This is a genomic window from Maritimibacter sp. (assembly GCF_016774595.1).
GTDB classification, from domain to species: domain Bacteria; phylum Pseudomonadota; class Alphaproteobacteria; order Rhodobacterales; family Rhodobacteraceae; genus Maritimibacter; species Maritimibacter alkaliphilus.
The window spans coordinates 1171640-1227146 of sequence record NZ_JACBWT010000002.1; the positions used below are offsets into that span (position 1 = coordinate 1171640).

The window sequence follows — 55507 nt, forward strand, 5'->3', positions numbered from 1 at the left end:
AGCGCCATGTCGCCCACGACCTTCGACGAAGGCGTCACCTTCACGATGTCCCCGAACAACTGGTTCACGTCGGCATAGGCCTGCGCCACCTCGTGCCAGCGTTCTTCCAGCCCCATAGACCGCGCCTGCGCCTTGAGGTTGGTGAACTGTCCGCCGGGCATTTCGTGCAGGTAGACTTCGGACGCCGGAGCCTGAAGCCCGGACTCGAAGGCCGCGTATTGGCCGCGCACCGCTTCCCAGTAGTTCGAGATTTCGCGGATCGCGCCGATATCCAGCCCGGTGTCACGCTCGGTGAACTGGAGCGCCTCGACCACGGTGCCGAGGGTGGCCTGCGAGGTGTTGCCCGACAGCGCGTCCATCGCGCAATCGACCGCATCGACGCCTGCGTCGGAGGCCGCAAGGATCGTGCCCGAGGCGATGCCCGCCGTGTCATGGGTGTGGAAGTGGATCGGCAGGTCCACGGCGTCTTTCAGCGCCGGGATCAGCACCTTGGCGGCGGCGGGTTTCAAAAGCCCCGCCATGTCCTTGAGCCCCAGCACATGCGCGCCGGCCTTTTCGAGCTTCTTCGCCATGTCGACGTAGTATTTGATGTCGTATTTGGCGCGATCCGGGTCGAGCACGTTGCCGGTGTAGCAGATCGTCCCCTCGATCACCTTGCCGCTTTCGCCCACAGCATCCATCGCGACCCGCATGTTCTCGACCCAGTTGAGCGAGTCGAACACGCGGAACACATCGACACCGGACTCTGCGGCTTGCTTGACGAAGAACTGAACCACGTTGTCGGGGTAGTTGGTGTAACCCACGCCGTTCGAGGCGCGCAGTAGCATCTGCGTCATGATGTTGGGCATCTTGGCGCGAATGTCGCGCAGGCGCTGCCACGGACATTCCTGCAAGAAGCGATAGGCCACGTCGAAGGTCGCGCCGCCCCAGCATTCGACGCTGAAGAGTGGCGACAGGTTCGCGGCATAGGCGGGCGCGATCTTTATCATGTCGATGGATCGCATCCGGGTGGCCAAGAGCGACTGGTGCGCATCGCGCATCGTCGTGTCGGTGATGAGCAGTTGTTTCTGCTCTTTCATCCACTTCGCGACCGCCTCCGGCCCTTCTGCGTCAAGCAGCGTGCGGCTGCCCGCAGGCGGGGTGTCGTTCGCGAGCGTCGGCAGAACCGGGGGCTTGAGGTCCGAGCGCGGCTCGGGCCGCCCTTCGGTCTCGGGGTGACCGTTCACGGTGATGTCCGCGATATAGGTCAGGATCTTGGTCGCCCGGTCGCGCCGCTTCTTGAACTGGAACAGCTCCGGTGTCGTGTCGATGAACTTGGTGGTGTATTCGTTGTTCAGAAACACCGGGTGTTTCAGCAGGTTGATGACGAAGTCGATGTTGGTCGACACGCCGCGAATACGGAACTCGCGCAGCGCCCGGTCCATCCGCTTGATCGCCTGTTCCGGCGTCTGGCCGTGGGCCGTCACCTTGACCAGAAGCGAGTCGTAGTAGCGCGTGATGACCGACCCCGCATAGGCCGTGCCGCCGTCCAGACGGATGCCCATGCCGGTCGCGGTGCGATAGGCGGTCAGGCGGCCGTAGTCGGGAATGAAGTTGTTCTGAGGGTCTTCCGTGGTGATCCGGGTTTGCAGCGCGTGGCCCTGAAGCTGCACGTCATACTGGCTGGCCACCCCTGTCGCTTCGGTCAGCGTCTTGCCTTCCGCGATCAGGATCTGGGCGCGCACGATGTCGATGCCCGTAACCTCCTCGGTCACCGTATGCTCGACCTGCACGCGGGGGTTCACTTCGATGAAGTAGAACTTGCCCGTCTCCATATCCATCAGGAACTCGACCGTGCCCGCGCATTCGTAATTCACGTGTTCGCAGATCTTGCGCCCGAGGTTACAGATTTCCTCGCGCTGGGCCGGGGAGAGGTAGGGGGCGGGGGCGCGTTCGACGACCTTCTGGTTGCGGCGCTGGACCGAGCAGTCGCGCTCCCACAGGTGGTAGATGTTGCCGTGCGTGTCGCCGAGGATCTGAACCTCGACATGGCGCGCGCGGGTGATCATCTTTTCCAGATAGCCCTCGCCGTTGCCGAACGCCGCCTCGGCCTCGCGCCGCCCTTCCTTGATCTTGGTCTCGAGCTCGTCGCGGCCTTCGATGGGGCGCATCCCGCGCCCGCCGCCGCCCCACGACGCCTTGAGCATCAGGGGATAGCCGATCTCTTCGGCCTCCTTGGCGATGGCCTTCATGTCGTCGCCCAGCACCTCGGTCGCGGGGATGACGGGCACGCCCGCTTCGATGGCGACTTTGCGGGCCGAGGCCTTGTCGCCCAGCTTGCGCATGGTCTCGGCCTTGGGGCCGATGAACACGATGCCCGCCTTGTCGCAGGCGTCGACGAATTCGGGGTTCTCGGAGAGAAGGCCATAGCCCGGATGGATCGCGTCGGCGCCGCTTTCCTTGGCGACGCGGATGATCTCGGGGATCGACAGATACGCCGCGACCGGCCCCAGACCTTCCCCGATCTTATAGGCCTCGTCCGCCTTGAAGCGATGCAGGCCCAGCTTGTCCTCTTCGGCATAGACCGCAACGGTGCGCTTGCCCATCTCGTTGCACGCCCGAAGGATACGGATCGCGATTTCACCCCGGTTCGCCACGAGGATTTTCTTGAAGTCGGCCATGCGTTTCTCCCCGACCAATATTTTGAGTTAGCGTGACGCTAGGCGATGCTGCATCGCGGCGCAAGACGATCCGGCGCGGTGCCGGGTGATCGAATTACGGTATCGCCCGGCCCAATCGGGTCGGCAGGTCGGCCAGTCTGGCCGCGCCGATCTGCGCCATGACCGAGGTGAGGTCGGCCTTGAGAATATGCGCGACGTGATCGGCCCCCGCGGCCCCGAATGCGCCCAGCCCCCAGTGCCACGCCTTGCCCAGCATCACGAAATCCGCGCCCAATGCGATGGCGCGGGCGACATCGAGGCCTGAGTTCACGCCGCCGTCGTAGATCAGCGGCATATCGGGCAGGGCCGCGCGGATCGCGGGCAGCGCGGGCAGGGCGGCGGGCGCGCCGTCGAACTGGCGGCCCGCGTGGTTCGACAGCCAGATCGCATCGACGCCCGCCTCGGCCAGCTTCGGCGCGACCTCGGGATCGGTCACGCCCTTGACGATGATCGGCCCGTCCCACGTCTCGCGCAGGCCCGCGAGATAATCCCAGTCGGGATTGGTGCGAAGCTGGTATCCGACATGGCCCGTGGACGAGGTGCCGGCTTCGGCCTTGGCATAGCTCTCCATCAACCTAAGCCGCGGCATCCCGTGTTTCAGCGTGCCGAGCGCCCAGGCGGGGCATGTCGCGACATGGCTGAGAAGCCGGGGGGTGATCCGGGGCGGGCTGGTCACGCCGCCGCGCACCTGACGTTCGCGGCGCGAGGCGGCGGGAACGTCCGCCGTGACGACGAGCGTGTGAAAGCCTGCGGCCTTTGCGCGCTTGAGGATGTCCGCGAGGATCGTCTTGTCGCGCGGCGTGTAAAGCTGGAACCAGCCGTTGTCACCGATATGGGGCGCCAGCGCCTCGGGCGGCTGGGCGGCGACGGTGGACAGCGAATAGGGAATGCCGCGCCCCCGTGCGACCCCGGCCAGAAGCATCTCGGCCCCCGGCCAGAACAGGCCCGACATGCCGACGGGGGCGATGCCGAAGGGCAGGGGGTAGTCGCGCCCGAGAAAGGTCGTGGACAAGTCCGGCGTCACGTCTCCGGCCAGAATGGCGGGGTGGAACGTCACCGCATCGAGCGCGGCGCGGTTGCGGCGCGGCACCGCTTCGTCCCCCGTGGCGCTGTCGAGGTATTCCCACGCGAAATAGGGGATGCGTCTGCGCGCACGGTCGCGCAGGTCGTTCAATGCCGGGTATCGAGCGTCTAGGTCCATACCCGGCATCATTCACGTAACGTGCGCGGCGACAAGCCTCACTCGCCCTGCGGAACCATCCGGTTGGCGAGTTTGATTTCTTCGAGCACCAGCGCGAACAGGAACCCGAGGACGGCAAGCCCGGCGGCGATCAGGAAAATCGGATGGATGGCCGAGGATACCGCCTCGCCGATCATCGCCTTCACATCCTCCGGCAGTCCGCGCAGGGTCTGGGGTCCAAGCTCCAGCCCGACGGCACCGCCCATCGCGGCCCCGGCGCTGCCGATCTTGTCGGCCAGCGTCGTCGCGAAGAGGGCGCCGAAGCCCGCCACCGCGACCGATCCGCCGACTTGCCGGAACATCAGGCCCGACGCGGTTGCGGTGCCAAGCTGCTCGCGCGACACCGCGTTCTGGGCGGCGGTCGTCAGGACCGGGAAGATCGCGCCAAGGCCAAGGCCCACAAACACCAGCCGCGCGGCAAAGCCCCAGATCGGCGTGTCGGCGTCCAGCCCGGTCAGGAGCAGGAACCCGAAGGCCAGCGATCCCATGCCCAGCATCGGCAGCACGCGGTAGCGCCCGGTCTTGCCCATGAACCGGCCCGACATCATGGAGGACAACAGGATGCCCGCCGTCATCGGTATCAACATGAGGCCCGATTGCGTCGGCGTCAGCCCCTTGGCGATTTGAAGGTAGATCGGAAGGAACGTGATCCCGCCGAACATCGCCGCGCCGGTGATCGCGGACATGAAGGACGTCACCCAAAACACGTTGATCCGGAACAGCCCCAGCGGCAGCAGCGGCTCGGCCGAGCGGTTCTCGATCCAGACGAATAGGATACCGGCGGCGACGGCCAGCACGGCGAGGCCCAGAATCTGCGGGCTGTCCCATGCGAAGGTCGAGCCGCCCAATGAGGTCGCCAGCGTGATCGAGGCCAGCGTGACCGAAAGGGCCGCCGCGCCGCCCCAGTCGATGACGTGTTTGGTGCGCACGCCGGTCGGCTTGAACGCGGTGGCGAAGCCGACGACCGCGGCAAGGCCGATGGGCAGGTTGATATAGAAGATCCAGTGCCACGAAAACTGCTCGACGAACCAGCCGCCGATCAGCGGCCCGATCACCGAGGCGATGGAAAAGGTCGCGGCGAACACGCCTTGGGTCTTGCCCCGGTCCTTGGGCGGGATCACGTCGCCGATGACGCTGAGGGCCAGCACGAACAACCCGCCGCCACCAAGGCCCTGAACGGCGCGCGAGCCGATAAGCCACACCATGCTTTGCGCCGCACCCGCCAGCGCCGAGCCGAGCAGAAACAGCCCGACCGATACGAAAACGATGTTTCGGCGCCCGTAAAGATCGCCCAGCTTGCCGTAAAGTGGCGCGGCGATGGTCGAGGCGAGGATATAGGCGGTCACGACCCACGACAGATGCTCCAGCCCGCCAAGATCGGCCACGATGGTCGGCAGCGCGGTGGACACGATGGTCTGGTCGAGCGCCGCGAGGAACAGCAAAAGCCCGATGGATATGATGATGAGCCGGATGCGTCCGGCATCATAAGCCATGTGGCGGTCGGCGGGGGCGGGGCTGTCGGATGCAGCGGAATCTGTGCTCGTCATGATCTGAGTCCTGTCGCTTTGGCCTTCCACATAGGGCGCGGGCCTATTATGTGTCAATAGCACATAAATGTGCGAAGCAACTTCTTGACCTGTGCGCCGATGCGCGGCATATGCGGGCTATGCCCAAGACGCCGTTCAAACCGTTCCCCATCGCGCCGCCACTCGCGGCCTCGTCCCTGTCGGAGCCCGCCAAGCAGGCACTGATGGAGCTGGACGCGGCGATGTTCCAGTGGCACCGCAAACTGGCGAAGGGCGAATTGACCGGACGTCTGCTTGCCGAAACCGACCTCGACCTCGAACCTTCGCTGTTTCAGGGGCTGATGGCGGTGATGCGGATCACCCACGGGGTCGGGCGCGACCGCGCGCAGGAGCCGACCGTGGGCCTATTGGCCGAGGAAATGGCCATCGACCCCTCCCGCGCCAGCCGGATCGCAAGCGAACTGATCGCGCGCGGCTTCGTCCAGCGCGCCGCCGCGCAGGACGACGGGCGCAAATCCGTGCTGCTCCTGACCGCCAAGGGCAAAGGCGCGTTCGAAACCGTCCGCGATCTGCGCTGGACCCACATGGTCGAGATGTTCTCGGATTGGAGCGAGAGCGACATCGAACGCTTCTCGGACCTGTTCGGCCGCTACGTCGCGGGCGTTCTCGGGGTCAGGGTGGAAGAAGTCTGAGCCGCCCCTTGCGGTCCCCGGACATCGCGGTGACAATCTTTCCGGGGCCGACCGATTTCAGGGATGTATTGCCGTGGCGCATGACGATCGCAAACTTGTAACGCTGCAATACGCCCGCGCCGTCGCGGCCCTTCTGGTCGCTCTCGGGCACACGCTGGCCGAGGCGTGCAAACTTGTGCCCCCCGAAAGCGCCCTGCGCGGCGCATAAGACCTGTTTCCGTTCCAGATCGGTGTCGACGTGTTCTTCATCATCTCGGGCTTCATCATGGTCTATGTCAGCCAGTCGGAAAAAGCGCGGGCGGGCTATGCGGGCACCTTCCTCGCCAACCGGATCGCGCGGGTCGTGCCGACCTACTGGATCTATACGACGCTCATGCTGATCCCCCTGATCCTCGTCCCCTCGGTCTTCGACTCGGCGCAGCTGGACGCCCGGCAGACGGTGTTCTCCTACCTCTTCATTCCGGGGATCGGGGAGGGCGTCCGGCCGGTGCTGAAACTCGGCTGGACCCTGAATTACGAGATGTTCTTCTACGCGATCTTCGCCATCGCGCTGTTCCTGACCCGAAAACGCGCGCATGAGGTGACCTTGGGCGTGCTCGTCCTTTTGGCCGGGCTTTGGATGGCGGGCGCGTTCGGCGCCGCCCCGATGGGCTTCTGGGCCAACCCGATCATCCTCGAATTCGGTGCGGGCATGGTGCTCGCCCATGTGTTCTTCCGGGGTATCCGCCTGCCGCGCGCCGCGACATGGGCGCTGATCCTCGCGGGGCTCGTCGTGGCCTATGTGACCGGACCGATGCAGACGAACGCGAACCGGGTGCTGGTCCTGGGCCTCCCCGCGCTTCTGATCGTGGCGAGCTTCGCGCTGGCACCCGCGCCGCGCAACCCGCGCGCGCTGGCGGTGATGGAACGGGTTGGGGATGCCTCCTATTCGCTCTACCTGTCGCATCCCTTCGTCATCACGGCGGTTTTCATCCTGTGGAGCCGCCTGCCCATGGCCGGCCCCGGCGATTTCCTCGGCTACGTCGTGATCACGCTGGTGATCGCGGCGGTCTGGTCGGTGATCTCGTTCCACTGGATCGAGAAACCGGCGAGCCGTCTGGTGCGCGGCTGGCTGCGCGGGCGCGACAAGGCACGGGCGGCCACCACCGCGCCCTGAATTTGGCGTTTCCGGCGACAGTCCATATATGAAAGGGACGGTCCCGTTTGGGGGCCGGGAGGGAGGCGCCGATGGACCGGAGCTACGCAGACCATCTGAACGGCATGGACGCAGGCGCGCAGGAGCGGCTTGTGCGCGAGGGCTTCGCGGCCAAGGTGCGCCGCTTCGGCAAACGCATCCCCTTCGTGCGCGACGCGGCGGCGGCCTACTACGCCATGCTCGACCCGAACGTGCCGATCCTGACCCGCGCCGCGCTGGTCGCGCCACTGGCCTATCTGGTAATGCCGGTGGACGCGGTGCCGGATTTTCTGGCCGGTGTCGGGTTCACGGATGATCTGGTGGTGATCCTGGCGGCGCTTAGGTCGTTCGGGAACAGGCTGGACGAAGGGCATTACGCCAAGGCGGATGAGATGTTGGGGTAGGGTGGGTGCCAACCCACCATGCCACCTCATGTTAACCCTATGCAAACCAACTTTCCCCGAAGATCGACGGTATGTCCAACTATCGTCGTATCAAGCGCCCGGGTGGCACATTCTTCTTCACGGTCAACCTCGCTGATCGGCGCTCGACCTTGCTCGTCCATCGGATCGGTGACCTTCGCGCCGCCTACGGGGTCGCGGGGCGGCAGCATCCCTTTCGGACGGAAGCGATTGTGGTCCTGCCCGACCATCTACACGCCATATGGACTTTGCCTGAAGGCGATAGTGACTTTTCGACTCGTTGGAAGAAAATCAAAGCGCACTTCTCGAAGGCCGTCATTCGAGGCGCGGATCGTGGGCATGATGGTGGAGGCAATGGTGGGTTGGCACCCACCCTACGGGTTTCGCCGAGCAAATCTCGCAAGGGCGAGGTCGGCATCTGGCAACGGCGGTTCTGGGAGCATACGATCCGGGACGACGCGGATCTCGCCAACCATCTTCGCTACATTCGGGACAACCCTGTGAAACACGGCTTGGTCTCAGACCCGGTGCATTGGCCCTTTTCGAACATCCATCGCGACCATCAGACGCTCGTTGATGGTGCGTAGGGTGGGTGCCAACCCACCAATGTGGGGTGCTGTCCCACCGAGACCGGGCGCCATCCCGCCAAGACCCTAAACCTTGCGAAGGTGGCGGGGTTTTTTACGAGCGCGGTGGGTTGGCACCCACCCTACGTCACCGCGAGAACTTCTTATACTTCAACCGCTTCGGCTCAAGCGCATCCGGACCCAGCCGGCGCTTCTTGTCCTCTTCGTAATCCTCGAAGTTCCCCTCGAACCACTCCACATGCGCCTCACCCTCGAACGCCAGAATGTGCGTGCAGATGCGGTCGAGGAAGAAGCGGTCGTGGGAGATGACAACGGCGCAGCCTGCGAAATCGACCAGCGCGTCTTCGAGCGCGCGCAGCGTCTCGACGTCCAGATCGTTGGTCGGTTCGTCGAGGAGGATGACGTTGCCGCCGGATTTCAACAGCTTCGCCATGTGCACCCGGTTGCGCTCACCGCCTGACAGAAGCCCGACCTTCTTCTGTTGGTCGCCGCCCTTGAAGTTGAACGCCCCGCAATAGGCGCGGGAGTTCATCTGGGCGTCGCCAAGGTCGATCACCTCGGCCCCGCCGGAAATCTCTTCCCACACCGTCTTGTTCGCATCCAGCGCGTCGCGGGACTGGTCGACGTAAGCCAGATCGACCGTGTCGCCGAATTCGATCGACCCTGCGTCGGGCTGTTCCTGCCCGGTGAGCATCTTGAACAGCGTCGATTTACCGGCGCCGTTCGGGCCGATCACGCCGACGATGCCGCCGGGGGGGAGCGAGAACGACAGGTCTTCGATCAACAGCTTGTCGCCCATCGCCTTTTTCAGCCCCTCGACCTCGATCACCTTGGACCCAAGGCGCGGCCCGCGCGGGATGACGATCTGGGCGTTCGTGATCTTTTCGCGCTCGGACTGGTCGGCCAGTTCGTTATAGCGGTCGATCCGGGCCTTCTGCTTGGACTGGCGGGCTTTCGCGCCCTGCCGCATCCATTCCAGTTCGCGTTGCAGCGTCTTCTGGCGCGATTTGTCCTCACGCGCTTCCTGCTCCAGCCGCTTGGCTTTCTGCTCGAGCCACGCGGAATAGTTCCCCTCGTAGGGAATGCCGCGGCCCCGGTCGAGTTCCAGAATCCAGCCGGTGATGTCGTCAAGGAAATAGCGGTCGTGGGTCACGATCAGGATCGTGCCCTTGTAGTCGATCAGGTGCTGCTGGAGCCACGCGATCGTCTCCGCGTCGAGGTGGTTGGTCGGTTCGTCGAGGAGGAGCATGTCGGGCGCTTCGAGCAACAGTTTGCACAGCGCCACCCGGCGGCGTTCCCCGCCCGACAGCGACGAGACATCCGCATCGTCCGGCGGGCAGCGCAGTGCCTCCATCGACACGTCGACCTGCGCGTCCAGATCCCACAGGTTCTGGGCGTCGATGGTGTCCTGCAACTCGGCCATCTCCTCGGCGGTCTCGTCCGAGTAGTTCATGGCGAGTTCGTTGTAGCGGTCGAGGATGTCCTTCTTGGCCTTCACGCCCAGCATGACGTTTTCACGCACGGTGAGGCCCTCGTCCAGTTCCGGCTCCTGGCTGAGATAGCCGACCTTGGCGCCCTCGGCCGCCCAGGCCTCGCCGGTGAAGTCCTTGTCCTGTCCGGCCATGATCCGCATCAGGGTCGACTTACCCGCGCCGTTCACGCCCACGACGCCGATCTTGACGCCCGGCAGGAACGACAGGCGGATGTTCTCGAAACACTTCTTGCCGCCCGGGTAGGTCTTGGAGACGCCGTCCATGTGGTAGACGTATTGATAGCTGGCCATGATGCCCTCGTGGAATTTGGGTTTGGGCCTAGATAATCCCCGCGCGGGGCAGGGGCAACAGCCTGCATCCGAGTTGTCGATGGGCAACATCGCGATAAGTCATGGCACGGGGTCAGGTTTTGCTTTGCCGATCGGGCGGGCCGGGCTAAGGATAGGGGCGCACCGGATGGTCCGGTGCGAGAAGGAGACGATCATGTCGAAGTTTTGCCGAGCATATCTCCAGCGGGGTTCGACCCCCTAGCGCGGCGTTCGCATGATCTTTTGCAACCGGAGGCCGCCTGCAAACGCGGCCTTTTTTGTTGCTCATCCAACAGGTTACGTGTGCAGGCGTCCCTCCTGACCCAAGGAGAGACCGATGGTCTACGTCACCAATACCACCCTGCGCCCGGGCCCGCGGCGCGTGATCCGGCTGGGCCGGATCGTTCTTGCCATCCTGCCCGCCCGCCAGCGCCCGCCCGTGCGGCTGGCACGGTCCGTGCCGGAGTATCTGCACCGCGACGTGGGGTTGCCCCCGGCCGCCCGGCCCAGCCGGATGCCGCCGGACATGGACCGGAGAACGCTGATGTAAGGCGCTGACCGCCCGGCCCGTCGGGGTCGGGCGGTGTCGGGCCGCGTCAGTCCTGAATGCTTTCGATGTAATCCGTCAGGACGGCGATCCGGCCGCGGGTGATGATTTCCGCGCTGATCGGGCCGAGGTCCGATGCGGACGCGGTGAAGCGGTCGCCCCAGATCGGCATCGGGCCGCCATGGCCGCGCACGCCGGTGCGCCCGTCGATCACCATGAAGGTTTCGAGATAGGGAAACACGCCGTCATTTGCGGCGGCGAGGCCCGTCAGCCCCGGAACGCTCAGGTTCAGGACCGATGCGAAGGGGCCGTCGCCCTTGCCGGATTCCCCGTGGCAGATGGCGCAGGCCACCATGTATTCTTCTTGCCCGGCGGTGGTGTCCTGCCCGGTTGCGGCAAGCGGCAGGGTGGCGAACATGGCCGCGACGGCCCAGTGTTTCATGGACATATGATGCTCCTCTCGAATCAATGTTCGCGCGGAAGTAATTAAAAAATAACTTATGAATGGCCCGAAATTCAACTCGGACCTTTGGTCGCAGCGTTGCAGCCGGATCGTCGCCGCTCGGACGGTTCGTATGTCGGGGAAGGGCGCGCGCCCCTCAGCCTCCGCCCATATCGACATGCACCCGCTGTTGTCCGGGGCGATAGCCTTCGCGCACGCAGATGTCGTTCTGGCGCACCGCGCCCATCCATGCGGCGGAGGAGCAGACGCGGAATCCGGCGATCTGGTTCAGGGCGATGCGGGAGCGGGCGTTGTCGCGGCAGGTTCCGGCAAAGCGCACGGCGTCGGCATGGCCCAGATCGCCGGGGCCGAAGCAGCCTGCGACGACACGGCCGTTCTTCAGCATGACGTCGAGCGAGAAATCCTCGCCCCGGCGCCCCGTTTCGGTCCATGTGATCGACACGGCGTCCTCGGCGGGCGGGCCGAGATACAGATAGTCGCCGCCCGAATAGCTGACCTTTCGCGCGCTTTCGCCCTTGCCGTCGCCCCAGTTCCCGTCGCTCGACATCACCAGCTTCACCTCGGCGATCTCGGACTTGTGGACGCGGCGGTCCTTGCCGTTCGCCGTCGGGCAGGCGCCCGTGAAGCGGTAGGACGGGGTCTGGCCCAGCGTGCTGGCACCGACGCAGGGCGCGATCCACCGCCCATTCTTCAGCCGCACGTCGATGGAGTAGCTGTGCCCCTCCTGCCGTGGCCAGACGAGGAACAGGTCGGTCAGGCTTTCCAGCGTGCCATCGGGCTTGAAGGTGAGGGCCTGACGATAGGTGTTGCGCTTGAAGCCGGTGCAGTTCTCGCCCGTCCATTCGCCGACGTGGTAGAAGATGTAATACCGCCCGCCCATCTCGACCGCCGCGCTGTGCCCGAGGTTTTCAAGGAGCGGTTCGCGGCGGTAGTTCCACCGCATCCCCTTGTTGGTGCAGCCGGGGCCGGTTTCCGCGAACACGGGCGTCGACAGGCTGCGCACCCCGCGCGCCTTCGAAAAGTTGCCGGGGCCGTTCGCCACCAGATAACTCAGCCCATAGGCGAAATGCGCATTGCCGCGGCTGTAGATCAGGTAGTCCAGCCCGTTGTGCGAGATGACGTCGGGCGCCTCGTTGATCGACTCCTCGTAATCGACGCTTGAGAACGGATTGTCGTAATTCGAGAACGGCGTGAGGATGTCGTAGACCGCGTCGGGGCGGCTCATCGGAAAGGCCGCGATGTTGTTGCCGCGCGTGAACCACGTGTAGAAAAACCAGTCGCCGCCCATGTGGTCATAGACCGAGCTGTCGATGCGGATCGCCCGATTGCAGCCCTCGGGCGGGCAGGCGCTGCTTTTGAACGACCTGGGCAGTTTGGTGCCCGCGTTGATCGGTTTGGGCACGCCAAAGTTCACGTTGCGGCGGGGAGAGGTGGCGACCCACGTGGTCACTTGCTGATTGCTGGGGGCCTTGGCGATCGGGGGGCAGGTGCCGCCCTTGGGATATTGCATCGCCGAAAACGACAGGACGAGCTGGTCGCCATCGACCGAGATATCGGGCGCCCAGATCCGGCAATATCCGTGGTCCGGGTCGATCTTCGTCGGTTGGTAATGGGTCAGTTCGCGGAAATTCGTGAGGTCCGATGACTGCCAGATCTTCAGCGAATTGTTGCGCCCCGGCGCCCAGGTTCCGGTCAGAAGGTAACGGTCGCCGTCGCGGACGACTTCGGGGTCGGCCAGCCCGTCCATGATGTGAACGCGGCCCGGATCGGCCGCTTGAGCCGGACCCGTGAACGCGGTCAGCAAGCCAAAGGTCGCGGCCCGCACCGCCGTCAGGATCGGATGCTTCGTCATATCTGCACGCCTGTATGTTTTTGCCGAAAAGCATGGCCCCGGTGCAAAACCCGGTCAAGCGTGCGGGACCGACGCCCGCGTCAATCTTTCGTCAGAGCGGGCTCAGAGGCGCTTTTCGAAGAACACGTCCGGGTAGGGGTCGTCGTTGAACCGTTCGATCTCGGTCCACCCCAGCCGACGATACATCGCGACCGCCTCGGGCAACTGGCTGTTGGTGTCGAGCCGGAGCACGCCCATTCCCAGATCGCGCGCGCGGGCCTCGATCACCTCCATCAGCCGCGTGGCGAGCTTCAGGCCCCGCGCGGCAGGCGAAACCCAGAGCCGTTTGACCTCGCCCCAGGTGCCGTCGTGGCCCTTGAGCCCACCACAACCGATGGGAAGCCCGTCCGACATGGCGACGAAGAACGCGCCTTTCGGTGCGATCATGTCGGTCGCCTCGGGGTCGCGCGACAGATGCACCTCGAACCCGCGCTCGAACCGGCGCGACAGTTCCGCGAAATACTCGGACAGGCACCAGACCGACGTCGGGTCGCGGGGGTCGGCCTCGACGAATTCGACCGCGTGCTGGCCGAGGGCCGAGGCGATCAGGTCCATCGCCGCAAGCAGGTCCGCCCGGTTCGGGTGATGATCCAGCAGGCGCTGCGCCCGGGTGTTCGACAGGTCTTCGTAGGCCTCGAATTCGGCGCGGCCCTTGTGCGTCAGGCGCGCGACACGGCGTCGGGCATCCTGCGGGGCCGGGTGGGTTTCGACCAGCCCCTCGTCCTCAAGGCTGCGCAACAGGCGGCTCATCAGCCCGGAGTCGAGGCCGAGGTAATCGCGGATCGCGCCCACGTCCTCCATGCCGCGTCCGATGGCGTTCAGAACCCGCGCCGCGCCAAGCGGACGTCCCCGGCCGAGAAAGCTCTGATCCATCACCCCGGTTTCGCGGGTGACGGTCCGGTGAAAGCGGCGGATGCGGTCGATGTCGGTGGGCTGCATGGTCTCGGACTCGGGTCAGGAAATATAGCTGACATTGGTCAGATAAATAAGCGACCGTCAAGCCGCCCTTCGCAATCGCCGTTGACACCCGGCCTGCCTCCGGGTCAATCAGGCGCGATGCGTTTTGACTTGCCACAAGGACGGCCCGGGCGCGTGATCGGGCTTTTGGGCGGATCCTTCGATCCAGCCCACGAAGGCCATGCGCATATTACCCGCGAGGCGATCAAACGGCTGGGGCTGGACGAGGTCTGGTGGCTGGTCAGCCCCGGCAACCCGTTGAAAGCCAAGGGGCCCCGCGCGATGGACGCGCGGCTCGAACGGGCGCGTCAGGTCATGCAGCACCCCCGCGTCACGATCACGGACATCGAGGCGAAGCTCGGCACGCGGTATACGGCCGAAACGCTGGGCCGGCTTTTCGATCTTTATCCCAAGGTCCGGTTCGTCTGGCTGATGGGGGCCGACAACCTCGCCCAGTTCCACAGGTGGGAAAACTGGGACTGGATCATGGGCGCGCTCCCGGTCGCCGTGATCGCAAGACCGGGTCAGCGCGTCGCGGCGCGCATGTCGCCCGCCGCCCAGACGTTTCGCGACCACCGCGTGCCCGGTCGCCATGCCCGCCGGATCGTCCACATGGACCCGCCGGCCTGGACCCTCGTCAACGTCCCGATGCGCCCGCATTCCTCGTCCGAGATTCGCGCCCGCGGGGAATGGTCCGATTGAGCGCGTGACCGGCGAACTCCCGCGAATGTGACCGGCAGAAACCCGCAATTAACCAAGACTCCGCATCTATTGTTTCCGGAATCGCACTTGTCGGGGACCGGAGGTTTGGCTTTACTCGCACCCATGTCAGGGGGTTACACACGGCGCAGTTTTCTAACCGGCGCCATGGCTGCGGTCGGGACCGCGGCCGTGGCCGAAGCGCCGTTGACGTCGATCCGACCGATGCCGCGTGCCGATGCGGGCGTGGTGGTCCCGCCCGCGCGCCCGACGATCACCGCGCCGGCCGTCGACGACCTTGTCAAACAGGCCAATCTGAACGGAAAGATCGGCTTCGTCGTTTCCGACGCGAAGACCGGCCTGATCCTCGAACAGCGCAATGCCGCCGTCGCCATGCCGCCTGCCAGCGTCGCCAAATCGGTGACCGCGCTTTACGCCTTCGACTCGCTCGGTCTCGACCACGTGTTCGAAACGCGCCTCGTCGCCACCGGCGGGATCAAGGACGGCAAGGTGCAGGGCGACCTGATCCTTGCGGGCGGCGGCGATCCGACGCTGGACACCAACGCGCTCGCCGGTATGGCGCAGAAGCTCAAGGCGCTGGGCGTCACCGGCATCACCGGCGCGTTTCAGGTCTATGCCGGTGCCCTGCCTTACGTGAAATCCATCGACCCGTCGCAACCGGACCACCTGGGCTACAACCCGGCCGTGTCGGGCCTGAACCTCAACTTCAATCGCGTGCATTTCCAGTGGACCCGGTCCGACAGCGGCTACACCGTCGAAATGGACGCGCGCTCGGACCGCTATCGCCCCCGTGTCACCACGGCCAGGATGAAGGTCGTGGACCGCGATCTGCCGGTCTACACCTATGCCAGCGGCACCACGGGCATCGACGAATGGACGGTGGCGAAGGGCGCGCTCGGCAATGGCGGGTCCCGCTGGCTTCCGGTGCGCCGCCCCGATCTCTACGCGGGCGAGGTGTTTCAGGCACTGGCCCGCGTTCACGGCGTGACCCTGCCCACGGCGACGGTGCGCGACGCGGCACCGACCGGCCCGGCGATCGTCAGCCATGCCTCGCAAGACCTGTCCACCATCGTGCGCGACATGCTGCTTTACTCGACCAACATCACCGCCGAGGCCGTGGGCCTCGCCGCCACCCGTGCGCGCGGTGTCCCGGTCACCTCGCTGGCCGACTCCGGTGCGGCGATGAGCGACTGGATGCGCGCTTCTATGGGGGCGAGCGCGGCGGCCTTCACCGACCATTCCGGCCTGTCCGATACCGGGGTGGTGTCGACGCAGGACATGGTGCGCATGTTGCAGACCGCAAAGCCCGGCGGCGTCCTGCATCAGCACCTGAAAGAAGTCGCGGTGAAGGACGACGAGGGCAAATACAACGAACACGCCGCGCATTCGATCTTCGCCAAGACCGGAACGCTCAACTTCGTCTCGACGCTCGCGGGCTACGTGACCGCCGCCGACGGCAACGTGCTGTGCTTCGCCATCTTCACCAACGACATGGATCGCCGCGCGGCCCTGACCCGCGCCGAACGCGAACGCCCCGATGGCGGGCGGGGCTGGGCCGGTCGCTCGCGCTGGCTTCAGCAGCAGCTCATCAACCGGTGGATGACGGTCTACGGCGTCTGATCTTCTTCGTTTCCGAAAACCTCGGGGGGCGGAGCGGCTTTGCCCAGCAAAGTCGCTCAGGGGGGCTGGCCCCCCTGCCGCGCGGACCCGGCGCAAGCCGGGACCGTGCAAGACCTGCGCGGGCGGCCCCGCCGCCCGCACCGTTTTGTCGCCTCAGGGGCGCGCCGGGATGTTGATGGCCTTTTCGCTCGCCGGGCGCGACAGGCAGGCCGCACGCCACCGCACCACGTTTTCGAAGCTGCCCAGCTCCAGAACATCGTCGGCCTTGTAGGCGGAGGAAAGGCCGCGCACCCAGGGCCAGACCGCGATGTCGGCGATGGTATAGGCTTCGCCCATGATGAAATCGCGGCCCGCGAGGCGCTTGTCGAGCACCCCCAGCAGCCGTTTCGACTCGCCGATGTAGCGGTCGCGCGGGCGCGGGTCTTCGATGTCCTTGCCGCCGAAGGCATAGAAAAAGCCGAATTGCCCGAACATCGGGCCGACGCCGCCCATCTGCCACATGAGCCACTGGATCGTCTCGTATTTCTCCGCCGGGTCGCTGGACAGGAAAAGCCCGGTCTTTTCCGCCAGGTAGATCAGGATCGCCCCGGTTTCGAACAGCCCCAGCGGTTTGCCGCCCGGACCGTCCGGGTCGATGATCGCCGGGATCTTGTTGTTGGGGTTGAGCGACAGGAATTCAGGCGTGAACTGGTCGTCTTCCATGATGTTCACGAGGTGCGGCTCATAGGGCAGGCCGGTTTCCTCGAGCATGGCCGACACCTTGATCCCGTTCGGCGTGGGCAGCGAATAAAGCTGGATCTTCGACGGGTCTTCGGCGGGCCAGCGTTTCGTGATCTCGAAGTCTTGAAGCATGGCGTGTCCTTTCTCGTGCGACCGCTGGTGCGGTCGGGTCGCGTTACGGTTTCACCAAACGCCGCGAAGTGCCACGGACAATTTCGCACATGCCAGCCGTGGCCTGCGCACATGGGTCAGCGGCGTAGGCGCAGGTGGTCGGCGTGGGTGGTTTCCTCGAAAGCGGGCAGCATGGCCGTGCCACCGTCCTCCAGCGGCCATTCCTGCGCGTCCCACAGGATGCGTGCGACCGACGGCGTTCCGTTCACGGGCGAGGGGGCGTGACCCAGTATCGTTCCGGTCCGGCCTGCATCGACCACGATGCGATAGGTGGCGCCGTCATGCGCCACCGTGTCGATCCCCGCGTATTTGAAGACCTCGATGGGCGTGCCGGGGCAAAAGACCTTGCCCTCGAACCGGACCTGCTCCGCCGCATCGCAGTCGCGCGCCACCTCATAGGGGTCGACCGCCGGGGCCGGGTCGTCCTCGGGCCACAGAAGGATCGCCCCCGCGCCGATGACCGAGACGGCGAGCACCGCGAGGGGCAGCGCCACGCCCGACAGGGGCGAAGTTTTCCGGGCCGGGTCGGGTGCGCCCATCCCCGGCCTAAAGCGTCATGTGCCGCGCCCGCGCCCCGCGTTCGATGGCGGCGGCGTGGAGCCGGTCGATGTTCAGCTCGTAACGGATTTCTTCGAGCAGCCGCAGCTCCCCCTCGCGCATGACCGCATCGGCCGCCGCGACGTCGCAGGCCATGGCATAGGCGGTTTCCCAAAGATGGGCGGGCAGGTTCTCACGCACCAGTCCGAACAGGGCATCCAGCCCGTCCTCTTCACTCATCAGATCGAACACGGTCTGGCTGACTTGCTTGATCCGGTCGGCGTCGTAACTCGCGAAGACCGGAAGGTGGTCGACGATTTCCTCGATCCGCAGCAATTCCGAGGTGCGGATCTGGCCGTCGGACAGCGACACCGTCATCATCACGGCGATCAGGCAGTCTTCGGGCGTCAGGGCATGGGGCAGGTCGGGCACGGGGGGCCTCCTTTGTCTTTATTGTTGCGTTGCAGAATATTGACCCGGATCATCCCGTTCAATAGGTAGACGCTTTCACGGGCGCATGGGTGCGCCCGCCCGACAGAGACCGGAACCCGAACCATGTCTGACTTGCGTGACGTCGCGATGAACTCCAAAGCCTGGCCCTTCGAAGAGGCGCGCCGGCTCGCGAAACGCTATGAAAAACAGCCGCCCGAAAAGGGTTACGTGCTGTTCGAGACGGGGTACGGGCCAAGCGGTTTGCCGCATATCGGCACCTTCGGTGAGGTTGCGCGCACCACCATGATCCGCCATGCGTTCGAGGTCATCAGCGACATCCCGACGCGGCTTTTCTGCTTCTCCGACGACATGGACGGGATGCGCAAGGTGCCCGAGAACGTCCCGAACCAGGAAATGCTGCGCGAACACCTGCAACAGCCGCTGACCGTCGTGCCGGACCCGTTTGAAGAATACGAAAGCTTCGGCCACCACAACAACGCGATGCTGCGCCGGTTCCTCGATACCTTCGGGTTCGAGTACGAGTTCTATTCCGCGACCGAGTTCTACAAGTCCGGCGCCTTCGACGAGACGCTTCTGGCGGCAGCGAAGAATTACGACAAGCTCATGGAAATCATGCTGAAATCGCTCCGTGAGGAGCGTCAGCAGACCTATTCCATCTTCCTGCCGATCCACCCGGAGACGGGGCGGGTGCTTTACGTGCCGCTGAAAGAGGTGAACGCCGAGGACGGCACGATCACCTTCGACGACGAGGATGGCCGTGAATGGACGCTGCCGGTCACCGGCGGCAACGTGAAGCTTCAGTGGAAGCCCGACTTCGGCGCGCGCTGGGCCGCGCTGGGCGTCGATTTCGAGATGTACGGCAAGGACCACTCGTCCAACACGCCGATCTATGACGGCATCTGTCGTGCGCTGGGTGGCCGGGCGCCGGAGCATTTCACCTATGAGCTGTTCCTCGACGACAAGGGCGAGAAGATCTCCAAGTCCAAGGGCAACGGGTTGTCGATCGACGAATGGCTGACCTATGCCTCGACCGAGAGCCTGTCGTATTTCATGTACCAGAAGCCCAAGACCGCGAAGCGCATGTTCTTCGACGTGATCCCGCGCGCGATGGACGAATATCACCAGCAGTTGCAGGCCTATCCGACCCAGACGCCCGAGCAGCAGCTTGCGAACCCGGTCTACCACATCCATTCCGGCAACGTGCCGGAGAGCAAGATGGTGGTGAACTATTCGATGCTCCTGAACCTCGCCTCTGTGGCCTCGGCCCACGACAAATCGGTTCTCTGGGGCTTCATCCGGAACTACGCGCCGGACGCTACGCCGGAGACGCACCCGGACCTCGACGCCGCTGCGGGTTACGCGATCAAGTATTACGAGGATTTCGTGGCCCCCACCAAATCCTATCGCCTGCCGACCGATCTTGAGCGCGAGGCGCTCACCGATCTGCGCGACCGTCTGGCGGCGTGGGAGGGCGGCAACGATGCGGAAGGGCTTCAGGGCGAAGTCTTCGCCTGTGGCCGCGAACGCTTCGACCCGATGCGCGACTGGTTCAAGGCGCTGTATCAGGTGCTGCTGGGGGCCGATCAAGGCCCGCGCTTCGGCTCGTTCATCGCGCTCTACGGGGTCGATGAAACCATTGCGCTGATCGACAAGGCACTGGCGGGCGATCTCGTCGGTTGATCTTTCGTCCCGGTCCGGGTCCGGGACGACCCATGCGGGGGCGCTGCCCCGTCGCCACTGCCGCGCGGGCCAATGGCGCGACAGGGGCGACCCCCAATGTGATTTCAGACCACAGAAAACACGGGGTCACAGGGCGTTCGGGCGGTCACACGATCCACAACCGGATGACCCACGCGACCGCGCCGATGGCCGCCACGCTCATTCCGTAGATCGCGACGAACCACAGAAGCTGTTTGCCTTTCCGGTGTTTGGTGTCAGGCGCGTCCCGCATCAATGATACCCGGTGTCCACGTCGATTTTCCCCCGGAACACGTAATAGGCATAGGCCGTGTAGCCCAGAATGACCGGGATCAGCACACCCGCGCCGACCAGCATGAAGATCTGGCTCGCGCGTGGGGCCGCGGCCTCGTAAATCGTGATCTCGGTCGGGATGATGTAGGGATACATCGTCAGGCCAAGGCCGATGAAACTGACCACAAACAGACCGAGCGCCGACAGGAACGGCCAGTGGTCGTGGCGGTGTACATGCAGCGCGCGGAACAGGAACCACGCCAGCGCTAGCACCACGGCGGCGACCGCGACGGCCCAGAGCACATGCCAGCCTTCGAACCAGCGGGCGAAATAGCCGTCCTGCAACATCGGCGACCAGATCGACACCGAGCCGATGAAGATCACCGTCGCGATGCCGAGGTGCCATGCGCGTGTCCGCATCCGCTCCTGCAACGGGCCGGAGGTCTTCATCACCAGCCACGTGGCCCCCAGCAGCATGTAACCGACGACCACGGCGATGCCGACGAAGATCGAGAAGGGCGAGAGCCAGTCCCACCAGCCGCCCGCATAGGCGCGCTGCGCCTCGTTCACCTCGACGCCTTGCAGGAGCGCGCCGAGCGCGACCCCCTGCGCGAACGCGGCGAGGGTCGATCCGGCGATGAAGGCGTAATCCCACAGCCATCGGCCGGTCTTGGCCTTCCAACGAAACTCGAACGCGACGCCCCGGAACACGAGGGCCAGAAGCATGGCGATGAGCGGCGCGTAAAGCGCGGGCAGGGCGATGGAATAGGCCAGCGGAAAGGCCGCGAACAGCCCGCCGCCGCCCAGCACCAGCCAGGTTTCGTTGCCATCCCACACCGGCGCGACCGAATTCATCATCACGTCCCGGTCGTCGCGTTCCCGCTCCGCTGCGAACAGGATGCCGATGCCCAGATCGAACCCGTCGAGCACCACGTAGACCAGCACGGCGAAGGCGATAATGAAGGCCCAGATCGTCGTCAGGTCGAAGGAAATGTCGGATACGATGGGCATGTCACTCTCCTGCCTTCGGGTCTTCGGGCGCGGGGGTGATGCCCGCCGCGCGGGTGGGGCCGTCCACGGTGGTCTTGTAAGACGGCTCGTGATCGGCGGGCGGGCGCGACATCAGCCGCAGGATATAAAAGGTGCCGGCGCCGAAAACGGTGAAATAGATCACGATGAAGGCGACGAGCGAGGCACCGACGGCGGGCGCATCAAGCGGCGCGGCGCTGTCGACCGTGCGCAAGAGACCGTAGACGGTATAGGGTTGGCGCCCGACTTCGGTCGTGATCCAACCCGCCAGCACGGCGATCAGCCCGGACGGGGCCATGAGCACGGCGGCCCGATGCAGCCATGGCATCGTGAACAGCCCGCCACGCCAACGCGCCCAGAGCGACCACAGCCCGATCCCCAGCATCGCGAAGCCGAGCGCCACCATGATGCGGAACGACCAGAAAACGATCCCCACCGGGGGTTGTTCGTCGTCGGGAATGGTGTCCAGCCCGTCGAGCGGCGCGTTCAGGTCGTGCTTGAGGATCAGCGACGACAGTTTGGGAATGCCGATGGCATAATCCAGCCGCTGTTCTTCGTCGTTCGGGATGCCGAAAAGGTAGAGCGGTGCGCCCTCGGGATGGCTTTCATAGTGCCCCTCCATCGCCATGACCTTGGCGGGCTGATGCTCCAACGTGTTCAACCCGTGCATGTCGCCGAGGAAGATCTGGATCGGCGCGACGATGGCCGCCATCCACATCGCCATGGAAAACATCTGCTTGGTCGCCGCGCTCGTCTTCTCGCCCCTGCGGCGGCGGCGCAGAAGGTGCCACGCGCCGACCCCGCCGACGATGAACGCGGTGGTCAGATAGGCCGCCGTCACCGTATGGGCGAGGCGATAGGGGAAGGACGGGTTGAAGATGATCTGCCAGAAATCCTCAGGCACGAATTGCTGCGTCTCGGGGTCGATGGAGAAGCCCGCGGGCGTGTGCATCCACGAGTTCACCGACAGAATCCAGAACGCCGACAGGAACGTGCCGAACGCGACCATGGCGGTCGCGGCCATGTGCAGCCCCGGTCCCACGCGATCGCGCCCGAACAGCATGATGCCGAGGAAACCCGCCTCGAGGAAAAAGGCCGACAGCACCTCATAGGCCATCGGCGCGCCAATGACGGGGCCGGCCTTGTCGGAAAACACGCTCCAGTTGGTTCCGAACTGGTAGGACATGACGATGCCGGAGACGACGCCCATGGCAAAGGCCAGCGCGAAGATTTTCACCCAGTAGCGAAACAGGTCGAGGTATTTCCGGTTCTTCGTCCAAAGCCACGCCGCGTTCAGAACCGCGAGGAACGAGGCAAGACCGATGGTGAAGGCCGGAAACAGGAAGTGGAACGACACCGTGAAGGCGAACTGGATACGGGCCAGCAGGACGGCGTCGAATGAACCAAGCATGAGATGCTCCCCTGATCGCGGCGCACGCGGATGGGCGCCTGTAAACCTTTATCTGCTGCAAAAGTTAGTGCGGCACAAAAAATCTTCGACTGGACAATTCGTCGCCACCCATCACGTCCTTGTAATCACAACGGAAACCGGCGGCTTCGGTTCCCGGACCCCTTGTATGCTTGCAGAAAAGGCGGTCGGCGATGAAACCATTGACGCGCCGTCAACGTATGTTGGGTATCAGGGAGTACATCAGATGAAACAGATTCTACTCGTCCTCGCGATGACTCTGGCCACGATCCTTCCCCACGCCACGACGGCCGAGGAGACGGATGAAGGCGCCATTCAGGGTGTGATCGCGAGTCAACTCGATGCCTTTCGCGCCGAGGATGTCGATACCGCGTGGTCCTATGCCTCGCCCATGATCCAGCGGATGTTCCGCACCCCCAAACTGTTCGGACATATGGTCGAAACCGGCTACCCGATGGTCTGGAAGCAGACCTCGACCGAATTTCTGGAACTGCGCGATATCAACGGGTCGATGTGGCAGAAGGTGCTCGTACGCGACGGTTCCGGCACCTATCACGTGCTCGACTACAAGATGTTCGCAACCGACAAGGGCTGGCTGATCGACGGCGTGCAGCTCATCCGCGAAGCGGGCGTCGGCGTCTGAAAGGTCAAAAAAAAGTGTTAACAAAAGGTTAACACGAGACCGCCGAACCCCCATTTTCGCCTGAGGAGGCGATTATGGGTGAACTGGAACTGGCCGCAATTCTATGTAGCCTGATCCTTGGCGGCGAAGCCGAGGTCCGTCATCCTTACAGTGCGGCCTACGACCTGCACTATGTCGTGGTGGACTGCGAAACCGACACGACAGTCTACGAGGTCGGACTGGACAAACGATCCTCCACCGACAGCCTGCATCAGGCCTTGTTCGCGGCGCACCTGACCGGAAAGGCGCCCGGCGTCGTAATGATCGACACCAACGGGCGCGAAGACCAGTACGAATATCAGGTCCGCATGGTGGCCGAAGCGGCCGGGGTCGCGTATCTCGTCTACAACAAGGATTTCCTCCTGCGCTGGCAGATGACCGACTACCTCAGAAACTACCCGGACCCGCGGGCGAGCGGGGAAGATGTGAGCCTGATGCTCCTTGACTGACACCGGCTACGAACCGCTCGACACCCCCAAACCCGTCGCGGATGGGGCTTGGATCGTCGACGGCCCCGCGATCCGCTTCTACGGCATGCCGTTCTCAACCCGCGCGACCATCCTGCGGCTGGCCAATGGCGATCTGTGGGTGCATTCCCCGACCCGCCTCTCCGAGGATCTCGCCGCGCAGGTCGTGGCGTTGGGGCCGGTCCGGCACCTCGTCGCGCCGAACTGGATTCACTATGCCTATGTCGGCGACTGGAAGGCCCGGTTCCCCAAGGCCCGAACATGGGCGGCACCAGGCGTCGCGGACCGCGCGCGCAAGCATGGCGCCTACGCCGATTACGATCACCTCCTGACCCGGACGCCGCCCCCGGACTGGGCCGGCGAGATCGACCAGATGATCGTGCGCGGCAGCAGCGTGCACCGTGAAGCGGTCTTTTTCCACCGCGCCTCCCGCACGCTGATCCTTACCGACCTGATCGAAAACTTCGAGCCTGCGAAACTCCCGTGGTGGTTCCGCCTGATCGTCCCGCTCGCGGGCGTGGCCGACCCGGACGGCAAGATGCCCCGCGACATGCGCGCGACCTTCCGGGGCCACCACGACCAGCTTCGCACGGACGTGGAAACCATGATCGGCTGGGGCCCCGAACGGGTCATCTTGGCCCACGGTCGATGGTATGACCGCGACGGCACCTCGGAACTGAAACGCGCCTTCCGGTTCGTCCTGCCCTGACACGGCCGCTTCTCTGTTTCAGAAAACCTCAGGGGGGAGGGCGTCTTTGCCTGCAAAGGCGCCCTCTCGGGGGGGACTGGTCCCCCCGCCGCGCCGACCTGCCAGCGGCAGGGCGGTGCAAGACCTGTGCGTGGGGCTTGCCCCACGCGCCGCTGGGCACCCTCCGGGCCGGGGCAGCGCACGGTGCCCTCAGCGGCATTTAACGCCTGACCGATACCCCTTGGCCAACTGCTGCGCCACGCGGAAAGGGATATCCATGAGCACCACCTTCGACCTGATGCCGTCGCCCTTCGTCGACGGGCTGGACCAATGGTCCAGCGAAAACGGAACCTCGGGCTCCGCGACATACAACGGGGCGGCGAACGCAGCCTTCGTGCCGTCGGATCAGGATTTCGGGGGCTGTCTCGAACTGCTCAAGACCGAGAGCACGCAGAAACTGCGCTGGACCGGGCAAACGCCGATCCTGCCGGGCACCTATCTGCGCGTCACAGCCAAGGTGAAGGCGATGAGCGGGACGTTCCCCTCGGTGCGCGTCGCGGGCTACGCGATGGACGGGTCCGACACCCACGTCGCCGGGCTGGACGAAACCGCGCCCTCGGTCGCGCTCGACACCTATGGCGAGGTGGTGACGGTTACCGGCATCGTCGCCGCCGGCAACCGCGACGGGGTCGACATGATATGGGGCGCGGCCCCCGAATACGGACATTTCGGGATCGACCTCATCGGGCCCTCGGGCGGCATCGTGCGGGTGGACGACATTGAGATCGAGGATGTGACCGGCACGTTCCTGCGCGACATCCTCGACGTGGTGGACGTGCGCGACTACGGCGCGGTGGGCAACGGCTCGACCGACGACCGTGCGGCCTTCGCTGCTGCCGATGCGGACGCGGACGGGCGCACCGTCGTGGTCCCGGATGGGAATTATCACATCGGATCGTCCCTCACGATCCAGAACAAGGTGCGCTTCGACGGCACGGTGAACATGCCCGCAAGCGCGCATCTGGCGCTCCTGCGGAATTTCGATCTGGAAACCTACATCGACGCTTTCGGGGACGAGGTGACGGGGTTCAAGAAGGGCTTTCAGGCGCTCATGAACTACTCCGACCACGACGGGTTCGACCTTGCGGGCCGCACCATCAACGTCTGGGGCCCGATCGACATGCAGGACGCGCTGAACACGTCCGACACCTTCCTGATCCGCCGCGTCATCCGCAACGGCCAGTTCTACGCGCAGGACGATCCGGCGTGGGACCCGGACGTGACGACCTCGCAGGGCAGTTACAACCCGAACAACCCTCTCATGCTCACCGGGCTGACGAACGCCAGCCAGATCCAGCCGGGCAGCCAGATCACCGGCAACGGGGTGGGGCGCGAGGTCTATGTGAAATCGGTGAACGTGGGGGCGGCGAGCTGCGAGATCAGCCAACCCCTCTACGGCCCCAACTCGACCCAGACCTACACCTTCACCCGCTACAAATACATCCTCGACTTCATGGGGTTCGAGAACCTGCGCCGCCTGACCTTTTCCGAGGTCGAGTTCCAGATGAACGGCTACTGCAACGGGGTCATGCTGTCGAAGGAAGGCGAGAACATCCAGTTCAAGGACTGCTTCTTCATCAAGCCCGAGCACAAGGGGATCACCTCGGCGGGCCGCGCCTGTCAAGACCTTCACCTCGAACAGTGCCAGTGGATTTCGAACGAGCAGAGCCTCGAGGCCGACCAGCGCGTGAGCGTCGGCTTCAACGTGAACGCCAACGACACGAAGATCCGCGATTGCCGGTTCCAGCGCATGGGCTTGTCCGCCATCATCAACGGCACCGGCCATATGGTCACCGGCAACCACTTCTTCCAGGGCGACGATTTCTCGAACGCGCCACGGGTGGCGGGGCTGATCTTCACGCGCGAGGCCTGCGTGGCCACGGTCACGGGCAACTACATCGACAACTGTTCGATCGAATGGACGAACGAGCACGACTCCAAGCCCGACTTCTCGAACGAATACGGGTTCGGCGGGCTGACGATCACCGGCAATATCTTCTACTGCTCCAACGCCATTTCCAGCTTCCGCTTCCTGCGCGTGAAGCCCTATGGCATCGACCACTTCCTGTCCGGCCTTCAGGTGAACGAGAACACCTTCTACTGCGCGACCGGCACCATCGAACGGGTCGAAGAATGGGACACCACTCATGCCGGCCCCGACTACTGGCGGTTCCGCAACATCACCTTCGAGCGTAACAACTTCAACGGCATCACCCAGCGCACGATCAGCCCGGTCTGTCTGGAGTTCAACCAGACGTCGAACGCGACGACATGGACGCTGGACCCTTCCGACTACCTGCCGTTCGGGGGTAATGCCCGCACGGTGAGCGCGGTGGTGACCGAGGGCGAGATCAAGAATTCCTCCAACGCGCGGGTAGACTCAATGCCCTACGTCAACGTGAACGCGGGGTCGCAGAACAAGTACGTCCAGCTTGTCTGGCCGCAGGCCTGTCGGGGCACCGTCCACACCACGATCCGGGTCGATAAACCGCTTTAAGATCGCACGTTTCGCACGTCTTCGCGCCCCGGCCTCTCGCCGGGGCGTTTTCTTGACCCCGATCAAGGCGCAAAGACCTTTCTCCGGTTACAATCGGCACATATTGGACAGGAGAGACTTATGACGCGCGAGACGACCGCCGCCAATGGCGCCGCGACCCCCGAGACGGGCGAGATCGCCCATTTCCCCACGGTGACCGCCGACCTCATCCGTCAGACCTTCGAGAACGGGGAATACCCTTACGAGGGCAAGCTGGACCGCAAGGACTACGAGGCGCAGAAGGCGCAGCTTCAGGCCGAGCTTCTCAAGGTCCAGAAATGGGCGGGCGAGACGGGGCAGAAATTCGTGCTCCTGTTCGAAGGGCGCGATGCGGCGGGCAAGGGCGGCACGATCAAGCGGTTCATGGAGCATCTCAATCCCCGCGAGGCGCGGGTGGTCGCGCTGAACAAACCCTCCGACCGGGAACGCGGCCAGTGGTTCTTTCAACGCTATGTCGAACATCTGCCGACGGCGGGCGAAATGGTGTTCTACGACCGCTCTTGGTACAACCGCGCGGGCGTCGAGCGCGTGATGGGGTTCTGCACGCCCAACGAATACCTCGAATTCATGCGGCAGGTGCCGGAGCTGGAACGAATGCTCGTACGCTCCGGCATCCGGCTTTATAAATACTGGTATTCCGTCACGCAGGAAGAACAGGCCCGCCGCTTCAAGGCGCGCGAGACCGATCCTCTGAAACGCTGGAAGCTGTCGCCGGTCGACAAGGCGTCGCTCTCCAAGTGGGACGACTATACCGAGGCGAAAGAGGCGATGTTCTTCTACACCGATACGGCGGATGCGCCGTGGACCATCGTGAAATCGAACGACAAGAAACGTGCGCGGCTTGAGGCGATGCGCCATTTCCTGTCGACGCTCGACTACCCCGACAAGAACCGCCACATCGCCGTGCCGCCCGACCCCCTGATCGTCGGCCACGCAAGTCAGGTGATCCACGGCGCCGATCACATTCTGGGGGCGAGCCTGCATCCCGACCATCGCCGCGTGGCCAAGCCTGCCGAGCAATAGGCCGTCCGGCATGGACCCGGTGGGACCGTCCCGCTAACCTCGCCCGGACAAGGCGGCAGGGGGCGTGAGCATGTATTCCAGCAAGGTGGCGGTCGTGACCGGCGGTGGCGCGGGGCTGGGGCGTGAGCTTGCGCTGGGCCTCGCCGCGCGGGGCGCACGCGTCGCGGTCTGCGACCTGAACGGCGACTGGGCCGACGAGACCGCCGGGATGGTGCGCGCGTCCGGGGGTGATGCCCTGTCCGAAGCCGTCGACGTGGGCGACAGTGCGGCGATGGGTGCCTTCGCCGGGCGGGTCGCCGGGCATTTCGGCGCGGTCCACCAGCTTTACAACAACGCGGGCATCGCGATCGAAGGCAAACCGATCACCCGGCTTGCGGATGACGAGATCGAAAAGGTCCTGCGCGTGAACGTCTGGGGGGCCTTCAACGGCACCCGCGCCTTCCTGCCGCTTCTGAAAGACAGCGGCGATGGTCTTCTGTGCAATATCGCAAGCCTGAACGGGATGCTCGCCCTTGGCGGCGCCGCGCCCTATTGCGCGTCCAAATCCGCGGTCATCGGCCTGACCGAATCCGTACGGATCGAGATGTTGCAGGCGCGCGCGCCGGTTTCGGTGGCGCTCGTCCTGCCGGGCGGCATCGCCACCGACATCGCCCGCAGACTTCCGCCGGACTGGGACGACCTGACGCCGGAACGACAGGCGCAGATCAAAGCGCAGATCGACGAGAATTACCGCAAATACCTCAAGATGCCGCCGGAGGTCGCGGCGCGGGACATCCTGAAGAAACTCGCGCGGGGGCGGCGGCGGATCACCGTGACGCCCAAGGCCTACTGGCTCGACCTGCTGGTGCGCGCGATCCCGGCGCACTATCCGAAACTCGTCGCGGGGGCGATGCGCGGCTGACCCCGGCGAAGGCCCGCCGAGCGGTTTCGCGTGGCCTCAGCCTCTCCTTGGCCGAAAGGCGCGTTCGGGCTATGGTTTCGCAAAACGAAACCCGAAAAATGACGGGGGCAGGCATGACCGATTTCCATATGACCCGGCGCACGGCGCTCCTAGGCCTGACAGCGATGGGCGCGCTGACTGCTTGCGGCGCGGCGCCGCGCGGCCGCTCGGTCGCCAGCGCGTCCAGCAGCAGCGCAAGCGCGATGCCGATCCAGCAGAACGCAGGCTTCGACGACTGGGTGGTGAGCTTCAAGAACCAGGCCGAAGGGCGCGGCATCTCGCGCTCGGTGCTCGACACCGCGTTCCGGGGCGCGGGCTACATCCCCGGCGTGATCGAACGCGACCGGAACCAGACCGAATTCACCCGAACGCTCGAAGATTACCTCGCCATCGCGGCGAGCGACGAACGCGTGTCGAACGGGCGCGCGAATTACCGCAGCTTCGCCTCGACGCTGAATTCCGTCGAAAGCACCTACGGGGTCGAAGGCAAGGTCGTCGCGGCGGTCTGGGGGATGGAATCGAGCTACGGCACCCGCCGGGGCGACACACCTATCGTGAGCGCCATGGCGACCCTGTCCTACGCCGGGCGGCGGCAGGAGTTCTTCACCCAGCAGCTTTACGCCGTCCTCAAGATCCTCGCGAACGGCGACACGACCCCGGACCGTATGGTCGGCTCGTGGGCGGGCGCGATGGGACATACGCAGTTCATGCCGACCTCGTATCTCAGCTACGCGGTCGACCACACCGGGGACGGGCGGCGCGACATCTGGTCCGATGATCCGACCGACGCATTGGCCTCGGCGGCCAACTACCTCAAACGTCACGGCTGGCAAAAGGGCCAGCCCTGGGGCGTCGAGGTGCGCCTGCCGCAAGGCTTCGACCGCGCGCAGGCGGGCTTTTCCAACAGCCGCAACGTCGATTCCTGGAACGCCATGGGCGTGCGCGACATGAACGGGAACGCGGTCGGAAATTACGGCGCGGCGCGGGTGATCGAACCTGCGGGCGGCGGCGGTCCGGCCTTCATGGTCTTCAAGAACTTCGACGTCATCAAGCGCTACAACAATGCGACCTCCTATGCGATCGGGGTCGGCCATCTGGGCGACCGGATCGCGGGCGGCGGCCCGATCCGGGGCAGCTTCGGCCCCGATCCCCAAGGCCTGACGCTCGACGACCGCAAGGACATTCAGCGCCGCCTCACGGCCAAGGGGTTCGACACGGACGGCACCGACGGCGTGATCGGCGCGAAATCCGAAGCGGCGATCCGCGCCTTCGAGGCCGCGAACGGCATGCCTTCGACGGGGCAGGCGACCAAGGCGCTTCTCGTCAAACTCGGCGGGCGCCCGCGCGCCTGACGCCCGCCTCTTCTTCGTTTCAAAAATACTTCGGGGGTGCGGGGGCTGGCCCCCGCCCGGATCGAATGGCGTGCCCCGCGCCATTCGATCCCTCAGGCCAGCGCCGACACCAGAACGCGGCGAAACCCGTCCGCCTCGGTGAACCGGGCCGGCAAGACGGTGGTGAGCGATTGTGCCTCGGCCTCCGACAGGTCGTGCCACAGGATCAGGCCTTTCCGTTTCAGATGCTCGGCCTGCGGATGGTCGGGGGCGTAGGGGGCCGGGACGCGCTTCAGCTCCGGCTCCGACATCTCCCACCCGGCCGCCTGCAACGCCGCCGCCGCCTCCACCACGTCGGCGCCTTCATCGACCCGTGCGCGCCACATCGTGATCGCATCCTTGGGAAACACCATCGCGCCGACGCCCAGCTTGCAATACTCCGCCGACGCGCCGAACAGGTAGCAGACCGGCGCGTCCTGCATCGACCACTGCATGTGCAGATGGGTGTTGTAAGGCGTCTTGTCCTTGGAAAACCGAACGTCGCGATGGACCCGGTAGAGCTTGGGCTTGGTCGCCACGTTCAGATCACGCGACAGGGTCGCCGCGATGTCGTCCAGCAGAAGCGCTGCGGGGCGCTTCACCCGGGCCTCGTAATCCGCCTTGTGGTCCGCGAACCACGCACGATCGTTGTTCGCGGCCAACTGCGCGAAAAAGCGGCGTGATCCAGAGACCAGATCGTGAAACCCATCCATCGCCAAACCTCCCGTTTCCTGCCAGTCTGGCGCGACGCGGGCGATCCGCCAAGCGTTTGGTGAGTGACTGCTGACAGGAGGTGTCAGATATGTGGAACGATCGGTTCGCGACCGAGGCCTTCGTGTTCGGCACCGAGCCCTCGCAATTCCTGGTGGCGCAGCGGGCGTTTCTGGAACCCGGCATGACCGCGCTGGCCGTAGCGGACGGAGAGGGACGTAATTCGGTTTACATGGCGCAAGGCGGCCTGAGCGTCACGGCGATGGAGGCCGCGCCCAACGCCAGCGCCAAGGCCCGCGCCCTCGCAGCGGACCGTGGCGTGACGGTCGATTTCGTCGAAGCGGATATCTTCGACTGGGATTGGGGCGCGACGGCGTTCGACCTCGTGGCCGGCATCTTCATTCAGTTCATGGGGGCCGAAGCCCGCGCCGGGGTGTTCGACGGGATGAAGCGGGCCGTGAAGCCCGGCGGCATCATCATGATCCACGGCTACACCCCGAAACAGCTCGATTATGCGACAGGCGGGCCGAAGCAGGTGGAGAACCTCTATACCGAAGCCCTGCTGGCCGAGGCTTTCGACGGGTGGGAGGTGCTGCGGCTCGCATCCTACGACATGGAGCTTGACGAAGGGGCCGGGCATGCGGGGATGTCGGCCCTCATCGACCTGATCGCGCGCAAGCCGGGCTGACGGGGCGTTGTTAACGAATTCACTAGAGGGGCGGCGCGTAACACCCTGATCTACATAAACAAAGTCAGAACCAGGATACTAGAATCCTAGTATTCTGGTACTTGCACGCCTGCTGACTCCCGGCTCGATCCAGCCCGGAGCCGTCCCGTGAAACCCACGCGACTGCACCATTTTTCGACCATCCGATCAAATCTCTTCCCCCCGCGCCGCCTTCATGGCAAAGCGGGGCCGATGCAACCCCTTGCCACATACCGGACCCATGCCAAGGCGCACCTGACGCTCGGCCTGCCGCTCATCGGCAGCCAACTGGCGCAGGTGGCGGTGCAGACCACCGACACGCTGATGATCGGCTGGTACGATGTGCGTGCGCTGGCGGCGCTCGTGCTCGGCACCTCGACCTACCTGATCCTGTTCATCTTCATCTCGGGCTTCGCCTGGGCCGTGACCCCGCTGGTCGCCGCCGCCTCCGAACATGACGACGAGGTACGCATCCGCCGCGTGACCCGCATGGGGCTGTGGATTTCGCTCGGCATCGGCGCGCTCTGCCTGCCGGTGTTCATCTGGTCCAAACCGATCCTGATCGCACTGGGCCAAGACCCCGAGATCAGCCAGATGGCCCAGACCTATCTGCGCATCGCGGGCTTCGGCATCCTGCCCGGCCTCATGGTCATGGTGCTCAAGGGCTACCTTTCGGCGCTCGAAAAAACCCGCGTGCAGTTCTGGGTCACGGTCGGCGCGGCGCTGGCCAACGTGTTGGTGAACTACCTGCTGATCTTCGGTCGCTTCGGATCCCCGGAATTGGGCATTCAGGGCGCCGCCATCGCCTCGCTCGTCGTGAACCTCGTCTCGGCGATCTGGCTCGCGCTGTATGCCATCCGGGTCTTTCCCGATCACAACCTGTTCCAGCGTCTCTGGCGCCCGGATGTCGAGGCCTTGCGCGAGGTTTTCGCGATGGGCTGGCAGATCGGCCTGACGACCGTGGCCGAAGTCGGGCTGTTCAACTTCTCATCCTACGTCATGGGCTGGATCGGGACGATCCAACTCGCCGCCCACGGGATCGCGCTCCAGATCGCCACCATCGCATTCATGGTGCAACTCGGCCTGTCCAACGCCGCCACCGTGCGCGCGGGCCGCGCTTTTGGCCGCCGCGACGGGCGTGCGCTTATCGACGGGGCGGTGGCGGTCTGGCTATTGGGCTTCTTCTTCGCCTGCGTCGCGCTCGTCGTCTTTCTTGTGATCCCCGAGGCCCTGATGGGCCTATTCGTCGACCCGGACGACCCGCTCCGGGGCGAGATCCTCGCCATCGGCTCGACCCTCCTCGCCATGGCCGCGCTGTTCCAGTTCGTCGATTCCGCACAGGTACTCGGCATTTCGATCCTGCGCGGGATGCAGGACACGCGCCGCCCGATGGTGGCCGCCGCCGTCAGCTACTGGCTGATCGGCGCGCCCACGACCTATATCTTCGGGATCGTTCTGGAGTGGGAGGGCGTCGGCGTCTGGCTCGGCCTCGTCACCGGTCTCGCCTGCGCCGCAATCTATCTCCAAGCGCGGTTTTGGGCCCTCGCGCGCGACGTTCCAGCGGACGAAAACCCTTCAAAAGCATAGACTTAAATGCTCTTCCTAAAGCGTCTTGCACTTCTCTGGTCCGAAAATACCTCGGGGAGGTCTGGAGGGGTGGAACCCCTCCAGCGGGTCGTGCCGGGCGCCAGCCCGGCGCGAAATCAGTCTTCCCGCATCAACCGCTCGGCCTTCTTGCGCACCAATAGAGTGCGCAGGTCGTGCATGGCCATGAGAAGCGAATCCGTCACCATCTCAAGGTGATGATCCTCGGCCCGCGTCTGCACCCAATGCGCGGTGTGGTTCAGCGTGTCCACGGCGCGCAGGATGTCGTCGACCTCGCGCGCCGACAAAAGCTCCTGCCGCTCGGCAAGCCAGTCGGAGATCGCGGCCATGTCCTGATTGGACAGGGTTCGGTCGCCATGGGCCTTGATGTCGCCGTTCTTGGTGTTGACCACGGCGATCTGGTCCATCTCGATCCGGCGATGCCGGTTCTGGGTGTCCACCTTGAACACGAAGGCGCCGTTCTCACGGACGCGAAAATAGTATTCGGGAAGTTCGCTCGACATTTTTACTTGTTACTCCTGCGCGAGGCATTTGTAACGGGTTGGTTCAGAACCGACCAGCGCAACGGTGCCCTGCCGCAACGTCAATGTCTCAGGACAGCGCGGCGCAGAACGACTGTATGCGCTCGCAGGCCGTGGTGAGTTGTTCGTCCGACGTGGCATAGCTCACCCGGAAGTTGGGCGAGACCCCGAAGGCCGCGCCGAAAACGACGGCCACGCCGGTCGCTTCGAGCAGCTCCTTGCAGAAGGTTTCGTCATCTTCGATCACCGTGCCGCCGGGTGTGGTCTTGCCGATGCAGCCCGCGATGGACGGATAGACGTAGAACGCCCCCTCGGGTGTCGGACAGTCGATCCCCTCCGCGGCGTTCAGCATCCTGACCACCAGATCGCGACGGCGCTGAAAGACCTTGGCGTTCTCGGCGAGGAAACCCTGCGGGCCGTTCAGCGCCTCGACCGCCGCCCACTGGCTGACGGTGCAGGGGTTCGAGGTCGACTGCGACTGGATCTTGCGCATCGCGTCGATCAGGAACTTGGGCCCCGCGCCGTAGCCGATGCGCCAGCCGGTCATGGCATAGGCTTTGGATACCCCGTTCACCGTGAGCGTGCGCTCGTAAAGCCCCGCTTCGATCTGGGCGGGCGAGAAGAACTCGAAATCGTCGAAGACGAGGTGTTCGTACATATCGTCCGACATCACCCAGACATGGGGATGGCGCATCAGCACATCGGTCAGCGCCTTCAGCTCGTCGCGGGTATAGCCCGCGCCGGTCGGATTGGACGGCGAGTTGAAGATCAGCCATTTGGTCTTGGGCGTGATCGCGGCGTCGAGCTGCGCGGGCGTCATCTTGAAGCCCGTGTCGATCCCGCATTCCACCGTCACCGGCTCACCGCCCGCAAGCAGCACCATGTCCGGATAGCTCACCCAATAGGGGGCCGGGATCACCACCTCGTCGCCGGGGTTCAGCGTCGCCATCAGGGCGTTGTAGAGGATCTGCTTGCCGCCGGTGCCCACGCTGATCTGGTTCGGCTGATAGGTCAGGCCGTTCTCGCGCGCGAACTTCGCGCAGATTGCCTGTTTCAGCTCCGGCATCCCGTCGGGGGCTGTGTATTTCGTCTTGCCCGCATCCATCGCCGCCTTGGCCGCGTTCTTGATGTTCTCCGGCGTGTCGAAATCCGGCTCGCCCGCGCCCAGACCGATGACGTCACGCCCCGCGGCCTTCAATTCCTGCGCCAGAGTTGTTACTGCGATGGTCGGCGAGGGTTTCACGCGGTCAAGCGTCGCGGAGAGGAGTGTCATGGTCGCATCCGGGTCAGAGACTGGGTTGCGTTCGTCCTACGCTCGCCCCGACATGCGATCAAGCGCGAAGGGAGGCGTCATGGACGACGACTGGTATTCCGAGGACAACGCGACATTCGGTGACCGGCTGGCGGGGGCCCGCGAGGCGGCGGGTCTGACCCAGAAGGAACTGGCCAAGAAGCTCGGGATCAAGACCAAGACCCTTGCGTCATGGGAAAACGACGTGTCGGAACCGCGGGCGAACCGGCTTCAGATGGTGTCCGGGCTGCTCAGTGTTTCGCTGGGCTGGCTGCTGACGGGCGAGGGCGAAGGCGTCGACCCGCCGGGCGCGGAGACCGAAATGTCGCGGGACGCGCGGGCGCTTTTGCTTGAACTGCGCGAGGTTCAGGCGGATATCACGGACGCGACGAAACGCATGGCGCGCCTGGAAAAAGGTCTGCGCAAGCTGATGGAGGATGCGGGCGCGTGAACGAGACGGCGGAGAACCGGTTGAAGCGGATGAACATGCGCTCGTGGCGGCGCGGGACCAAGGAGATGGACATGATCCTCGGCCCCTATTCCGACGACCGGCTCGCCACGATGGACGCCGCCGACCTCGACCTGTACGACGCGCTTCTGCTCGAGAACGATCAAGACCTTTACCAGTGGGTGTCGGGGCAGGTGCCCGCGCCCGAACGCTTCGCGGGCCTGATCGCGACGATCGCGGACCACGCGGCCGCCAAATAGGCGCTTTCGGAATTCGGCCGATCTTTAACCGAATATTCTGATCTTTCTCGCAAAACTCCGTCGGACTGGAATTCGACGGAGACGGGCATGAGCATTCACAGCCAGATCGAGACCGGGGTGGGCACCGGGTTCATGACGCAGTACCTTGACGTGCTGTCACTGGTGGAGCGGCTGCATCGTCTGCTGCTCGACGTCATCAAGGACGAATTCGAGCGGCTGGGCATGTTGGAAATCAACGCGGTGCAGGCGCTGCTTCTGTTCAACATCGGCGACAACGAGGTGACGGCGGGCGAGTTGAAATCGCGCGGCTATTATCAGGGCTCGAACGTGTCCTACAACCTCAAGAAGCTGGTGGATATGGGATACATGCACCACCAGAGGTCCGAGATCGACCGCCGGTCCGTCCGCGTCAAGCTGACCGGGAAGGGCTGCGAAATCCGCGACGTGGTGGCCGACCTGTTCAAACGCCATGCCAAGGGGCTGGAGGATCGCGCGGTCCTGTCGCTCGACGGGATCGAAGAGATCAACAGTTCGCTGAAACGTGTCGAACGCTATTGGACCGACCAGATCCGCTATATCTATTGATTGCCGCCAAAAGGTGCGCCTGCGGCGCGCAGGGGTTGCGCCGACCCGCCTTCGGCAGGTCGTCGCGGTGGGCGCGGGTGGCGGGTTCGGGCGTAAGGTCCGGGTGAGGCGAGCGTGTTTGTCGGGCAGGGGGCCAGCCCCCTAGGTCTCATTTGCAGGCAAATGAGACCCACCCCCGAGGTTTCCGGAAACAGTGAAGAGGGATGGGTCAGCCCTTGTCCGGCGCATGGTCGGGGGCAAGCCCGCCCACCGCCAGCGCGTCGATCTCGCGCAGGAGTTTGCGGGTCATGGCGCGGGTGTAGTCCTCGAACCCTTCGGCGGGTTCGACGAAGGCGCCGGGCCCCCGGATCACGAGGTTCTCGAAATAGCTCATGAGGTCTTCGTCCCCCGGCCCGGCGCCCATCGAGTCGATGGTGTTGATGACGAGCGCGTTGACCGTCACGCCTTCGAGTTGTGCGAGATCGCCAAGATCCTGAGGGCGCGGGCCTGTGTTCGACTTGCCGTCGCCCGACACGTCGATCGTGCCTTTCCAGCACGCAGGGCCGTTCTTCAGCGCCGTCGCGGCCACGGCGATCGCGGTGCCGAGCGCGGTCGAGGGCGGTGAGGGGCTGCGCCCGGTGCCGCGAAGCGTGCCGGCGATGGCGTTCAGGGTCGGGGCGTCGGTCACGAGGGTCCAGTCGACGAGGGTATTCTGGAACTGCGGCCCGCTCCATTCGAAGATGTGGAGCGCGATGGGCGCCGCGCCGGGGGCGAGGATCGCGCGCGAGACGACCGGGTCGAGCAGGGCCTGCGCGAGCCCGTCCATCTGAAGCCGGTATTCCGCACTGTCGACCGAGCCGGACACGTCGAGAGCGAGGACGAGCGCCTGACGACACGCGCCTTCCTGCGCGAGCGCGAGCGCGGGGGCACTCAGGCCAAGCGCGAGGGCGAGCGCCCTAGAAACGCGACTGGAAGCTGAGCCCGCCGGTGAACGATGTTTGAGAGTAGAGCGGGACATTCGACCAGGACCGTTTCGCTTCCATCGTCACGACAGGCGAAAAGCCCATGTAGGAGAAATTCCGGAATTCCGCCGATACATGGCCGCTCAGAATACGGTCCTGCCGCCCCGTCGTGGAAAACGGCGAGAAGTTATACGACTTGTAGCCGTAATTGCCGCCCACCTCCAGATAGGCGCCGAGGATCGGGCGCGAAAAGCGATAGTCGATCCCGGCGCTGGGCAGGGTGTAGACCTGCGAGGCCCCGGCGGACCACGAACGGGTGTAGTTCACGCGCCCGATCACCGTGTCGCCCCAGGCGAGTTTGTGGGCATAGGCAGCGCCGATGGTTGCGACCGTTTCGGGCACCAGCCCGCCCTGCACCAGCAGGCTGCGGTCGGCGCGCGCCGAGAAGGTCAGGGCATCGCGCCCGTCGAACAGCGGAAAGGTCACGGCGGTTCCGGCGCCGAAGAAATCGGACAGTTTCGCGCCGCCGTACCAGTTGCGTCCCGCGCGTCCCGAAAACTCCAGCCGGACGCCATTGCCGACGATCTGCTGATGCGTCGCCGTCAGCGCGAGCGAGTAGAAATCGTAGTCATGGCCGCTCACCGTCGGGGCCGCGGCGGCCGAGGCGCGGTCGAGCCAGTTCATCCGCCCGGCGGCTTCGATGCCGACCGTCGTCTGGGATCGCTCGGTCTGGAAAATCCGGTAGTCGAGCTTGGCCTGCGCCTCGGCGGTATACCCCGACAAGGCCCGCGCGGTCGGCGACAGCACGAAGGGGAGGCCGAAAATCTCCATCGTCGTCTCGGACGAGCCGTTGTTGATGTTGGAGTTCGGTGCGACCCCGCCGGAAAAGGTGAACCGCCACGGGTTGCGTGCGCGCACGTTGCGATAGGCCGCGACGGCCCGCTGCAACTGCTCGTCATTGGCGGCGTAGTTGCCCGCCTGACGCAACCAGAACTGCGACAGGGGATAGTTGCCGTCGAGCGCGTGCAATTCCGCGATCCGCATGCCCGAGGCGTAACGTGCCGCCGGGATGTCTGAGGCCGTGAAGGCGGCCGTAGCGGCCTCGCGCGCCGAACGCGACTGGCCCATGGCGAAGTGGATTTCGGATTTCAGAAGCAGGGCGTCGATGTCGCGCGGATTGGCGGCGATCAGGCTGTCGGTCAGGGCCAGCGCGCGCGTGCCGTCACCGGATTTGAGCGCCTCGACGGCGGCGGGCAACACCTCGTCCCGGCTTTGCGCCTGCGCGGTTGCCCCGAGCGCCAGACAGATCGCCAGCGCCGACATGATTCTCTTGCCCCACATGGGAGCGTTTCTAAAGAACGTGGGTCGTCGCGCCACCCCCCTCTTTCGGGGGCCTCGGCGACCGTTGCCTGCCTGCATGACCCAAACCAATCCCGCAATTCCTGCCTGCGCAAAACGGTAGGGTGCAGGGGGGCGCGCTGTCAACGGACTGTCGGCTGGTAGTGGTTGCCTGAGCGGCAAGCCCAACATATGGTGTGGACCTGCGCCCGGGCCACCGGGCGCACCGGACAAGCGGAGGCAGCGATGCGGCAGTATCTGGATGCGTTGAAGACGGTGCTCGATCAGGGCGTGCCCTCGACCGACCGGACGGGGACGGGCACGACATCGTATTTCGGGATGCAGTGCCGTTATCCGCTGGCCGAGGGGTTCCCGCTGGTGACGACCAAGAAGCTGCACCTGCGTTCGATCGTGCATGAGCTGCTCTGGTTCCTCTCGGGCGATACGAACATCGGCTACCTCAAGGAAAACGGTGTCTCGATCTGGGACGAATGGGCGGATGAAAACGGCGACCTCGGGCCGGTCTACGGCCACCAGTGGCGCCACTTCCCGAAGATCGACAGGGGGGCGGACGGCGCGCCGGTCATCGGCGAGGTCGACCAGATCGCGGATCTCGTCGAACAGATCCGCAGGTCGCCAGACAGCCGCCGCCTGATCGTCTCGGCCTGGAACCCCGGTGACGTGCCCGATATGGCGCTGCCGCCGTGCCATACGCTTTGGCAGGTCAGGATCATCGGCGGCAAGCTGCATCTGCAACTCTATCAGCGGTCGGCGGACATGTTTCTGGGCGTGCCGTTCAACATCGCCTCCTACGCGCTTTTGCAGGTGATGCTGGCCCATGTCACGGGGTACGAGCCGGGCGATTTCGTTCACTCCATCGGCGACGCGCATATCTATTCCAACCACATGGATCAGGTGCACGAGCAATTGTCGCGCACCCCGCGCCCCCTGCCGCAGATCGAGATCAAGCGCCACGTCGGGTCGATCTTCGACTTCAAATACGACGATTTCGCCTTTCCGGGATACGATCCGGCCCCTGCGATCAAGGCGCCGGTGGCGGTCTGATGCTGACGCTGGTCGTTGCGCGCGCGAAGGGTGGGGCCATCGGGCAGGACGGAGATATCCCGTGGCACGCGCCCGAAGACCTGAAGATGTTCCAGCGTGAAACCCTTGGCGGGGCGTTGGTCATGGGGCGCAGAACCTGGGAAAGCCTGCCGGTCAAGCCCCTGAAAAACCGCCTGAATATCGTGGTGTCACGCGACACGACCCTGACCGATCACGTCGTCGGCTCGGTCGAGGAGGCGATCGGGCTGGCCCGCTCCGAAGGCTATACGCGGATCTACGGGATCGGCGGAGCGGGGATCTATCGGGCGCTTCTGCCGCTGGCCGACCGGATCATGGTCACCGAAGTCGACCGTGACGTGCCGGATGCCGACGCCTTTTTTCCGGATTTCGACGAAGCCGAATGGTATCCGTTGCGCGAGGCGCGGCTGCGCGATGCAGACCCTGCCTGTGTTTTGCGCGATCTGGTGCGGCGGCGCTGACGGGCGTTGCACAACTGCCATTGTGATCGGATTGGTGAGAATGCTGCCTATTGCGGCGTTGCGCTGTTCTGGTCCAGCCCGTTAAATGAGACCCATGGGACATACTATATCTAGGGGCGCGGTCGCCATGGCGGTCGTGATGAGCATCTCGATACCGCATATGGCCTCGGCCAAGGGGTCGTGGACCTGCGGGTATGAGGATATCGCCGGGATCGAACAGGCGGAGGCGGTGCGCGAAGCCACGCTGTCGCAGAAGTTCTACGTGACCGATGATGGGCGTGTCGAAGTGGTCGAGATCGTGGTCGAAGAACGGAACACGCCCTTCTGGGTCGCCATCGTCGAAGGCATCCGGGACAAGCTGGGACTCGGCGCGGACGAACGGGTGGCCAAGGCGCTTGCCGCGCGCACCGATGCGACGCGGCCGAAGCTGAACACCGAGCTTCACAACTGGTCGCTGTCGCCCCTGAAACGGGTTCGGCTCGACCAGCCGGAGTGCTGACCTTTTTTTCATCCGGACGAACCGGCATCGCGTATCCGCTCAAGACAACGAACTTGAGGTATCCGATGCAGCCCGTCCTTCTCTATGTCATCACCGCCGTCATCTTCCTCGGCATCGATGCGGTGATGCTGAACAAGGTGATGAAGCCCTTGTTCGAAAACCACCTCGGCGACTGGCTGCAAATGCCGATCCGGGTCGCGCCCGCCGCGGTCTTTTACCTGTTCTACGTGGCCGGTCTGGTCTGGTTGGTGTCGTGGCCCGCCTTGAAGAACGGCACGCCCACCTCCGCCCTCATCAGCGGCGGGATCATCGGCGCGATGGCCTATGGCACCTATGAATTCACCAACTACGCGACGCTCAAACTCTGGGCGCCGCAGATGGTGGCGACGGATGTGATTTGGGGCACGGTTCTGACCGGCTTTTCGGCCTGGATCGGCGTCGTGATCGTGCGCGCGATCACCTGAACCGCCTGCGCGGAACGAAAAAACCCCGCGCCACGGCGCGGGGTTTTGCAATGGGTCGAGGGCGCTCAGAGCGCCTTGAGGTCGCCCGCGCTTTCCCGGCCGTCACGGCCCGGGATCATCTCATAGGACACTTTCTGATTGTCGGCGAGGCCGGTCATCCCGGCGCGCTCGACAGCCGAAATGTGCACGAACACATCCTTGCCGCCATCATCGGGCGCGATGAACCCGTACCCTTTTGTCGCGTTGAACCATTTCACGGTGCCGGTGGCCATCCGTTCTCTCCTTCGATCGATCCGCCCACGGTATTGCGGCGGGGTGGTGCAGCCATAGTCTTCAGCTGCTCTTCGAGGGAGCAATCTTCTGGAAGTACTTGTCTCACGCGGTCAGAGTGAAACAAAACGGAAAAAACTCAAGAGAAGATTTTGTAAAGGGAGCTAGGATGCGCGTCTACGGGATCAAGAGCTGCGACACGGTGCGCAAGGCGATGAAAGAGCTGGAAGCCGGGGGGCATGAGCCGGTCTTGCAGGACATCCGCGAAGACCCATTGCAACCGTCTGATCTGAAAGGGTTTCTGGACGCCTTCGGCGAGGCGCTCGTCAACAAACGCTCGACCACATGGCGCGGGCTGGACGAGGCGGAACGGGCGGGCGATCCGGCCAAGCTGATCGCCGCCCATCCCGCGCTGATGAAACGCCCCGTCGTCGTCGATGGCGAGACACGCACCCTTGGCTGGGATCAGGCGGCGAGGGCCGTCTGGCTCTGACCGCGCCAGCGGGAGAGCAGCCGGTCGAGCGACAGGGGGCCGGGTCCGGTGAAGATCAGGGTGGCGAACAGCGTGGTCCAAAGGAGCCGCTGGTCGAGGATCAGGCTGTCTGGCACCCGGTCGAAGAGGGCGCCCAGCGTTTCGGGCTGTGAAAGCGCGCCGTGGCCGAAAAGATCGGTCAGCGTCTGAACCGCGACGAACCCGATCATGCCGAGGGCCGCGAGGCGCGTCAGCAGTCCGACGATCAGGAGCGCGGGCAGAACGAACTCCGCCGCTGTGCCCGCCGCGACCACAAGCGTGTGGAAGGCCGAAAGCTGCGAGGCGTCGTAATTCACCGCCTCCATCGCCCTGGGAAAGATCTGGGCGTAGCCATTGATCGAAATCTTGCCGCCGTCGATCTTGGTCAAAGCCGAGGCCCAGTAATACCCGGCCAGCGTGGCGGCGAAGGTCAGGCGGGCGAGCGTGCCGATCACCGGGCCTGTGGCGGCATCGAGCCTGCGGATTGCGGTCTGGATCATTGGGGCACCTCTAGGTTGACGATGGCTTTGCGCGCGATCAGGCGCGACAGCGCATTTGCGAGACCGAGGCCGGGGGCGGCCTCGGCGGCCGCGCCGAGCGATGTGGTTGCGAGCGCGCCGATGAACCGGGCCTCGGGCGCGGGGATCGGTTCCGGCAGCGGATCCCAGTCCGCTCGGGTGACGAGCACCGACTGCGCGCCCGAGGTCGGCTTGGGCGCGGTCGGGTCCATGTTGGCGCGCCAGATCGCGTGGATCGGATAGGGCGACGACAGCACCGTGACGGCGGGGGCAAGCGTGATATGGGCGCGTTCGATCCCCGGCTGATTTAACGCCTGCGCATCCAAGGCGCGCGCATCGCCCGCGTGATAGGCGTGGCGCAGGGCCAGTTCCAGCCGCGCGGTATCTGCGAGATAAGGTAGGCTGGCCGCTGGAGGAAAGGTTTCGAGGAAGGCGGGGAAGTTAGCGCCATAGGTGAAAAGGACCGGAGAGGTCGGGGGATGCGCGCGGACATAGGCACCGGCGAGCGGCGCGAAAAACGCCTCGCCCACGAGACGCCGGATCACCGGGAACCCGTCGCGCATGGCCTGCACGAGCGAGGACATCACGTTGTTGCGGTAGACATCGAAGCGGTTTCCGACGGGCGAACGATGCGGGCCGGACAGGCCGTCCGGCACGTCGTCCGCGGTGAGAAGGGCGGTAGGCCAAGGTGTCATGCCGGGGTCCTTGCCTTTGCGATCAGAATACTAGGATCCTAGAAAACTAGTATCGTGAATGTTTCGGACAACGTAATTATGTCAGTATCTTGCGCGCCACGCTTAACGTCTGACGCGCCCAAGGACGTTGGCCGCGCGCGCGGCTTCGGCCTCGAGAACCTCCCACTCAGGCACGTCGGTGTCCCACTCGATCAGGGTCGGTTTCGGCCCCATCCGCGCAATCGTTTCGCGGTAAAGCCCCCAGACCGGATCGACCACTTCCGAGCCATGCGCGTCGATCAACAACGGCGCGCCGGATGTGTCCTCGTCCGCGTCATGGCCGCCCAGATGCACCTCGCTCACCGCGTGCAGCGGGAAATCGGCAAGGTAGGCGCGGGGATCGGTCTGCTGGTTCGTGCAGGCGACGAAGACGTTGTTGATGTCGAGCAGCAGGCCGCACCCGGTTCGGCGCACCAGTTCCGACAGGAAATCCGTCTCGGACATCGTGGAGGCGTCGAAGGCGAGGTAGGTCGAGGGGTTTTCCAACAACATCCGCCGCCCCAGCGCCTCCTGCACCTCGTGAATATGCCGCTCGACACGGGCCAGTGTGCGGGCCGTATAGGGCAGCGGGAGAAGATCGTTGAAATACGTCCCGCCGTGCGACGACCAGGCCAGATGTTCCGAGAAACTCGCAGGATCGAGCCAGCCGATCAGGTGTTTCAGACGTGCAAGATGGTCGCGGTCGAGCGGGTCTTCCCCGCCGATCGACAGCCCGACCCCATGCACCGAAATCGGAAACCGTTCCGCCAGTGCGCGCAGTTGGGCCAGTGGCCGACCGCCATCGCCCATGTAGTTTTCCGCATGGATTTCCAGCCACTTGACCGCGCCGCTGTCACCGATCACCTCGGCGTAATGCTGCGGTTTGAACCCGACACCGGGCCCGGCTGGCAGTTTGTGTCCCGTCATGTCGAGCATCGTCCCCTCCCGACCGTTCGTTGGAAAACACGCGGGCGGCGAGAGCCGTGCCGCCCGCGCGTCGTCGATCAGCCGTCCATCGGCAGGTCGCGGTCGAGCGGCTCGAGCGAGCCCATGCGCTCCATCATGTCCTCGGTCATCGAGGCTTCGATGGTCATGTCTTCGCAGGTGCCAGCGGGGACGAGCGACCAGGCGTTGCCCTGCCAGTCGACCTTGGACGTGCCGGCGCAGGTGGTGCCGGGGCCGGCCGCGCAGCCGTTCTCGCCGGCCTTGGCGACGCCGTAGCATTTCTCCATGTCCTGCGCGTGGGCAGGCAGGGTGAGCGAGGCGAGCGCGGTTGCGACGGCGCCGGCCACGGCGGTTTTGGAAAGTTTGATGGTCAAGGGTCTGTCCTCCAGTTTGCATTCGGTTCCGCGTTCTTGCGGTGACCAATTGCTAGCCCTGAAGCCGCGTAACAGACCATTCACGGGCCCGTGCCGCGCGGCGCTGTGACGGAGTGAAACAAACGCTTTCGTGAGTTGGATGTGAAACGGGCGGCCCCACGGACCGCCCGTTCGCAAAGATATCAATGACTTACTGTCAGGCCAGATCGGGCGGGGTCGCCTCAGCCGAGAGTTCTTGTACCACTTCGTCCAGTGCCACGACCCGCGTCTGCTTCTCGCCGAGGCGGCGGAGTGTAACAGTCCGGTCCTCGACCTCTTTCATCCCGATGGCCAGAATGACCGGCACCTTGCCCACGGAATGCTCGCGGACCTTGTAGTTAATCTTTTCGTTGCGCGTGTCGGCCTCGGCGCGCACGCCCTTGGCGCGCAGCGCGTCGACCACCTCACGCACGTAATCGTCCGCATCCGACACGATCGAGGCGACGACCACCTGACGCGGCGCGATCCAGAACGGCAGCTTGCCCGCGTGTTCTTCGATCAGGATGCCGATGAACCGCTCGAACGAACCCAAAGTGGCGCGGTGGAGCATAACCGGCCGATGCTTGGCCCCGTCTTCACCGATGTAGTTGGCGTCGAGCCGCTCCGGCAGGACGAAATCGACCTGCAAAGTGCCGCATTGCCAGTCGCGCCCGATGGCGTCGGTCAGCACGAATTCCAGCTTGGGGCCGTAGAACGCCCCTTCGCCGGGGTTCAGCTCCACGTCGTTCGTCACCTTGTGGGTGGCGTCCAGCAGCGCCTTTTCCGCCTTGTCCCAAATCTCGTCCGACCCGGCCCGCGTGTCGGGGCGGTCCGAGAACTTGATCTTGTAGGTCGGGAAGCCGAGGTCTTTGTAGATGCCAGCAAGGAAGGAAATGAACCGCTCGGTTTCCGCTTCGATCTGATCCTCGGTGCAGAAGATATGCGCATCGTCCTGCGTGAAGCCGCGCACCCGCATGATGCCGTGCAGCGCCCCCGAAGGCTCATAGCGGTTGCACGAGCCGAATTCGGCCATACGCAGCGGCAGATCGCGATAGGATTTCAGACCCACGTTGAAAATCTGGACGTGGCAGGGGCAGTTCATGGGCTTCAGCGCGTTGATCGCCTTTTCCCGCGCATGTTCTTCGTCCACTTCGACGATGAACATGTTCTCCTGATACTTCTCCCAGTGGCCCGAGGCTTCCCACAGCTTGCGGTCGACGACCTGCGGCGTGTTCACCTCGACATAGCCGCCGCGTTGCTGCTGGCGGCGCATGTAGTCCTGAAGCACGGTGTAGATCGTCCAGCCGTTCGGGTGCCAGAACACCTGACCCGGCGCCTCTTCCTGCATGTGGAACAGGTCCATCTCGCGCCCCAAGCGGCGGTGATCGCGCTTCTCGGCTTCTTCGAGGAAGGTGAGGTGCTTCTTCAGGTCGTCGCGGTTCTTGAACGCCACACCGTAGATGCGCTGGAGCATCGGGCGGGTCGAGTCGCCGCGCCAATAGGCCCCCGCGACCTTCATCAGTTTGAAGGCATCGGCGGGCACCTGACCCGTGTTCTGCAAGTGCGGCCCCCGGCAAAGATCCTGCCAGTCGCCGTGCCAGTACATGCGGATCGGCTGGCCGTCGTCCGGGATCGCGTTGACCAGCTCGACCTTGTAGGGCTCGCCGGTCTTTTCGTAATGCGCGATGGCATCGGCGCGCGACCAGACCTCGGTGCGCACCTCGTCACGGGCGTTGATGATTTCCTTCATCTTCGCCTCGATCGCGCCCAGATCCTCGGGCGTGAACGGCTCGTCGCGGTCGAAGTCGTAATACCAGCCGTGCTCGATCACCGGGCCGATGGTCACCTTGGTGTCCGGCCACAGCGCCTGCACCGCCCGGGCCATGATATGCGCCGCATCGTGACGGATGAGTTCCAGCGCCTGCGCGTCGTCCTTCATCGTGTGGATCGCGATTTCGCTGTCTTCGATGATCGGCCACTGAAGGTCGTAATGCGCGCCGTTCACAGTCGCCGAGATCGCTTTTTTCGCCAGCGAGTTCGAGATGTCGGCGGCAATCGCGGCGGGAGTGATCCCCGCGTCGTAGACTCGCGTATTGCCATCAGGAAATGTAAGGGAAATGTGGCTCATGGCCTTTCTCCTCGTCGGTTTGGCGCCCACGGAACGCCCGGTTGCGGGTTATGTCGTGAAGGCGGTTTGACGCGCGGGGCAGGGCAAGTCAAGCCAGTGATCCGTCCGATAGCGAAGCGAGAGTAGCCAGGGGCGCGAAAATGACGAACGAAACCATCGGTGAAGCCGCCTTCGAAACGCTGGCGGGCACGCCCGAGACTCCGGCCGAGGCGCGCAACGGCATCCGCCACGTGGTGTCGCTGTCGCTGACCAAGCTGGCCGATGGTCTCATCAACCCCAAGCTGGTGTTGTCCTACCTGTTGAACGCGCTCGGCGCGCCCGCCGCGCTTGTCGCGGCACTCGTGCCGATCCGGGAAGCGGGCGCGCTTTTGCCGCAGGTTTTCCTCGCGCATCGGCTGGAGAGGATGAAGATGCGGCGCTGGATGTGGGTCGCTGGTAGCGTTGGGCAGGGGATCTCGGCGGCCCTGATCGCGCTTGCCGCCCTGACGCTCGAAGGGGCGGCGGCGGGCTGGGCCTTTGTCGGCGGGATTACAATGCTGGCGCTGTCGCGGGCGGCCGCGTCGGTCAGCTACAAGGACATTCTGGGCAAGACGGTGGGCAAACGCCGCCGCGGCTCGGTGACGGGCTTCGCGGGTTCGGTCGCTTCGGCGGGGGTGTTCGTCTTTGCGCTGTTGCTCGTCTCCGGCTGGCTCGAAGGGACCGTGGCGCTGGCCGCAGCGGTCGGGGTGGCGGCGCTTCTCTGGGTTGCGGCCGCCGCGCTCTTTTCGACGCTGGAAGAGGAGCCGTCCGAGACCGGGCAGGGGGGCGCGGCCCTGCGCCCGTGGAAACTCCTGCGCGAAGACGCCACGTTCGCCCGCTTCGTGGCGGCGCGGGGGTTCCTGACGGCCACCGCGCTTGCCCCGCCATACCTCGTGATCCTATCGGGCGACGGCGAAGGCGGATTGGGCACGCTGGGCGCGCTCGTCATCGCGTCCGCCGCCGCTTCGTTCCTGTCGTCTTATGCCTGGGGGCGGTTCGCGGACCATTCCTCGCGTCAGGTGCTGATCGTGGCCGGCGTCGTGGGTGCCCTTGCCATGGCCGCCGCCATCGGCGCGTCGCTCACCGGGCTTGCGGCGACCGTCTGGGCCATGCCGGCCGTGCTCTTCGTTCTGATGATCGCCCATCACGGCGTGCGTCAGGGCCGCTCGACCTACCTCGTCGACATCGCGACCGACGAGAACCGCGCCGCCTATGCCGCAACGGCAAATACGCTGATCGGCGGTCTCCTGCTGATCTCCGGCGCGATCGGCGGAGCCCTGTCTTTTCTGGGCCCGATGGCCGCTCTGGGCGGTTTCGCGGTCATGGCGCTGATCGGGTCCGGGGTGGCGCTTGGGCTGAAGGAAGCCGAGGGCGCCTAACCCCCTTTCAAACCCCGTCGCGGTATTGCAGGATCGCGCAAAAGGCAGGGACAAAGGGGCAAATCGCGTGAGCGAGCCAAGCTATCACGAAACCGCCGACGGGCGGCAGATCGCGTATCACAAGACGGAAGGAAAAGGGCCGGGGGTCATCTTTCTGGGCGGGTTCAAATCCGACATGGAAGGCACCAAGGCCATCGCGCTGGAAGACTGGGCCAAGGCGCAGGGGCGTGCCTTTCTGCGCTTCGACTACTCGGGCCATGGCCAGTCGTCGGGCGAGTTCACCGACGGCTGCATCGGCGACTGGGCGGCGGATGCGCGTTCGGTAATCGAGGCCGTGACCGAAGGCCCGCAGGTCTTCGTCGGCTCGTCCATGGGCGGCTGGATCGCCGCGATCCTGAGCCGCGAGATACGCGAACGCTTCGCGGGGTTCGTCGGCATAGCGGCGGCACCGGATTTCACCGAAGACAGCATGTGGCGCGACTTCTCGGATTTCGAGCGCGCCAAGCTGAACCGTGACGGTCTGGTGCTTCTGCCATCCGACTACGGCGACCCGTATCCGATCACCAAGAAACTCATCACCGACGGGCGCGATCAGCTTGTCCTGCGCCGTCCGCTGCCGATGAAATTCCCCGTGCGCCTGCTTCAGGGCACCGCGGATGCGGATGTCGAGCGTGACGTGGCCCTGAACCTCTTGGACCATATCGAGGGCGACGACGTGCGCCTGACCTTCGTCAAAGGGGCCGATCATCGGTTTTCCGACCCCGCCTGCCTCGGCTTGGTCAAGCGCATGGTGGAAGAGGTGCTCGCATGAAGGACGCGGTCCTTCTGGTGCCCGGCATGATGTGCGATTCACGGGTATTCGGGCCGCAGATCGAAGCCCTCTCACGCGATCACGCGGTCACCGTCGCGAACGTGTCCAAGGCGCATTCGATCCGCGAAATGGCCGCCGATGTGCTGTTTCAGGCCCCGCCGCGCTTTGCGCTGTGCGGGTTGTCGATGGGCGGCATCGTCGCGATGGAGATACTGCGCCGCGTGCCGGAGCGCGTCACGCGCCTGTGCCTGATCTCGACCACGCCGCTGACCGAGACGCCGGAGCAGGCGGTCTGGCGCGAGCCGCAGATCGTCAAGGCGCAGGCGGGCAAGCTCGAGGACGCGATGAACGAGGCGCTGTCGCCCGACAATTTCGCGCCCGGTCCCAACAAGGCCAAGACCGTCGAACTGGTGCACGACATGGCCCGCAAGCTGGGCCCGGACACCTTCGTGCGCCAGTCGCGCGCGTTGCAGCGGCGGCCCGACGGTCAGAAAACGCTGCGCACCTTGCGGGCGCCGTCGCTGGTGCTGTGCGGTGAGCATGACAAGATCACCCCGCCCAAACGGCACACGTTCATGGCGGAACTGATCCCCTATGCCGAGCTTGCCATCATCGACGACGCGGGTCACCTGCCCACGCTGGAGACGCCCGAGAAAACCAACATGGCGCTGGAAGCCTGGCTCGACCTGCCGATGACGCTCCGCTGATCCGGCCAAAGAAAAAGCGGCGCCGAAGCGCCGCTTTTCGTCAATATTGATCGGAGAAGGGTCAGACCGCCTTCAGCGCCGGCTTGGTTTTCGCGGCCTTTTTCTTGCTGGCCTGAGCGGCGTGTTCGCCCGCGTGCTGATCCATGAAATTCAGCACGAAGGGGCGGATGTTGTTGCGCCACGACTTGCCCGCGAAGATGCCGTAGTGACCCGCGCCGTCTTCGAGGTGATGGTTCTTCTTCTCGTCGGGCAGGCCCGTGCACAGGTCCAGCGCGGCAAGGCACTGGCCCGGCGCCGAGATGTCGTCCTTGGACCCTTCCACGGTCATCACGGCCACGTCGGTGATCTTGCCGATATCGACCTTGCGCCCGGCGACCACGAATTCGTTCTTCGCGATCTCGCGCTCCTTGAAGATGCGCTCGACGGTGGTGAGGTAGAATTCGGCGGTCATGTCCATGACGGCGAGGTATTCGTCGTAGAACTTGTTGTGCTTGTCATGGTCGCCCGCTTCGCCGCGCGCCACGGCCATGATCTGATCGGAAAACGCCTTGGCGTGCTTCTCCGCGTTCATGGTCATGAAGGAGGTGAGTTGCAGCAGACCCGGATAGACCGACCGGCCGACGCCCGCGTATTTGAAGCCGACGCGCTGGATCGCGGTCTTTTCCAGATAGCCCATCGTCACGCGGTCGCCGAAGTCGGTTACGTCCGTCGCCGCCGCGTCCGGGTCGATCGGGCCGCCGATCAGGGTCAGCGTCTGCGGCTGCGCCTCGGGGTCGATGTCGGCGAGATAGGCGGTCGCGGCCAGCACGAGCGGGGCAGGCTGGCACACGGCGACCACGTTGGTGTCGGGGCCGAGCTCTTTCATGAAATCGACAACATACAGGGTATAGTCTTCGATATCGAACTTGCCCTTGGACACCGGGATGTCGCGCGCATTATGCCAGTCGGTGATGTAGACCTCGGCATCCGGGAGGAGCGAGGCGACGGTCGAACGCAGAAGCGTGGCGTAGTGGCCCGACATCGGCGCGACGATCAGGATCTTGCGTTCCTTGGTCTTGCGCCCGGCGACCTCGAAATGGATCAGGTCGCCGAAGGGACGTTCGATCACCTTCTTCACGTTCACCACATGGTCGCGGCCATCGGCGCCGACCACGGTGTAGATGCCCCAGTCCGGTTTCGCGACCATCCGGGCAAAGCTGCGTTCGGTCACCTCACCCCAGGCCGAGAGCATCTTGAACATCGGATTGGGCGCGAGAGCGAACATCGGGTATTCCCCGATCGCCTGGGCGGTGGCCCCGAGCCATTGGTTCGTGTTCCGAACCGTTTCCATCAAATCGTACGTGGCAAGGTAACGCATGGTAACCCTTTCGGTTGCCCCAGCAGCCCTTCCTCAGTTAGGTTCGACAACCGGAGGACACACAGCATGATGCTGCATGTGCGAAATAACATAAGGCGGAATATTTCGCATGACAACGAATGAAGTCAACCCGAACGAAAGTAGCGAGAAACTGAAAGAGAACCTCGAACGGATCGAGGAACTCACGGAACGTTTCGCCGCTGCGGTTGCGAAGAAGCAGGCGATTCGTCCTGCGCTTCAGGGGCCGGGGCAGGACTATTACACCAAGTCGTTGGGTGCCTACTGGACCGAGATGATGAAGCACCCCGGCAAGGTGCTTGAGGATCAGGTGGAATACTGGGGCAAGACGCTGAAACACGCGGTCGATGCGCAGCAGGCCCTGATCGCGAACGAGGGCGTGCCGGAAGATCCGACGCCCAAAGACCCGCGCTTCCGCAATCCGCTGTGGGACACGCACCCCTATTTCAACTATCTCAAGCAGCAGTATCTCATCACATCCGAGGCGATGCAGGACGCGGTGGAGGGGCTCGAAGGGCTCGACCCGCAGGACCGCAAGCGCGTGACCTATTTCACGCAGCAGATGGTCGACATGATGTCGCCGACCAATTTCCTCGCCACCAACCCCGACGCGCTGGAAAAGGCCATCGAGACCGAGGGGCAGTCGCTGATCGACGGGCTCGAGAACATGATCCGCGACCTCGAACGAAACGATGGCGAGCTTGTGGTGACGCTGTCGGACCCCGATGCCTTTAAGGTGGGCGAGAACCTTGGCACCGCCGAGGGTCAGGTGATCTACCGCAACCGCATGATCGAGCTGATCCAGTACAAGGCGAAGACCGACAAGGTCTATGAACGTCCGCTCATCATCTTCCCGCCCTGGATCAACAAGTTCTACATCCTCGACCTCAAGCCCGAGAACAGCCTGATCCGCTGGATCGTCGAACAGGGCTTCACGCTTTACGTCGTGTCCTGGGTGAACCCGGATACGAGCTATGCCGACGTCGGGATGGAGGATTACGTCGAAGACGGCTACTTCGCCGCGATCGACGAGGTGCGCGCCATCACCGGGCAGGACAAGGTGAATGTCGTCGGCTACTGCATCGCCGGCACGACGCTCGCCATCACGCTGTCGCTGATGAAGAAGCGCAAGGAAGACAAGATCAACTCCGCCACCTTCTTTACCGCGCTCACCGATTTCTCGGATCAGGGCGAAGTGGGCGTGTTCCTCGACAACGATTTCGTGGACGGGATCGAAGAGGAGGTGACGGACAAGGGCGTGCTGCCTTCGCTTTATATGTCGCGCACCTTCAGCTACCTGCGCTCGAACGATCTGATCTACGGCCCCGCGATCAAATCCTACATGATGGGCAACGCGCCGCCCGCTTTCGACCTGCTCTACTGGAACGGCGACTCCACCAACCTGCCGGGCCGGATGGCGGTCGAATACCTGCGCGGGCTGTGTCAGGACGACAAGTTCGCGGGGGAGGGGAAGGGGTTCCCGATCCTCGGCACCCGCACCCGGATCGAGGATGTCGAGGTGCCGCTCTGCGCCATCGCCTGCGAGACCGATCACATCGCCGCTTGGAAAAGCTCCTACCGGGGGATGCGCAAGATGGGGTCCGAGGACAAGACCTTCATCCTGACGGAATCCGGGCATATCGCGGGCATCGTGAACCCGCCGTCGAAAAAGAAATACGGCCACTACACGAACGAGGACTGGCCGGAGAACCCCGAAGACTGGCAGGCCGGGGCGGACAAGCACGAAGGCAGCTGGTGGGGCCGGTGGGGCAAGTGGCTCGCCAAGCGGTCCGGCAAGAAGATTCCGGCGCGCGAGATCGGTGATTCCGAGCATCCTGCCCTAGCGGAAGCTCCGGGAACATACGTCATCGGCTGTCCAAAGGTCTGATTTCCCAAGGTTTTGAATTTCCGGCAGAGATTTTTTGCTGCACCGCAGAAAAAGGGTTGATTTTCTGCGATGCAGCATGCATATTCTTTGCACACGCAGAAATTCACCCCCGGGGCGGTTCCGGGGAAGACCTTAGGAGATACGACATGGCTAAAGCCACCACCGACTACACCAAGATGTTCAGCGACATGATGGGCTCGTTCCCGATGGACATGTCGGCTTACGAAGGCGCGATGAAGTCGTCCGCCGCTCTGACCGAGAAAATGGCGAAGCTGACCCTCGACGCCGCCGACAAGTCGACCGAAATCTCGACCGCCTGGACGAAATCGACCCTCGCCAAGATGGGCGACCTGTCGACCGCCAAAGCGGACCCGGCCGACTACACCAAAGCCATGACCGACTTCGCTTCGGCTCAGGCTGAATCGGCTGCCGAGCACATGTCGGCCTTCGCCGAAGTCGCGAAAAAAGTTCAGATGGACACCGTCGAGCTGATGCTCGCCGCCGGCAAGGACATGGGCGAAGAAGCCCAGGCCGCCGTCAAGAAGGCCACCGACGAGGTGACCAAGGCGACGAAAGCCGCCTCGAAGTAAGGAATTCTTGGTCGGCCACCTCCTCCCTGCCGACAAGATCATCCTGGCGGGCCCATTCGGCCCGCCTTTTTTGTTGGGGAATGCGAAAGTGCCGTCGCGCCCACCGCCCAAGTGAACAGTGCTTGCTTTTGGTTTCTGCACTGGCGTAGTCTTTTTTCTGCACCGCCAAAGTGCCTGAATACTGAACCGTTGGGAGGACTACGTGGCCGAAACCAAGGATCCGCTCCTCATCAAGCGTTACGCAAGCCGCCGTCTCTATAACACCGAGACGTCCGATTACGTTACGCTCGAAGATATCGCAGGCTTCATCTCGGAAGGCCGCGAAGTGCAGATTGTCGATCTGAAATCCGGCGACGACCTGACCCGACAATATCTCCTTCAAATCATTGCGGAACATGAGAGCCGGGGCGAAAGCGTCCTGCCGGTCGACGTTCTGACCGATCTCGTGCGCAGCTACACGACGCAGGCGCAGAGCATGGTGCCGCAGTTTCTGGCCGCCAGCTTCGAGATGCTCAAGGACAGCCAGTCCAAGATGATGGAGAACATGTCCGCGATCCCGAACCCGATGGCGCAGGTGCCGGGGTTCGACGCTTTGCAGGCGCAGCAGCAGGCGTTCATGAAAGCCATGATGGCGAACTGGCCCGGCGCCGCTTCCGGCCCGTCCGACGACGACGCCGCGACGGATGGCGACAGCAAGGGCGAGGAACTCGACGAGATCAAGAAACAACTCGCCGCCCTCCAGAAGAAGCTTTCCGGCATGTAAGCAAAGGCCCGGTCCGCCGGGCGCCAACATACGGGGCCGAACGTGGTCGAAACCGCCGGACGCATCACCCTTTGGGGGGTCGAAGTCTTTGCCGCCATCGCGGATGAGCGGTCGATTTCGGCGGCGGCCCGACGGCTGGGGGCCAGCCCGTCGAGCGTCAGCCAGCAGTTGACCAATCTGGAAACCGCCGTGGGCACGGCGCTGATCGACCGATCGGCGCGCCCGCTGATCTGCACCCCGGCAGGCGAGCTTTTCCGCCGCCGCGCCCTGACCATCATCAACGAAGCCGAACAGGCCAAGGCCGAGCTTGCGGCAGCCGACATGACCCGGCTCACGCGGTTCCGGCTGGGCATGATCGAGGATTTCGACGCCGACGTGACGCCCGCGCTGCTGTCGGACCTGTCGAAAGCCTGGCCGCGCACACAGTTCCTGCTTGAAACCGGGGCGTCGCACCGGCTCATGGACCAGCTTGAGGCGCGCGCGCTGGACGTTGTGGTGACCGCCGAGATGGGCGATCTGGCCGACGGGCACGAGATGCACCCGCTGATCGAGGAACCCTTCGTCGCCGCCGTTCCCAAGGGCAAGGTGCAGGGCGACGTGCTCGACGCGCTGCGCACCATGCCGATGGTGCAGTATTCCTCGCGTCACTTCATGGGGCGTCAGATCGCATCGCAGCTTGCCACGCAGGATTTGCGGGTCAATCACCGCTTCGAACTCGACAGCTATCACGCGATCCTGTCGATGGTCGCCGCGGGCGCGGGCTGGACGATCCTGACCCCGCTGGGGGTGCTGCGCGCCAAGCGGTTCGTGTCCGAGGTGGACATCGTCGAACTGCCGTTCCCGTCGTTTTCCCGGCGGATCACCCTGACGGCCCGGCGCGGCGGGCTGGGCGACCTGCCGGGCGATGTCGCGACACGGCTGAAGTCGCACATGGCCGACATGATCCTGAAGCCGTTCCATGCCCGGCTGCCGTGGCTGAAAGACAGGATGAGGTTGCTGTGACCACCGGCCACGTGTTCATGGCGATGAGCCTGGACGGGTTCGTGGCGCGGCCGGATCACGCGATCGACTGGCTGATGAAACAGCCGGAGGATGACGGGGACGGGGGCTTTTTCGACTTCTTCGCATCCGTCGACGGGATGGTGATGGGGTCCGGCACCTTCCGCACGGT

59 protein-coding genes (2 of these 59 cut by a window edge) are annotated in these 55507 nt (G+C 64.4%); 34 read left to right on the forward strand and 25 right to left on the reverse strand.

What is annotated here, in order from left to right; translation table 11 throughout:
- The 3 genes from HOY44_RS16855 to HOY44_RS16865 all read right to left on the reverse strand — a co-directional run.
- Nucleotides 1-2660: the 5' portion of a pyruvate carboxylase gene (locus HOY44_RS16855; RefSeq protein WP_287436292.1), read on the reverse strand. Its footprint begins 787 nt before the window's first position; the window shows 2660 of its 3447 coding nt (coding positions 1-2660); its start codon is at nt 2658-2660; its stop codon lies off the left edge, out of view.
- Between the two features lie 94 nt (nt 2661-2754).
- Complete coding sequence (locus HOY44_RS16860; protein WP_287436294.1) at nt 2755-3900, reverse strand: alpha-hydroxy acid oxidase; 1146 nt, start codon at nt 3898-3900, stop codon at nt 2755-2757.
- Between the two features lie 38 nt (nt 3901-3938).
- Nucleotides 3939-5486 carry an MDR family MFS transporter gene (locus tag HOY44_RS16865; protein WP_287436296.1) on the reverse strand — a complete coding sequence of 516 codons (1548 nt, stop codon included), beginning with the start codon at nt 5484-5486 and terminating at the stop codon, nt 3939-3941.
- A 119-nt stretch (nt 5487-5605) separates the two neighbouring features.
- Between HOY44_RS16865 and HOY44_RS16870 the strand changes: the two genes are divergently transcribed.
- The 5 genes from HOY44_RS16870 (at nt 5606) to HOY44_RS16890 (ending at nt 8340) form a co-directional block, all read left to right on the forward strand.
- Nucleotides 5606-6157, forward strand: a complete 552-nt coding sequence (locus tag HOY44_RS16870; protein WP_287436298.1) for a MarR family winged helix-turn-helix transcriptional regulator — start codon at nt 5606-5608, stop codon at nt 6155-6157.
- 73 nt (nt 6158-6230) lie between these two features.
- Nucleotides 6231-6365: a hypothetical protein gene (locus HOY44_RS16875; protein WP_287436300.1), complete on the forward strand. Its 135-nt coding sequence runs from the start codon at nt 6231-6233 to the stop codon at nt 6363-6365.
- A gap of 18 nt (nt 6366-6383) precedes the next feature.
- Complete coding sequence (locus tag HOY44_RS16880; protein ID WP_287437258.1) at nt 6384-7313, forward strand: acyltransferase family protein; 930 nt, start codon at nt 6384-6386, stop codon at nt 7311-7313.
- A gap of 71 nt (nt 7314-7384) precedes the next feature.
- On the forward strand, nt 7385-7735 hold the full coding sequence (locus HOY44_RS16885; RefSeq protein ID WP_138424158.1) for a YkvA family protein: 351 nt from the start codon (nt 7385-7387) through the stop codon (nt 7733-7735).
- 71 nt (nt 7736-7806) lie between these two features.
- A complete protein-coding gene (locus HOY44_RS16890) occupies nt 7807-8340 on the forward strand; it encodes an REP-associated tyrosine transposase (protein WP_287436302.1) in 534 nt (177 codons plus the stop codon).
- A 127-nt stretch (nt 8341-8467) separates the two neighbouring features.
- Here the strand turns inward: HOY44_RS16890 and ettA are convergent, their stop codons facing one another.
- Entirely contained in the window at nt 8468-10123 is a 1656-nt protein-coding gene (gene ettA, locus HOY44_RS16895) for an energy-dependent translational throttle protein EttA (RefSeq protein ID WP_287436304.1), read from the reverse strand.
- Nucleotides 10124-10478: 355 nt separating this feature from the next.
- Here ettA and HOY44_RS16900 point away from each other — a divergent pair, with 355 nt between their 5' ends.
- Nucleotides 10479-10691, forward strand: a complete 213-nt coding sequence (locus HOY44_RS16900) for a hypothetical protein (protein WP_287436306.1) — start codon at nt 10479-10481, stop codon at nt 10689-10691.
- 46 nt (nt 10692-10737) lie between these two features.
- Here HOY44_RS16900 and HOY44_RS16905 read toward each other — a convergent pair whose 3' ends face one another.
- The 3 genes from HOY44_RS16905 to HOY44_RS16915 all read right to left on the reverse strand — a co-directional run bounded on the left by HOY44_RS16905 (nt 10738) and on the right by HOY44_RS16915 (nt 13981).
- A complete protein-coding gene (locus tag HOY44_RS16905; RefSeq protein WP_287436308.1) occupies nt 10738-11136 on the reverse strand; it encodes a c-type cytochrome in 399 nt (132 codons plus the stop codon).
- A 151-nt stretch (nt 11137-11287) separates the two neighbouring features.
- Entirely contained in the window at nt 11288-13003 is a 1716-nt protein-coding gene (locus tag HOY44_RS16910) for a family 43 glycosylhydrolase (protein WP_287436310.1), read from the reverse strand.
- 102 nt (nt 13004-13105) lie between these two features.
- A complete protein-coding gene (locus HOY44_RS16915) occupies nt 13106-13981 on the reverse strand; it encodes a bifunctional helix-turn-helix transcriptional regulator/GNAT family N-acetyltransferase (protein ID WP_287436312.1) in 876 nt (291 codons plus the stop codon).
- A gap of 117 nt (nt 13982-14098) precedes the next feature.
- On the opposite strand from HOY44_RS16915, the gene HOY44_RS16920 reads away from it, so the two are divergent.
- Together HOY44_RS16920 and dacB are read left to right on the forward strand one after the other, a co-directional pair.
- Nucleotides 14099-14701: a nicotinate-nucleotide adenylyltransferase gene (locus tag HOY44_RS16920; RefSeq protein ID WP_287436314.1), complete on the forward strand. Its 603-nt coding sequence runs from the start codon at nt 14099-14101 to the stop codon at nt 14699-14701.
- A gap of 123 nt (nt 14702-14824) precedes the next feature.
- Nucleotides 14825-16339 carry a D-alanyl-D-alanine carboxypeptidase/D-alanyl-D-alanine endopeptidase gene (gene dacB, locus HOY44_RS16925; protein ID WP_502710701.1) on the forward strand — a complete coding sequence of 505 codons (1515 nt, stop codon included), beginning with the start codon at nt 14825-14827 and terminating at the stop codon, nt 16337-16339.
- Nucleotides 16340-16492: 153 nt separating this feature from the next.
- Here dacB and HOY44_RS16930 read toward each other — a convergent pair whose 3' ends face one another.
- The 3 genes from HOY44_RS16930 to HOY44_RS16940 all read right to left on the reverse strand — a co-directional run bounded on the left by HOY44_RS16930 (nt 16493) and on the right by HOY44_RS16940 (nt 18199).
- Nucleotides 16493-17191, reverse strand: coding sequence for a glutathione S-transferase N-terminal domain-containing protein (locus HOY44_RS16930; RefSeq protein WP_008329691.1), 699 nt, complete (start codon nt 17189-17191; stop codon nt 16493-16495).
- A gap of 116 nt (nt 17192-17307) precedes the next feature.
- Nucleotides 17308-17769, reverse strand: a complete 462-nt coding sequence (locus HOY44_RS16935; protein ID WP_287436319.1) for a hypothetical protein — start codon at nt 17767-17769, stop codon at nt 17308-17310.
- 7 nt (nt 17770-17776) lie between these two features.
- Nucleotides 17777-18199: a tellurite resistance TerB family protein gene (locus HOY44_RS16940; protein WP_138424149.1), complete on the reverse strand. Its 423-nt coding sequence runs from the start codon at nt 18197-18199 to the stop codon at nt 17777-17779.
- A 123-nt stretch (nt 18200-18322) separates the two neighbouring features.
- Here HOY44_RS16940 and HOY44_RS16945 point away from each other — a divergent pair, with 123 nt between their 5' ends.
- Entirely contained in the window at nt 18323-19900 is a 1578-nt protein-coding gene (locus HOY44_RS16945; protein WP_287436321.1) for a lysine--tRNA ligase, read from the forward strand.
- 145 nt (nt 19901-20045) lie between these two features.
- Here the strand turns inward: HOY44_RS16945 and HOY44_RS16950 are convergent, their stop codons facing one another.
- The 3 genes from HOY44_RS16950 to HOY44_RS16960 are packed head-to-tail and all read right to left on the reverse strand — an operon-like array spanning nt 20046 to nt 22631.
- On the reverse strand, nt 20046-20171 hold the full coding sequence (locus HOY44_RS16950; RefSeq protein ID WP_138424147.1) for a DUF2474 family protein: 126 nt from the start codon (nt 20169-20171) through the stop codon (nt 20046-20048).
- A complete protein-coding gene (cydB, locus tag HOY44_RS16955) occupies nt 20171-21202 on the reverse strand; it encodes a cytochrome d ubiquinol oxidase subunit II (RefSeq protein ID WP_008329698.1) in 1032 nt (343 codons plus the stop codon). Before cydB ends, HOY44_RS16950 begins: the two co-directional genes overlap by 1 nt.
- A gap of 1 nt (nt 21203) precedes the next feature.
- Nucleotides 21204-22631: a cytochrome ubiquinol oxidase subunit I gene (locus HOY44_RS16960; RefSeq protein ID WP_008329700.1), complete on the reverse strand. Its 1428-nt coding sequence runs from the start codon at nt 22629-22631 to the stop codon at nt 21204-21206.
- Between the two features lie 244 nt (nt 22632-22875).
- Here HOY44_RS16960 and HOY44_RS16965 point away from each other — a divergent pair, with 244 nt between their 5' ends.
- From HOY44_RS16965 to HOY44_RS16995, 7 genes are all read left to right on the forward strand, one after another.
- On the forward strand, nt 22876-23292 hold the full coding sequence (locus HOY44_RS16965; protein WP_008329702.1) for a DUF4864 domain-containing protein: 417 nt from the start codon (nt 22876-22878) through the stop codon (nt 23290-23292).
- A 74-nt stretch (nt 23293-23366) separates the two neighbouring features.
- The gene (locus tag HOY44_RS16970) at nt 23367-23780 is read left to right on the forward strand and encodes a hypothetical protein (RefSeq protein WP_287436325.1); all 414 of its coding nucleotides are present in this window, start codon (nt 23367-23369) and stop codon (nt 23778-23780) included.
- Nucleotides 23773-24507, forward strand: coding sequence for a DUF4336 domain-containing protein (locus HOY44_RS16975; protein WP_287436327.1), 735 nt, complete (start codon nt 23773-23775; stop codon nt 24505-24507). Before HOY44_RS16970 ends, HOY44_RS16975 begins: the two co-directional genes overlap by 8 nt.
- A gap of 256 nt (nt 24508-24763) precedes the next feature.
- Entirely contained in the window at nt 24764-27043 is a 2280-nt protein-coding gene (locus HOY44_RS16980) for a glycosyl hydrolase family 28-related protein (RefSeq protein ID WP_287436329.1), read from the forward strand.
- Nucleotides 27044-27163: 120 nt separating this feature from the next.
- Complete coding sequence (gene ppk2 / locus HOY44_RS16985) at nt 27164-28105, forward strand: polyphosphate kinase 2 (protein ID WP_287436331.1); 942 nt, start codon at nt 27164-27166, stop codon at nt 28103-28105.
- Between the two features lie 70 nt (nt 28106-28175).
- Entirely contained in the window at nt 28176-29006 is an 831-nt protein-coding gene (locus HOY44_RS16990) for an SDR family NAD(P)-dependent oxidoreductase (protein ID WP_287436333.1), read from the forward strand.
- Nucleotides 29007-29119: 113 nt separating this feature from the next.
- The gene (locus HOY44_RS16995) at nt 29120-30397 is read left to right on the forward strand and encodes a lytic murein transglycosylase (RefSeq protein WP_287436335.1); all 1278 of its coding nucleotides are present in this window, start codon (nt 29120-29122) and stop codon (nt 30395-30397) included.
- A 92-nt stretch (nt 30398-30489) separates the two neighbouring features.
- On the opposite strand, the gene HOY44_RS17000 is transcribed toward HOY44_RS16995, so the two are convergent.
- On the reverse strand, nt 30490-31128 hold the full coding sequence (locus tag HOY44_RS17000) for a TIGR02453 family protein (RefSeq protein ID WP_287436337.1): 639 nt from the start codon (nt 31126-31128) through the stop codon (nt 30490-30492).
- An 89-nt stretch (nt 31129-31217) separates the two neighbouring features.
- On the opposite strand from HOY44_RS17000, the gene HOY44_RS17005 reads away from it, so the two are divergent.
- Both HOY44_RS17005 and HOY44_RS17010 read left to right on the forward strand, forming a co-directional pair.
- On the forward strand, nt 31218-31814 hold the full coding sequence (locus HOY44_RS17005) for an SAM-dependent methyltransferase (protein WP_287436339.1): 597 nt from the start codon (nt 31218-31220) through the stop codon (nt 31812-31814).
- A gap of 231 nt (nt 31815-32045) precedes the next feature.
- Nucleotides 32046-33419 (forward strand): MATE family efflux transporter, encoded by a 1374-nt coding sequence (locus HOY44_RS17010; protein ID WP_287436341.1) that lies wholly within the window; start codon nt 32046-32048, stop codon nt 33417-33419.
- Nucleotides 33420-33535: 116 nt separating this feature from the next.
- Here the strand turns inward: HOY44_RS17010 and HOY44_RS17015 are convergent, their stop codons facing one another.
- Complete coding sequence (locus HOY44_RS17015) at nt 33536-33940, reverse strand: hypothetical protein (RefSeq protein ID WP_008329676.1); 405 nt, start codon at nt 33938-33940, stop codon at nt 33536-33538.
- Nucleotides 33941-34028: 88 nt separating this feature from the next.
- Nucleotides 34029-35231, reverse strand: a complete 1203-nt coding sequence (locus HOY44_RS17020) for a pyridoxal phosphate-dependent aminotransferase (RefSeq protein ID WP_287436344.1) — start codon at nt 35229-35231, stop codon at nt 34029-34031.
- A 79-nt stretch (nt 35232-35310) separates the two neighbouring features.
- Between HOY44_RS17020 and HOY44_RS17025 the strand changes: the two genes are divergently transcribed.
- The 3 genes from HOY44_RS17025 to HOY44_RS17035 all read left to right on the forward strand — a co-directional run bounded on the left by HOY44_RS17025 (nt 35311) and on the right by HOY44_RS17035 (nt 36542).
- Nucleotides 35311-35700, forward strand: coding sequence for a helix-turn-helix domain-containing protein (locus HOY44_RS17025; protein WP_138424136.1), 390 nt, complete (start codon nt 35311-35313; stop codon nt 35698-35700).
- The gene (locus HOY44_RS17030) at nt 35697-35957 is read left to right on the forward strand and encodes an FAD assembly factor SdhE (RefSeq protein WP_008329670.1); all 261 of its coding nucleotides are present in this window, start codon (nt 35697-35699) and stop codon (nt 35955-35957) included. Before HOY44_RS17025 ends, HOY44_RS17030 begins: the two co-directional genes overlap by 4 nt.
- 87 nt (nt 35958-36044) lie before the next feature.
- The gene (locus HOY44_RS17035) at nt 36045-36542 is read left to right on the forward strand and encodes a MarR family winged helix-turn-helix transcriptional regulator (protein WP_138424135.1); all 498 of its coding nucleotides are present in this window, start codon (nt 36045-36047) and stop codon (nt 36540-36542) included.
- A gap of 208 nt (nt 36543-36750) precedes the next feature.
- Here the strand turns inward: HOY44_RS17035 and HOY44_RS17040 are convergent, their stop codons facing one another.
- Complete coding sequence (locus tag HOY44_RS17040; protein WP_287436349.1) at nt 36751-37539, reverse strand: DUF1194 domain-containing protein; 789 nt, start codon at nt 37537-37539, stop codon at nt 36751-36753.
- On the reverse strand, nt 37478-38824 hold the full coding sequence (locus HOY44_RS17045) for a tetratricopeptide repeat protein (protein ID WP_287436351.1): 1347 nt from the start codon (nt 38822-38824) through the stop codon (nt 37478-37480). Before HOY44_RS17045 ends, HOY44_RS17040 begins: the two co-directional genes overlap by 62 nt.
- 243 nt (nt 38825-39067) lie before the next feature.
- Between HOY44_RS17045 and HOY44_RS17050 the strand changes: the two genes are divergently transcribed.
- The 4 genes from HOY44_RS17050 (at nt 39068) to HOY44_RS17065 (ending at nt 41328) form a co-directional block, all read left to right on the forward strand.
- Nucleotides 39068-39886, forward strand: coding sequence for a thymidylate synthase (locus tag HOY44_RS17050; protein WP_008329663.1), 819 nt, complete (start codon nt 39068-39070; stop codon nt 39884-39886).
- Entirely contained in the window at nt 39886-40365 is a 480-nt protein-coding gene (locus HOY44_RS17055) for a dihydrofolate reductase (RefSeq protein WP_287436354.1), read from the forward strand. The genes HOY44_RS17050 and HOY44_RS17055 overlap by 1 nt, the downstream gene beginning before the upstream one ends.
- A gap of 139 nt (nt 40366-40504) precedes the next feature.
- Nucleotides 40505-40864, forward strand: a complete 360-nt coding sequence (locus tag HOY44_RS17060; protein ID WP_148912596.1) for a hypothetical protein — start codon at nt 40505-40507, stop codon at nt 40862-40864.
- Between the two features lie 65 nt (nt 40865-40929).
- Entirely contained in the window at nt 40930-41328 is a 399-nt protein-coding gene (locus HOY44_RS17065) for a DUF2177 family protein (protein ID WP_040884479.1), read from the forward strand.
- A gap of 65 nt (nt 41329-41393) precedes the next feature.
- Here the strand turns inward: HOY44_RS17065 and HOY44_RS17070 are convergent, their stop codons facing one another.
- Nucleotides 41394-41600, reverse strand: a complete 207-nt coding sequence (locus HOY44_RS17070; RefSeq protein ID WP_008329657.1) for a cold-shock protein — start codon at nt 41598-41600, stop codon at nt 41394-41396.
- Between the two features lie 167 nt (nt 41601-41767).
- Here HOY44_RS17070 and HOY44_RS17075 point away from each other — a divergent pair, with 167 nt between their 5' ends.
- A complete protein-coding gene (locus HOY44_RS17075) occupies nt 41768-42091 on the forward strand; it encodes an arsenate reductase family protein (protein ID WP_287436360.1) in 324 nt (107 codons plus the stop codon).
- Here HOY44_RS17075 and HOY44_RS17080 read toward each other — a convergent pair.
- The 5 genes from HOY44_RS17080 to thrS form a co-directional block, all read right to left on the reverse strand.
- Nucleotides 42064-42609 carry a DoxX family protein gene (locus HOY44_RS17080; protein ID WP_287436362.1) on the reverse strand — a complete coding sequence of 182 codons (546 nt, stop codon included), beginning with the start codon at nt 42607-42609 and terminating at the stop codon, nt 42064-42066. The two genes, HOY44_RS17075 and HOY44_RS17080, sit on opposite strands and share 28 nt — an antisense overlap.
- Nucleotides 42606-43322 carry an HvfC/BufC family peptide modification chaperone gene (locus HOY44_RS17085; RefSeq protein ID WP_287436363.1) on the reverse strand — a complete coding sequence of 239 codons (717 nt, stop codon included), beginning with the start codon at nt 43320-43322 and terminating at the stop codon, nt 42606-42608. Before HOY44_RS17085 ends, HOY44_RS17080 begins: the two co-directional genes overlap by 4 nt.
- A gap of 102 nt (nt 43323-43424) precedes the next feature.
- Complete coding sequence (gene bufB / locus HOY44_RS17090; protein ID WP_287436365.1) at nt 43425-44276, reverse strand: MNIO family bufferin maturase; 852 nt, start codon at nt 44274-44276, stop codon at nt 43425-43427.
- A 68-nt stretch (nt 44277-44344) separates the two neighbouring features.
- Entirely contained in the window at nt 44345-44659 is a 315-nt protein-coding gene (locus tag HOY44_RS17095) for a BufA1 family periplasmic bufferin-type metallophore (protein WP_008329643.1), read from the reverse strand.
- Nucleotides 44660-44855: 196 nt separating this feature from the next.
- A complete protein-coding gene (gene thrS, locus HOY44_RS17100) occupies nt 44856-46805 on the reverse strand; it encodes a threonine--tRNA ligase (protein WP_287436368.1) in 1950 nt (649 codons plus the stop codon).
- A gap of 140 nt (nt 46806-46945) precedes the next feature.
- On the opposite strand from thrS, the gene HOY44_RS17105 reads away from it, so the two are divergent.
- The 3 genes from HOY44_RS17105 (at nt 46946) to HOY44_RS17115 (ending at nt 49720) form a co-directional block, all read left to right on the forward strand.
- Nucleotides 46946-48202, forward strand: coding sequence for an MFS transporter (locus tag HOY44_RS17105; protein ID WP_287436370.1), 1257 nt, complete (start codon nt 46946-46948; stop codon nt 48200-48202).
- A gap of 67 nt (nt 48203-48269) precedes the next feature.
- A complete protein-coding gene (locus HOY44_RS17110) occupies nt 48270-49013 on the forward strand; it encodes an alpha/beta fold hydrolase (RefSeq protein WP_287436372.1) in 744 nt (247 codons plus the stop codon).
- Nucleotides 49010-49720 carry an alpha/beta fold hydrolase gene (locus tag HOY44_RS17115; protein WP_008329639.1) on the forward strand — a complete coding sequence of 237 codons (711 nt, stop codon included), beginning with the start codon at nt 49010-49012 and terminating at the stop codon, nt 49718-49720. The genes HOY44_RS17110 and HOY44_RS17115 overlap by 4 nt, the downstream gene beginning before the upstream one ends.
- A gap of 61 nt (nt 49721-49781) precedes the next feature.
- Here HOY44_RS17115 and phaZ read toward each other — a convergent pair whose 3' ends face one another.
- Nucleotides 49782-51077 (reverse strand): polyhydroxyalkanoate depolymerase, encoded by a 1296-nt coding sequence (gene phaZ / locus HOY44_RS17120; protein ID WP_008329638.1) that lies wholly within the window; start codon nt 51075-51077, stop codon nt 49782-49784.
- 109 nt (nt 51078-51186) lie between these two features.
- On the opposite strand from phaZ, the gene HOY44_RS17125 reads away from it, so the two are divergent.
- The 5 genes from HOY44_RS17125 to HOY44_RS17145 form a co-directional block, all read left to right on the forward strand.
- On the forward strand, nt 51187-52983 hold the full coding sequence (locus tag HOY44_RS17125) for a class I poly(R)-hydroxyalkanoic acid synthase (protein ID WP_287436375.1): 1797 nt from the start codon (nt 51187-51189) through the stop codon (nt 52981-52983).
- A gap of 146 nt (nt 52984-53129) precedes the next feature.
- On the forward strand, nt 53130-53573 hold the full coding sequence (locus HOY44_RS17130) for a phasin family protein (RefSeq protein WP_008329636.1): 444 nt from the start codon (nt 53130-53132) through the stop codon (nt 53571-53573).
- A 202-nt stretch (nt 53574-53775) separates the two neighbouring features.
- On the forward strand, nt 53776-54336 hold the full coding sequence (phaR, locus tag HOY44_RS17135) for a polyhydroxyalkanoate synthesis repressor PhaR (protein ID WP_008329635.1): 561 nt from the start codon (nt 53776-53778) through the stop codon (nt 54334-54336).
- 42 nt (nt 54337-54378) lie between these two features.
- Nucleotides 54379-55338, forward strand: coding sequence for a LysR family transcriptional regulator (locus HOY44_RS17140; RefSeq protein ID WP_138424120.1), 960 nt, complete (start codon nt 54379-54381; stop codon nt 55336-55338).
- On the forward strand, nt 55335-55507 hold the beginning of the coding sequence (locus HOY44_RS17145; protein WP_287436379.1) for a dihydrofolate reductase family protein. It continues 364 nt past the right edge of the window; only the first 173 of its 537 coding nucleotides appear in the window; its start codon is at nt 55335-55337; its stop codon lies off the right edge, out of view. The genes HOY44_RS17140 and HOY44_RS17145 overlap by 4 nt, the downstream gene beginning before the upstream one ends.

Bases quoted from the DNA above. Each gene is read 5' to 3' on its own strand.
- HOY44_RS17105 (WP_287436370.1), top strand. From the start codon at position 46,946: ATGACGAACGAAACCATCGGTGAAGCCGCCTTCGAAACGCTGGCGGGC.
- HOY44_RS16865 (WP_287436296.1), bottom strand. From the start codon at position 5,486: ATGACGAGCACAGATTCCGCTGCATCCGACAGCCCCGCCCCCGCCGAC.
- HOY44_RS16935 (WP_287436319.1), bottom strand. From the start codon at position 17,769: ATGGGCGCACCCGACCCGGCCCGGAAAACTTCGCCCCTGTCGGGCGTG.
- HOY44_RS16930 (WP_008329691.1), bottom strand. From the start codon at position 17,191: ATGCTTCAAGACTTCGAGATCACGAAACGCTGGCCCGCCGAAGACCCG.
- HOY44_RS16920 (WP_287436314.1), top strand. From the start codon at position 14,099: ATGCGTTTTGACTTGCCACAAGGACGGCCCGGGCGCGTGATCGGGCTT.
- HOY44_RS16860 (WP_287436294.1), bottom strand. From the start codon at position 3,900: ATGGACCTAGACGCTCGATACCCGGCATTGAACGACCTGCGCGACCGT.
- HOY44_RS17125 (WP_287436375.1), top strand. From the start codon at position 51,187: ATGACAACGAATGAAGTCAACCCGAACGAAAGTAGCGAGAAACTGAAA.
- HOY44_RS17115 (WP_008329639.1), top strand. From the start codon at position 49,010: ATGAAGGACGCGGTCCTTCTGGTGCCCGGCATGATGTGCGATTCACGG.
- thrS (WP_287436368.1), bottom strand. From the start codon at position 46,805: ATGAGCCACATTTCCCTTACATTTCCTGATGGCAATACGCGAGTCTAC.
- HOY44_RS17010 (WP_287436341.1), top strand. From the start codon at position 32,046: ATGCAACCCCTTGCCACATACCGGACCCATGCCAAGGCGCACCTGACG.
- HOY44_RS16910 (WP_287436310.1), bottom strand. From the start codon at position 13,003: ATGACGAAGCATCCGATCCTGACGGCGGTGCGGGCCGCGACCTTTGGC.
- HOY44_RS16905 (WP_287436308.1), bottom strand. From the start codon at position 11,136: ATGTCCATGAAACACTGGGCCGTCGCGGCCATGTTCGCCACCCTGCCG.
- HOY44_RS17065 (WP_040884479.1), top strand. From the start codon at position 40,930: ATGCAGCCCGTCCTTCTCTATGTCATCACCGCCGTCATCTTCCTCGGC.
- bufB (WP_287436365.1), bottom strand. From the start codon at position 44,276: ATGCTCGACATGACGGGACACAAACTGCCAGCCGGGCCCGGTGTCGGG.
- HOY44_RS16995 (WP_287436335.1), top strand. From the start codon at position 29,120: ATGACCGATTTCCATATGACCCGGCGCACGGCGCTCCTAGGCCTGACA.
- HOY44_RS17000 (WP_287436337.1), bottom strand. From the start codon at position 31,128: ATGGATGGGTTTCACGATCTGGTCTCTGGATCACGCCGCTTTTTCGCG.
- HOY44_RS17055 (WP_287436354.1), top strand. From the start codon at position 39,886: ATGCTGACGCTGGTCGTTGCGCGCGCGAAGGGTGGGGCCATCGGGCAG.
- HOY44_RS16870 (WP_287436298.1), top strand. From the start codon at position 5,606: ATGCCCAAGACGCCGTTCAAACCGTTCCCCATCGCGCCGCCACTCGCG.
- HOY44_RS17020 (WP_287436344.1), bottom strand. From the start codon at position 35,231: ATGACACTCCTCTCCGCGACGCTTGACCGCGTGAAACCCTCGCCGACC.
- HOY44_RS16890 (WP_287436302.1), top strand. From the start codon at position 7,807: ATGTCCAACTATCGTCGTATCAAGCGCCCGGGTGGCACATTCTTCTTC.
- HOY44_RS17005 (WP_287436339.1), top strand. From the start codon at position 31,218: ATGTGGAACGATCGGTTCGCGACCGAGGCCTTCGTGTTCGGCACCGAG.
- HOY44_RS17050 (WP_008329663.1), top strand. From the start codon at position 39,068: ATGCGGCAGTATCTGGATGCGTTGAAGACGGTGCTCGATCAGGGCGTG.
- HOY44_RS17085 (WP_287436363.1), bottom strand. From the start codon at position 43,322: ATGACACCTTGGCCTACCGCCCTTCTCACCGCGGACGACGTGCCGGAC.
- HOY44_RS16990 (WP_287436333.1), top strand. From the start codon at position 28,176: ATGTATTCCAGCAAGGTGGCGGTCGTGACCGGCGGTGGCGCGGGGCTG.
- HOY44_RS16960 (WP_008329700.1), bottom strand. From the start codon at position 22,631: ATGCTTGGTTCATTCGACGCCGTCCTGCTGGCCCGTATCCAGTTCGCC.
- phaZ (WP_008329638.1), bottom strand. From the start codon at position 51,077: ATGCGTTACCTTGCCACGTACGATTTGATGGAAACGGTTCGGAACACG.
- HOY44_RS17060 (WP_148912596.1), top strand. From the start codon at position 40,505: ATGAGCATCTCGATACCGCATATGGCCTCGGCCAAGGGGTCGTGGACC.
- HOY44_RS17040 (WP_287436349.1), bottom strand. From the start codon at position 37,539: ATGTCCCGCTCTACTCTCAAACATCGTTCACCGGCGGGCTCAGCTTCC.
- HOY44_RS16915 (WP_287436312.1), bottom strand. From the start codon at position 13,981: ATGCAGCCCACCGACATCGACCGCATCCGCCGCTTTCACCGGACCGTC.
- ettA (WP_287436304.1), bottom strand. From the start codon at position 10,123: ATGGCCAGCTATCAATACGTCTACCACATGGACGGCGTCTCCAAGACC.
- HOY44_RS17130 (WP_008329636.1), top strand. From the start codon at position 53,130: ATGGCTAAAGCCACCACCGACTACACCAAGATGTTCAGCGACATGATG.
- HOY44_RS16945 (WP_287436321.1), top strand. From the start codon at position 18,323: ATGTCTGACTTGCGTGACGTCGCGATGAACTCCAAAGCCTGGCCCTTC.
- HOY44_RS17080 (WP_287436362.1), bottom strand. From the start codon at position 42,609: ATGATCCAGACCGCAATCCGCAGGCTCGATGCCGCCACAGGCCCGGTG.
- HOY44_RS17045 (WP_287436351.1), bottom strand. From the start codon at position 38,824: ATGTGGGGCAAGAGAATCATGTCGGCGCTGGCGATCTGTCTGGCGCTC.
- HOY44_RS16980 (WP_287436329.1), top strand. From the start codon at position 24,764: ATGAGCACCACCTTCGACCTGATGCCGTCGCCCTTCGTCGACGGGCTG.
- HOY44_RS16885 (WP_138424158.1), top strand. From the start codon at position 7,385: ATGGACCGGAGCTACGCAGACCATCTGAACGGCATGGACGCAGGCGCG.
- HOY44_RS17015 (WP_008329676.1), bottom strand. From the start codon at position 33,940: ATGTCGAGCGAACTTCCCGAATACTATTTTCGCGTCCGTGAGAACGGC.
- HOY44_RS16950 (WP_138424147.1), bottom strand. From the start codon at position 20,171: ATGCGGGACGCGCCTGACACCAAACACCGGAAAGGCAAACAGCTTCTG.
- HOY44_RS17075 (WP_287436360.1), top strand. From the start codon at position 41,768: ATGCGCGTCTACGGGATCAAGAGCTGCGACACGGTGCGCAAGGCGATG.
- ppk2 (WP_287436331.1), top strand. From the start codon at position 27,164: ATGACGCGCGAGACGACCGCCGCCAATGGCGCCGCGACCCCCGAGACG.
- dacB (WP_502710701.1), top strand. From the start codon at position 14,825: ATGTCAGGGGGTTACACACGGCGCAGTTTTCTAACCGGCGCCATGGCT.
- HOY44_RS17070 (WP_008329657.1), bottom strand. From the start codon at position 41,600: ATGGCCACCGGCACCGTGAAATGGTTCAACGCGACAAAAGGGTACGGG.
- cydB (WP_008329698.1), bottom strand. From the start codon at position 21,202: ATGCCCATCGTATCCGACATTTCCTTCGACCTGACGACGATCTGGGCC.
- HOY44_RS17025 (WP_138424136.1), top strand. From the start codon at position 35,311: ATGGACGACGACTGGTATTCCGAGGACAACGCGACATTCGGTGACCGG.
- HOY44_RS16965 (WP_008329702.1), top strand. From the start codon at position 22,876: ATGAAACAGATTCTACTCGTCCTCGCGATGACTCTGGCCACGATCCTT.
- HOY44_RS17035 (WP_138424135.1), top strand. From the start codon at position 36,045: ATGAGCATTCACAGCCAGATCGAGACCGGGGTGGGCACCGGGTTCATG.
- HOY44_RS16970 (WP_287436325.1), top strand. From the start codon at position 23,367: ATGGGTGAACTGGAACTGGCCGCAATTCTATGTAGCCTGATCCTTGGC.
- HOY44_RS16900 (WP_287436306.1), top strand. From the start codon at position 10,479: ATGGTCTACGTCACCAATACCACCCTGCGCCCGGGCCCGCGGCGCGTG.